Below are 57,671 nucleotides of genomic sequence, written 5' to 3'. Positions count from 1 at the left end.
CGATGATTGGTTGATGAGTGGGAGCCTCACCGAGAGGATAAGTGGCAGCGAACGCACCGGTTTTGGTGTCGTAGGCGCGGATTTCGTTGGTGTTGTGGGCGGCGTAAACCCGGTTGCCGGCGATCATCGGAGCGAAGAGATAACCGTTGGTGGCGGTGCTCCAGGCGAGTTCGGGGAATTGCAGGGTGTTGATGGCGTGCAGTTTGCCTTCGAGGACGATGAAGGCGCGACCGGCCTGCCAGGCGATGGTTCCGGTGGCGCTGGCCTGGGTGAGGGCAGGGTCGGGTTTGAAGGTCCAGCGGGTGATGCCGGTCGACGGGTCGAGGGCGCGAACGGTGCCGAAGGTGGCAAGAAGGATGAGGTTGTCGGCGAAGGTGGGAGTGGCGGTTTGGGTGGAGGGGAGATCGATGATAAACGGCGCGTAGGAGGTGCCGGGTTCAACGGAGTAGAGTTTGCCCGCGGGACCTCCGCCGGGGAGATAGACGCGATTGTTGGCAAAAAGGAGGTGTTTGCCGATTTCGCTGCTGATGCCCGGATAACTCGGTGCGGAAAAGAGGGTGCCGTTGGTCGCGGTGAGGGTGGTGAGGTAGGAGTTGGCTCCTGGGGTGGTGCGGTTGAAGTAAAGCTGGGTGCCGTTGAAGATGGGAGGGTTGACGGCGCTGGCGGTGGGTTGCGTTTGGTTCCAGGTGACGTTGCCGGTGGCGAGGTCGATGGCGGTGATTTGCTCGGGTTGTCCGTCGGAATGAGCCGTGAAATAGGCGAGGCCACCACCGATGACGGGGACGTTGGGGGTTTGATTCAAGGTGGCCTGCCAGAGCTGATGGAGCGGCTCGGTGGCTTTGACGAGGGAGGGGTGATAGTGGGTGCGATGGGGACCGCCGCCGAACTGCGGCCAGTCAGGACTGCTGAGCGGGCCAATGCGAATGGTGACGTTGCTTGTGCTGCTGAGGTTGCCGTCGCTGACGGTGTAACTGAACGTGGTGCTGCCGGACAGGAAACTGGCGGCGGGAGTGAAAGCGAGGGTGTTGTTGCCGTTGTTGGTGAGCGTGCCCCGTCCTCCGCTGGGCTGGGTGAAGGCGCTGATGTTGATGGTTTTGAGGTCGACGCTGTAGTCGTTGTCGAGAAGGGACAGGACCTGGATGGGCTGGCCGGGAAGCGTGCTGTAGGTGTCGGGTTTGACCGTCGGTGGATCGTTGCGAGGGCTGAGGTTGATGGTGATGGTGGCCGGGAGGGAAACCAATTTGCCATCGTGCATGGTGAACTGGAAGGTGGCGTAGTTGTCGCCGTTGGCGTTGGGTGGCGGGACGTAGATGACTTGTTTTTGGGAGTTGCTGACGACGACAGGCACCTGACTGATGAGCGTGCCAGGGGTGATGCCGTTGCTGGTTTGATAAAGCTGACCGCGTTCGGGTAGCTGGGTGATGCGGGCGGTGAGGGTCTGGCCTTCGGCGTCGCTGCCGCCGAGGGCGATGGTGCGGTTGATGTCCTCGGTGCCGTTGATGGTCGCGTTGTCGGCAATTGGAGCGGTGTTAGGGGCGGGGGTGACGGTCATCTCCACCGGGAGCAGGGTCTCCGGTCTGAGGGGGTCGTTGGTGAGTAGACGAAGCGTGCCTTGATGGATGCCGGCGGTGATATTGGTGGCGTCGAAGGTGGCGGTGAGGTCGGTGCTGCTCCCAGGGGCAAGGGTTCCGGAGTTGGGCGAGATCGTGAGCCAGTCGAGGGCGTCGCTGGAGATGGTGATGTTGTCCCACCAGGTGTCGACGCCGCTGTGATAGTTGTAGACAAAAGCGTAGGCGCATTCGTTGGCGGCGGTGCCGTTGCGGAAGGGGATGCCGGTCTGGATGACGATGCCGTCGACAGCGTAGTCGAAGGTGCGGGTGGTCCAGTCGATGTTGCGGAATTCGATGTGATACCAGCGCTCGGGTTCGTAGGCGATGAGCTGATTGCCACCGACGTCGTCGTTGATGTAGAAGCGGCCGTTGGTGTTGGCGAAGAACCAGATGAAGTCGACGAGATAACCGCCGGCGACGTCGCCGAGGACGAAGTAGCCCGAAGCCTGGTCGCGGGCGGAGGTGCGCAGTCGGAAAGAGGCGTAACCGGGGCGGGTGCCAAAGTCGAATTCCTGATGGATGCCGCTGAGGTGATCGTCGGCTCCATCGAGTCGGAAATGGAAGCTGTGGTTGCCGACGGCGACGTGGTCGGTGACGACTTCGCGGGTGGCTTCGTCACTGAATCCATCAAACCAGAGGTCATAAGTGCCGTCTTCGAATCCGTCAAAAAACGGTAGGGTGCTGATGGTGGCGGTATCGTTGTTGAGGGTTCGGGGGGTTGACGGAACGCGCATCGGACTGGCGGGGCCTTCTTCAATCGTGCGCGGTTGGTTGGTGTTGGAAGTGGGAGAAGAGAAATGGCTGGCGAGAAGTGAGGTTGCGGAAGTGACCGTGGGCGGCGGTTCGGCGGGTGGAGTCGTGGCTTGGGCGAGTTCGAGCAATTGCCAGGTCAGGGACTGGTCGCCGTGGTTGGTGAGGGACAGGGGTTGCGTGGTGGTGGTGTCTTCCTGAAGAGTGGCGGCGAGTTGCAGGGGGGTGACGCTGAGGCTGGAGAAGCCGAGGGAGAAGTTGATGTTGGTGACCGTGGGCGGGACGGTGACGGATTGCGGCTCGGAAGGGATGTAGTTGGTGGCAGTCGCGGTGACGGTATAGGTGCCGTCGACGGCGGTGGCGGTGTAGTCGCCCTCGGCGTTGGTGGTGGTGGTGACGGGCACGATGCCTGCGAGGGTGATGGTGGCGTTGGCGATGGGGGTGGTGCCGTCAAGCTGGGTGACTCTTCCGCTGACGGTGGAGGTGGTATAGAGGTGCAGGACGAGGTCGTGGGTCCAGGTGCGATTTTCGTCGTCAGTGAGCGTCAGCGTGAGGGGGATATCGGCGGGAGTGGGGTGGGTGGAGTCGATGCTAATGAGATAAGGCGTGGCGGTGTTTTGAGCGGTGGCCCCGTTGTTGATGGTGCCGAAAGTGGCGGTGTCGTTGGTCAGGGTAATGAGAGGGCTGGCCGTGTTCAGGGCAATGCTGCCGGTAATGGCTTCCGCAGGAGGACCGCCAAGATTGCGAATGGTCAGCGTGACGGCGGCCGTTTCACCGGGGCTGAGGATGCCGTCGTTGTTGCCTAGGGTGCCTTCGACAGTGCCGGAGTCGTCGATGTCGCTGGCGGTCATGACGGGATACGGTGCAACGGCGAGGGGGATGCTTTCGCCGACATTGAGGACACCGCCACTGATGATTTTTGGATCGAGGGACGCGACCGGACGGGCCTGGGCAATGAGGGCGGTTTTGATGGCGGCGAAGCTCATGTCGGGATTGGCGGCGCGCATCAGGGCGGCAGCTCCGGACACGTGAGGGGTGGCCATGGAGGTGCCGCTGTTGAGGCCGTATCCACCGCCGGGCAGGGTGGAGAGAACTTCAACACCCGGGGCGGCGAGGTGGACGGTGTTTTTGCCGTAGCAGGAGAACCAGGCGAGCATGTCGCTGCTGTCGGTGGCGGCAACAACGATGATGTTGTTGGGCGAGTCGTAGTTGGCGGGATAAACGGGAATGATGTCGTTGTTGGTGCCGTCGTTGCCAGCGGCGATGACACAACCGACATCGGCGGCGGCAGCTTCCTGGATGATTTCTTCGAGGGCCTGGGAATAGTCGCCTCCGCCCCAGGAGTTGGAGGTCAGCATGGCTCCATTGGCGGTGGCATAAGCAAGGCCTTCAATGGCGTCGGAATCGGTGCCGCTGCCGCTGTCAGAGAGGAATTTGAGCGCCATGATTTTGACGTTTTGGGCAACGCCGCTGATGCCGATGTCGTTGTTGCCGGTGGCACCAACGGTGCCGGCGGTGTGGGTGCCGTGGCCGTGTCCGTCGGTGGGAGCGCCGTTGCTGGTGACGAAGTTGAAACCATGGAGGTCGTCGACGTAGCCATTGTTGTCGTTGTCGATGCCATCACCGGCGATCTCGTCGGGGTTGATCCACAGGTTGGCGACGAGGTCGGGATGGGTGGTGTCGATGCCGGTGTCGAGCACGGCAACAATGACGGATTCGCTGCCGGTGCTGGTGGTCCAGGCAGGGAGGACGTTGATGTCGGCGCCAGAGACGCCACCCGTTTGACCAGTATTGCGCAGCGGCCATTGTTCGGCGAAGCGGGAGTCGCTGGGGGCAGTGGGAGATTGGTTGATGCCGACGATGTAGTCGGGTTCGCCGTAAGCGGTAGGGCCAGTGCGGTCGCCGAGAATTTGCAGGGCGCGGTCGTAGGTGGCGAAGTCGCTGTTGGGGAGGGCGACCAGATAGAAAGGGGTGTTGGGAATGCGGCGGCGAATAGATAAATTGTGTCCGGCCAGCCAGGTTTGCAGTTGGGTTTCGTTGAAGCCGTTGCGCAGGCGGACCTTGAGGTGGTCGGCCACCATGGTGCGGCGTTTGAGGAGGGTTTCGCTGCCGTCAGGTGCGGTGGTGAATTGTTCTTCAGTGCGCAGCAGCGGGTATTTGAAATCGGTCTGGTAGACGGAGGTGCGGCGACGTTGGCCGGTCGGGGCGGGGGAGGAAAGGGTGGTCGCGATGATTTTACCGGAGCGAATTTCTGGGGGAAGGTTCTGGGAATTGGGGGGCGGATTGACACCGGATGGAGGTGCAGGAAAGGAGGGGGAGGCTGCCGGTTCAGAGGATGGCGGGCGGGCGGTGGACTGGCTCAGCTGCCATGGGGCGGGTGCTTGCGGTGCGGAGGTTGCAAGGTCCGGTGAGGGAGCCGATTGATCCTGATGTTGCCACAAAAGAAAGCCGGCTGTTGTGATCAGCAACAGCAGCAGGATCGCAGAGATCCCGAGGGCAGTATTTTTTGTGAAGCGCATTTAGGCAATCTGAGGCTATCGGAAATTGCGCTTCCCGCCAAGCAAAACAAAGCAGAAGGCTGGTCCCGAGCCTTTGCAGCCATTCGAAGAAAGTCTGATTCCGACATGGACGAGTGCGTAATCGTCGATGCGAGCCATTTTCAGGTTGGCGTTCGCCCACGTGCTCTCAGATAATGGAAAGATGAAGCCTGCCAAACGTCCCAAGCGCTACAAACCGGACCGGCTGGATGCTTCGGCAATCACGCCAGAGGTCGTTGCAAAATGGTGGTCGCCTCGTTTTGGCGAGACCAATCCGCAGCGCATGAACAATCCACTGTGGGAGTGGTTGGTGCGCACCCGCATGCATGCTTACAACGCCCGCGAGCGTTTTGGTTTTCCCTCGCCATGGGATGAAAGCAAGCCCGGACCCGCATGGTGTTTTGCCCGTTTTGGTCAGTCCGTCACGTTATTGCCGGACGGACGCGTGGTGATGATTGCCGGCGAGCATGAGGATTTTTATGACCCGGATTTCAAAATCTACAATGACGTCACCGTGCAACATCCTGATGGTTCGCTTGACCTCTACGGATACCCTGAAAACGTGTTTCCGCCTACGGACTTCCACACCGCCACGCTGGTGGGCGACCGAATTATCATCATCGGTAACAACGGTTATTTGGAGAGCAAAACGGAAAAGCCTGCTCAAGTGGCGGAGTTGAATCTGGAAACCTGGTCGATGCGTTTGATCGAGACTCATGGTGACCAGCCAGGCTGGTTGCACGATCACGTTGCGGCATTGAGTGATGACGGCCACACCATCACCATCATGGGAGGCATAACGGTCCCTGTAGCAGAAAAGGGTGAAGGATTTCGAGAAAATCCCGATGAGTGGTCGCTGGATTTGAAGACGTTGCAGTGGCGGCGGCTCAGTGCGAAGCCTTGGGAAACCTACGTGTTGTCGTCCAGCGAACTCAGGGATTTGGGGTTGTTCAATCTACGAAGCCTCCCCTGGGCCGTCGAATGTGGACACGGCATGCCTGCCAGTGCCGAGGTGTCGCTGGAGGAACTTGTTCCGGGGTCTATTTGGGAGGACTTTCAAAATCGGTTTGGTAAATGCAACCGCTACGCCAAGGAAGCTGCAGCGGAGCTTTATCAAAAAGGATTTGTTCCGGATCTGGAGATCATCCGCCACCTGTATCATCCGCCCGTGCCTTATCGGGACCTCCCGGAAGTGAGAGAGGAGGAAGAGAGTGAGGTCCATGATGAAGACGGACCCTTCGATTGGGATGAGGATGATTACAGTCGTCGAGGTGACGATTTTAATGGGACTCGAATTGATGTGCAGGGGGTCGTTGTGCGCTACAAGGAGGAAGGCTCACGATTGTCCGTGATTTTTGAAGGAACGCTGCCCATGGATATGGTTGCTAGCATTGTTGGCGATCTCGCTCAAAAACTCGAATTGCTGGTGAGAAAACCTGTTTTGGTTCAAAGCCTGGACTCCGCCGCGTGGAAAAAAGTGGATGATGCATCGAATGACCACTGACCGGGATAAACACCTCCATGACCGCCGCGATGTTGAGCTTTCGGACATTTCGGGAGGCGAGCACGACGATGCGACGTTAGGAAGCGACCGGCTGGGTCATGCTGGGAGCAAGCAGATTTTTTGGAGGAGCATCCAAAGCGGTGCTGAGCCCCGCACTCCAAAACTGGGTCGAGATTATTGGGTTGGGGATGTGCCGCGGTGGGACTCAAATTGGAGGTTGATGACGATGAACATGCTGGCGGTATGCATGCTTGACCAATCGTAGCGCTTGAGCATGGACTCGAGTGGTGGTTGGTCGTGCGTTTTTTCGCCTGCCAGTGCGATGATCCAGGCGGCAAACAGGGGTTCGCGCGCGGTGTCGTCTTCGTAGGGACTGCGCGGGTTGTGACTGGCCCACAGGGGCAACTGACTGCGACCCAGAGCGATGGCTTCTTCGCTGTTTTTCTGGGGTTTCCATGAGGCGTTCAAAAAGCGCCAGTCGATGTCGAAGTTGGATCGCGCCAAAGGGTCATACTTGCTGGCTCGTTCGAGGTGGGGGGCGGCACGTTCGGCGGACACTCGCAGGCCGGTGGTGTAGGCGTTGCGTGTTTCGGCATCGGTTTCCAGATCGGCGAGGGCGCGCAGGGAGGCTTGCGACATGGAGTGCGTCCAGAGATAGGTTTCGCTGCCGTTGTGGCCACCGTATTCTAGTCCGCTGGCGCAAACTTGGAGACGGGTTTGACCTTGTTTGCCGATCTTCTCGATCATGCGCGATTGATATTGTTCAAGCCATTGAACCTCGCCGGTCATTTCATGCATGGCGCGAAGCAGCAGCAAAAAGCGGGCGGCGTCGTGGGCCGTGGCGCGGGTGAAGGTGCCGCGATAACCAAAGTCCGGACGGATGCAAGGGACACGCCATTGATGACTTTCAAGGGCGATCACGGTATCACGCAACAGGGCAACCAGTTTGGGGCGATCCGCTTCTGACATCAGTCCGCTGCGCCAGTAACACCACAGGCCGTAGAACCAGGGAAACACCTGGTCTTCGGAACTGGCGGGATAACAGGACTGGCCATCGGCACCGATGCCGCGCGGCACAAATCCGGGCGTGGGACTTAGCGAGGCGAGTTTCATCAACCCGGTGGCGATGCGATGGGCCTTATTGGCGGATTCTTCGTCGCGCTTGGCTCGCCAGCGATTGCACAGGCCGTCGAGATACAAACCACCAAAGAATGGCCCGTCTTCAATCGGGGTCGACCAGCTCAGGCCATTGGGTTTGGCGGCCAGACATTCTTCGCGGGTGGGCAGGATGACTTCGCCATTGAGGCCCGCGTAGTGTAGCATGGTGTCGAATCGTGAGTCGATGAATCGTCGCCAGATTTCCTGATGCGCCGCTTCGGCGATGTTGTCGGACGGGTTGACGGCTCGAGACGAAGTGGGGCGTCCGAGGTTGACTAGGGCCAGTGAGCTCAAGCCTGCTTTGAGAACCGTGCGGCGCTTGAAGATTGCTTGGGCCGAGGGCATGGCGGGAGGAAAAAGGTTTTGCGCCTCGCGGGTTGGGTTGGGTCGGGTTTGGATGCGCGCTATTTCTTGGCGGCGGCGGATTTGAGGGTGGTGGCTGGGGTGGGTTCGCTTTTGCCGGTGTAGGCGTTCCAGAGGTTTTGGATGGCTTCGGCGCTGGGCATCGGGCCTTGGGAAATGTGGAAGCGAACTTTGATGGTGGCGGTTTCGTTGTGCTTGATGTCGGTTTTGTAGAAGGTGCCGAAGCGGCCGTAGTCGCGATAGGCGGAGGTGCGGGCGCCTTTGGGGTTTTCGGGGTGATTGAGATAGATGACGGTGTAGTCGTTGCCGCGATAACTGTAGGTCTGGGCGAACCAGGGGTAATCGAGGTCTTTCTGGGGATTGGCTTTTTCGATGGGGTAGAGGTAGGAGGTTTTGCTGCGGTCGACTTCCTGGGCGGGGCGGTATTGGAGGCCGGCGTGTTCGGGGTCGCCATCGAGGACGGTGTCGCCTGCTTTGGCGATGAGGGTGGAGGTGAGGTCGACGGTGGCGTAGAAGGGGGCGGTGGAAGGCAGCACGCTGATGGTGCGGGATTCTTCGAGGATGGTGGCGCCGGGTTCGCCTTCCCATTGGATGGTGGAGGTGAAGGTGGCTCCGTCAGTTGAGGCTTTTTCGCCGGTGAATTTCTGGTGGATCTGATTGCCGCCTTTCATGTGCCAGCGGTCGTAGCTTTTGCCATTGACGAGGATTTTGTTCCAGCCGAGGAAGATGGCGCGGTGATGCGGGAAGTCGCCGCCGGGGCCTTTGGTGATGGGGGCTTCGCCTTCGGGATCGAAGATATGGAGATAAGGTTTGTAGGTGTCGGTGAGTTTTGCGGGGTCGAAGCCGTGCATGTAGCGGGCGACGATTTTGTTGTCCTGCAGGATGTCGAGGTGGCCGTTGGATGAGGGGGCGAGTTTGAAGTCGGCGGCGAGGAGAGGGGCGGCGACTAGGGTGAGAAGGAGGGCGATGAGGCTGCGATTGGAAGCGGACATGGGAGTAGAACGGGGGGTGAGGAGGGCTCTTGCTGGTGTTTCCTGAAAATCGAGGACGAGTTCGAGTAGGAGGACGAGGACGAGATGATTCTGCTAGATGTCGCGAGGTGTCGCGGAGCCAACCGGCGTTGGCGATGGTTGGCGAGGGGAGTAGGAGTAAGAGTAGGAGCAGGAGGAAGAGTTATTCTTCGTCGCTGGAATCTTGACTGAGGCGGCAGATGCCTTTTTTGCTGTGGGCCTCGAGGAACTGGAGGAATTTTTCGGCGTGCTCGGGCCAGGTTTGTTGGCGGGCGGCGGTGAGGGCTTGGGTGAGGTTGTGGCCCTGACGGTAGATAAGATCGAAGAGGGCCTTTAGGGATTTTCGGTCGTCGGGACTGAAGCCGGCGCGGCGGAGGCCAATGACGTTGAGGCCGGTGACGCGGTTGATGCGTTGAGCAGCGCAGAAGTGGGGGATGTCTTTGCTGAAGCTGCCGTTGCCTTGGATGACGCAGCCGTCGCCGATGCGCAGGAATTGATGGAACACGGCGCCGCCGCCGATGAAGGTGCCGTTGCCGACTTGGACGTGACCGGCGAGGAGGACGGCGTTGGCGATGATGTTTTTGTCGCCGAGGATGACGTCGTGTCCGAGGTGGCTGGTGGCCATGAGGAAGTTGCCGTCGCCGAGGGTGGTATGACTGTCAGGTTTGGAGCCGCGGTGGATGGTAACGTGTTCGCGGATGGTGTTGTTTTTGCCGATGCGGACGCCGCTGGGGGTGTTGGGATCGAAGCCGATGTCCTGGGGGTTTTCGCCGATGATGGCGGCGCGACCGATGAGGGTGTTTTCGCTGAGGTGGGTGTCGCCAATGATCTGGGCGTGGGCGGCGATGCGGCAATTTGCGGCGATGCGGACGGGGCCTTCGATGATGACGTAGGGGCCGATATCGGCGGTGGGGTCAATCTGGGCTTCGTCGGAAATTAGGGCGCTGGGATGAATGGGCATTTTGGAAGTCGGAATGCGAAATGGGAAGGGAGTCTTGCTTTTTAACCACAGGTGGACACAGATGGACACAGATTTTCTCAGATAGATATTGGGAAGCTATCGGTGTTTATCGGTGTCCGTCTGTGGTTGATCGATTGGTGGGAATCAGATCATGCCGGCTTGGCGGAACGAGAAGTAAGGCGGGGCGCCGTTGCGGGGGGCGCCGATGATGAGGTGGTCGGCGAAGTTGATTTGCAGGAGTTCGGCGGCGGCGTTGAGTCGGCGGGTAAATCGTCGGTCGGCTTCGCTCGGAGTGGGGTCGCCGCTGGGATGGTTGTGGGCGAGGATAAAAGCGTGGGCGCGGTGGACGATGGCGGGTCGGAGGATTTCGCGGGGATGGGCGGTGCTTTCGCTGAGGGAACCCTGGAAGATGACTTCATCGTGAGTGAGATGCATGCGGGTGTTGAGCAGCAGGATGCGCACGGTTTCGTGTCCGAGTCGGGCCATGTCGCCGCCGAGGTATTGATGGATGAGGGCGGGGTTGTCCATGGGTTGCTCGCGGACTTCTTCCTGTGAGGCGCGGCGGCCGAGTTCGAAGGCGGCGGCGATGTGGGCGGCTTTGGCGGGGCCGAGTCCGCGAAATTGTTGGACGAGTTCCTTGCCGCTGCGGGTGGAGAGGTGGCGGAGGGTCCGGTATTGCTGGAGGAGACGCTGGGCCATCTGGATGGCGTTTTCGCCTTTGGCTCCGGTGTTGATGAAGATGGCGAGGAGTTCGGCGTTGGTGAGGGTGCGGGCACCGAGTTCAAGAAGGCGTTCGCGGGGACGGTCGTTTTCGGGGAGGTCGTGGATTCTGAGATTCATGGGGGTTTGGGGGTGGGTGGACAAACAGGGGTTTTCTTTTTAACCACAGATGGACACAGATGAACACAGATATTCTTAGATGCTGTGGTTAGGATTCGTGTGAATTTGTGTCCATTCGTGATTAAAACTCAGGGAACCACGAATGGACACAAATTTACACGAATAGTTTCGCTCTGATTGATCTGTCGGTGTCCTGCTGTGGTTGATGAATTGCTGGCGAGATTGACGGGATTGGGGGCGTTGTGTTTGAGTGATGAATATGATGACGAAGAATTTTTCGCGGCGTGGGTTTTTGGGGCGTTCGGTTTTGGCGACGGGTGGGGCGCTTTTGGGCGGAGTCGAGGGAGTTCGGGCGGCTGAGGGCGAAGGAGCGGGTGAGATGCCGATGGTGTCGGTGTTTACGAAACATTTTCAGGGGTTGGATTTTGAGCGGCTGGCGGATGCGATTGTGGCGACGGGCGTGAAGGGTGTGGATGCACCGGTGCGCAAGGGCGGGCATGTGGAGCCGGAACGGGTGGAGGAGGATTTGCCGAAGCTGGCGGCGGTGTTGAAGGATCGCGGGCTGACGTTGACGATGCTGACGACGGGGATCAATGCAGTGAATGAGGAGCAGCACACGGAAAAGGTGTTGCGCACGGCGAAGGCGCTGGGGGTGATGCATTACCGGATGAATTATTTCCGGTATGATTTGAAGAAACCGATCTGGGATCAGGTGGAGGAATGGAAGCCGGCGATCAAGGATCTGGCGGCGTTGAGCAAGGAGATTGGCATTGGGGCGATGTATCAGAATCACTCGGGCAAGGAGTATTTTGGGGCACCGGTGTGGGATGCTTATGGAGTGTTGCGGGAGTATCCGGTGGAGCAGATGTCGTTCGCTTTCGACATCATGCATGCGATGATTGAAGGGGGGAAATCGTGGCCGCTGGAGCTGGCGTTGGTGAAGGAAAATGTGGGGGCGTATTACTTCAAAAATTTCAAGCCGATGGAGGGCGGAAAGTTTCAGGATTGCCCGCTCAAGGATGGGGTGGTCGGCAAGGGGTATGTGGAGGAGTTGAAGAAGTTGAAGTGGACCGGACCGGTGTCGCTGCACGTGGAATATTTGAAGGGGTCGGTAAAGGAGGAGGGGTATCTCGAGAAGGCGATTGCGGCGACGAAGGGAGATTTGGCGACGTTGACGGAGTGGTGGGGGGCTTCACAAGGATAAAGGATGAAGGCGAAAGGATGAATTTTATGATTTCACCAAGCTGACGGCGACGCCGCCTGCGAGGGTGAGGAGGAGACCGAGGACCTGGATGGGGTTGATGGTTTCGCCGAGGAGGAACCAAGCGAGAACGACGGTGCCGAGGGGACCGATCATGCCGATGATGGCGAAGGCTTGAGAACCGGCGCGTTGGATGCCGATGCCGAAGAGGTAGGAGGGGATGACGGTGCCGAGGATGGCGAGGAGCACTCCGCAGCCGTAGGCACCGGGCGGAAGGTTGGTGAGGGCGGAGATCGGATGGGTGAGGGCGAAGTGGATGAGCACGAAGACGGCGGAGAAGCCGACGACGCAGGAGGTGAAGCGCGTGGGGCCGATGCGTTTGACCATCTGTCCGCTGAGGAGGACAAAGATGGCGTAGGTGACGGCGCTGATGAAGATGAGGGTGGCACCGAGCAGGGTGTTGTTGTTTTGGCCGAGATGGCTGGTGGCTTCGGCTTGATAAGCGATGACGATGCCGAGGTAGGAAACGAGCATGGCGATGATGATGCGGGCGCGCATGGGTTTGCCTAGGAACAGCACGGAGCCGATGACGACCAGCGAGGGGTAGGTGTAAAGGATCATGCGTTCAAGGCTGACGCTGACGTGCTGGAGTCCGATGAAGTTGACCACGGAGGAGAGATACCAGCCGCAGAAGCCGAGGGCGGCGAGGTGGAGCCAGTCTTTTCCGGTGAGCGGCACGGTGTCGTTTTTGCGGGAGCGCGAGTTGAGGTAGCCGCCGATGAGGAAAAAGGGCAGGGCGATGGCCATGCGCAGGGCGAGGACGGTGACGGCGTCGAGGTCGTATCGGTAGGCAAGTTTGACGAAGATCGCTTTGGAGCAGAAGAAAAGGGAGCTCGTGGCGACGATCGCGAAGGTGATGAGGGAGGTGCGGAGGGACAGGGACATAAAAAACAAAAAACCCGCGCGCTGGTGGTGGCGGGCGGGCGGGTAGGTGAAAGAATGAGAGGGTTGAGAAATTTCAGGGGTATCATCAACCAAACATCGACTGCCGTCCGCCGGACTTTAGCCAGGAGAGCTTGGTAATGATGATGATGGTGGCAGCAGGTTGATGCACGATGGGGATTTAGCGCGGGGTGATCGGTATTGCAAGTGGCGGGAAAGTAGAAGGCCCGTCCCGGGCCTTGGAGGATAGATGAAAGGCCCGGGACGGACCTTCTACGTTTTGCGGGTTGCCGGAGTGGAGTTATCCGATTATGGAGGGGCATGCATTGGTTTGTGACGGGCACGGATTCTGACGTGGGAAAGACTCATGTGGTTTCGCTTTTGTTGAAGGCGTTGAATCAGGCGGGGAGACCTGCGGTGGGGTTCAAGCCGTTTGCGTGTGGGAGTCGGGAGGATGCCAAGGCGCTGCTGGCAGCGGGTGCACCGGGGATGACGATGGACAAGGTGAATCCGGTTTATTTGAAGACGCCGGCGTCGCCTTACACGGGAGCTTTGATTGAAAATCGCAAGCTGGATCTGGACGCTTTGCATGCGGATTTCCGCGAGCTGGCCGGGGAGTATAGGCATGTGCTGGTGGAGGGGGTGGGCGGCTGGGAGGTGCCGTTGGCGCCGAGGGTGACGGTGGCGGATTTTGCGCGTCGGCTGGGTTTGCCGGTGCTGATTGTGGTGAACAGCAAGCTGGGGGCGTTGAACCACACGATTTTGACGGCGCGATCGATTCATTCGCGCGGGTTGACCTGTGCGGGGATCATTTTGAATCATGTGGCCGATGAACGTCATCCGGCGTCGATCACGCACCGGATGATTCTCGAGGAGTCGCTGAATATACCGGTGATCGGTGAGGTGATGCACGGCGAGACGGATGGCTCGGCGTTGGTTGAGTCGCTGCTGGAGAGTGAGTGAGGGGGGAATCGTCCTCCTACTCTTACTCTTACTCCTCCTCTCCTGATGGCAGAGCGTTGCGAATGAAGCGGTCAAGGGCGGGAACATGACTCGGGTGAATCGGTGGATCTGCAAAGACTTGGAGTTTGGTGTGGGGAGTAGGAGGACGAGTAGGAGAACGAGGACGAGGAGAAGAAATGATCGAATTTGCATGCGGTGGGATTTGAGGCAGAATGAGGGTCCTCATGCGCGATTTGTTCGTTGATCCTTTGTGCCGGGCGGAAGATTTGGGACTGCCGATTCCGCCAACTCCCTACGGAGTTTCGGTGTGCCTGCCTTTGTGGGAACATGTGATCGGTTATGAGGAAAAAGATCCCGCGGTGGTGTCGAAGTTTCAGAGTGGATACCCGCGCTTTTTTGTGCCGCCTTTGGTGCAGGGGTTGATGGATTTGGTGGAGAAGGAATGCGCGGGCTCAGGGGAGAAGGTTTTGGTTTTTCCGAGGGAAGTGCATGCGCAACGAGGATCGGATTATGTGCGCAAGCATGCCGGGGTGCAGGCGCGGGTGCTGGAGTGGGGACCGGAAAAGTTGGGGGTTTTGGTTTTTCCTAAAGAAGTGTATGACGTGGCGCGGCGGTTCTGGCGGTTTTGTGGAGAGTTGGTGAGCGCGCGGCAGGCGGAGGCGGCTGCGGGGATTGGGGGATCAGGGAGTGCGGTGACGTTTGAAGAGGGGGAGGCGGCGCAGAGGACAATCAAGGAGCGACTGGCGGGGATCACGGGTCAGAGGCCGGAGGATGTGTTTCTGTTTCCTTCGGGAATGGCGGCGAATTATGCGGTGCATCGGATGCTGACGGCGCTGTTGCCGGGAAGAAAAACGGTGCAGCTGGATTTTCCGTATGTGGATGTGTTGAAGCTGCAGGAGCAGTTCGGCAGCGGAGCGCACTTTTTGCCGTTCAACGATGAGGACGATTTTGAGCGTCTGCGGGAGATCGTGAAAGGGGAACCGCTGGCGGGAATTTTTGCGGAGGTGCCAAGCAATCCGCTGATGAAATGCGTGGATTTGCGCAAGGTGGTGGAGATGCTTTTTGTCGAGGAGAAGGACGTGCCGCTGATCGTGGACGATACGGTGGCGACGTGCGTGAACATTGATGCGTTTTTGCTGGCGGACGTGGTGACGACGAGTTTGACGAAGGCGTTCTCTGGTATGGGGGATGTGCTGGCGGGGTGTGTGATCGTGAATGGAGATTCGCCGTTTCACGATGACTTCACCGCGTTTTTGCAGGCGAATGCGGATCATTCACTTTGGCGTGGGGATGCGGTGGCCTTGGAGGTCAACTCGCGAGATTTTGTGCAACGGGTGAAGACGATGAGCCGCAACAGCGTGGCACTGTATGAATTTTTAAGTGAGCATCCTGCGGTGGATAAGGTGTATCACAGCATCGCCGATGAGAGCGGGGTGTATGACCATCTGCAGCGTGCGGATGGCGGGCACGGAAGTTTGCTTTCGTTTGTGCTGAAGGATCGCAGCAAAACGCCTTCGGTTTATGATGCGATGGAGTTCTGCAAAGGGCCGAGCTTGGGGACGAATTATTCGCTGGCGTGTCCTTATACGTTGCTGGCTCATTATGATGAGCTGGAGTGGGCGGAGAGCTGTGGGGTAGACCGGTCGTTGATCCGGTTTTCGACCGGGTTGGAGCCGGAAGAGGTGATCATTGAGCGGATGAAGCGGGCGTTGGAGCTCGCCTCAGCCTAAACCAGCCTGACATAAAACTTGCCGGGGAGGGCGCGGACGAGGCTTTTCATTTCGAGTTTCATGAGGGTGGTGCTGACGGTGCCGATGGGGAGGTTGGTGGCGAGAGCGATCTCGTTGATGTGGAGTTCATCGGTGCTGAGGGCGCTGTGGACGACGGCTTCCTGTTCGCTGAGGTCGGGTCGGTGACCGCCATGGGGGGCGTCGGCGCTGCTGATGATGTTCAGGGGCAGGACGTTGAATTCTTCAAGGATGTCGGAGGCATCCTGGACGAGTTTGGCTCCTTGTTGGATGAGATGGTTGCAGCCGTGGGAGGAGGGGCGGTCAATGTTGCCGGGGACGGCGAAGACGGTGCGGCCCTGGTCCATGGCTTGATTGGCGGTGATGAGAGAGCCGCTGCGCAGGGCGGCTTCGACGACAATGGTGCCGGAACTCCAGCCGCTGACGATGCGATTTCGCTGTGGGAAGGTGGTTTTGTCGGGAGGGTAGTCGACGGGATATTCGCTGACGACGGCCCCGCTTTCGGCGATGCGTTCGGCGAGGGCGGCGTTTTCGGGCGGGTAGAGTTTGGCGTGGCCGGATCCGATGACGGCGATGGTGCGGCCTTTGGCGGCGAGGGCACCTTCGTGGGCGGCGGTGTCGATGCCACGGGCGAGGCCGCTGATGATGGTGTAGCCAGCTTGGGCGAGTTGGAAGGCGAGTTTTTTGGCGGTGGCAAGTCCGTAGGCGGTGGCGTTGCGGACGCCAACGATGGAGACGGCGTGGCGGTCGCGTTCGGTGATCTGGCCACGGACGTAGAGGAGAAGCGGGGGATCGTGGATCTCGCTGAGGAGGTCGGGATAGACGGAATCTTCGGGGGTGACAAGGGTGAGATTCTCTTCCTGGATGCGGCGCAGTTCGCGGTCGAGATCGATGTGCTTTTTCCAGTGGGCGATGGTGCTGGCGAGGTCGTTGCCGAAGCCATCGATTTGCTGGATGTCGCTGGCTTTGGCGCGGAGGATGTCTTCGGGGGTGCCGAAGACTTCGAGGAGGCGCTGGACGCGGATGGGCCCGATTTTTGGGAGAAGATTGAGGGCGAGCCGGGCGTGGGTGGAGGTCATTTCGGGGGAAAGGATAAAGGATGAAGGCTAAAGGCTAAATTTTAGCTGCGCAGGTGTTCCAGGGCGCTGGTGAGGTGGGCCAGGGTGAGGTCTTTGGTGAGGAAGGCTTCGCCGAGGTCGCGCAGGAGGACGAAGCGTATTTGACCTTCGCTGAATTTTTTGTCGTGCTGCATGTGTTTCAAGATGGGGTCCGTGAGCAGCGAGGAAGGGAGTTGGGTGGGGAGTTGGTAGAGTTTGAGGAGGGCGAAGATTTCTTCGGCGTCGCTGAGGGGGAGTCCGCTGTGCTGGACGCTGAGGTGGGTGGCGGCGATCATGCCGAGGGAGATGGCTTCGCCGTGGAAGAGTTGACCGTAGCCGGCGGTGGCTTCGATGGCATGACCAAGGGTGTGGCCGAAGTTGAGGAGGGCGCGGGTGCCGTTGAGTTCGTGTTCGTCGGCTTCGACGATGCGGGCTTTGATGGCGACGTTACGGGCGATGAGGTCGGGGAGCAGTGTTGAGTCGGTGGCGGTTTTGGTGATGAGGTCAAACATGGCGGCGTCGCGAATGGCGGCGTGTTTGATGATCTCGGCGAATCCTTCGCGGTATTCGCGGGGAGGCAGGGTGGCGAGGGTGGCGGTGTCGGCGAGGACAAGGGCGGGTTGGGAAAAGGTGCCAATGAGGTTTTTGCCTTCGGGGGTGTTGACGCCGGTTTTACCGCCGACGCTAGAGTCGACTTGGGAGAGGACGGTGGTGGGAATTTGGATGAAGGGGATGCCGCGCAGAAAAATGGAGGCGACGAATCCCGCGAGGTCGCCGATGACCCCTCCGCCAAGGGCGATGAGGAAGGCTTTGCGGTCGAGTCCGGCGCGCAGCATCTGGCGGTTGATGTCTTCGACGACGGCCATGCTTTTGCTGGGTTCGCCGGCGGGAACGGTGATGAGGGTGGGGGTGATGCCGACGGAGGTGAGGCTGTCGAGGACGATTTGGGCGTAGAGCGGGGCGACGTTGGAGTCGGTGACAACGGCGCACTTTTTGCGATTGAGGAGGTCGGTGGCGAGGGGGCCGGATTGGGCGAGTAGGTTTTTGCCGACGAGAATGTCGTAGCTGCGTTCAGCGAGATCGACGCGGACGGTGTGGGAGGCGGGCATTGAAGAAAGGGAAAAGTGGGAAGTGAAAAGTGGCGCGGAAGTGGGAGGTCGGATTGTCGGTGTTGAAATCAAGATTTCAATTTCAATGCTGCGAGGGCGGTTTGGAGAATTTGATCGGGGGTGTGGGTGTGGTCGACGGGAAGGGGGATGAAGCCGGATTCGCGGCGGAACCATTTTTCCTGTCGGCGGGCGTATTGGCGGGTGGCGATTTCGATGGCGGTGATGGTTTCGTCGAGGGTGAGTTCGCCGCGAAGATGGGATTGAACTTCGCGGATGCCGATGGCGCGGGCGGCGGTGGTGGAGAGAGAGGGGAGGGCGGAGATTTCTTCGAGGAGACCGGCGCTGATCATGGCACGGGTGCGCTGGAGGATGCGGTCGTTGAGTCCAGGTCGCGGCCATTGGAGAATGAGGCCGGTGAAGGTGGGGGCGCTTTGGATTTTCCACGCCTGGCGCAGTTGGGATTGGGGCTGACCGGTAAGGAGACAGATCTCCAAGGCGCGGCTGACGTAGCGGTCGTTGCGGAGGTTGACGGTTTCGGCGGATTGGGGATCGAGAGCAAGGAGTTGAGCGACGCGTTCTTCGGTCGTGAAGGCGGCGAGGGTTTCGCGCAGGGTGGGATCGCTGGGGAGATCGCTGAGGCCGTGGGTGAGGGCTTTCAGATAGAGACCGCTGCCTCCGACGATGAGGGGGGTTCTGCCGCGATCCTGGATTTGCTGGATGATGGGGCGGGCGAGGTCGGCATAACGGGCGGCGTCGCAGGTTTGTTCGGCAGGGAGGACGGCGTAAAGATGATGAGGGGCTTGGGCGAAGTCGGACGCGCTCGGCTGGGCGGTGCAGATCGGCATGCCTTGGTAGAGCTGGAAGGCGTCGGCGTTGACGATTTCGCCGTCGAGATGGTTGGCCAGCGCGATAGCAAGCGCGGACTTGCCGGAAGCGGTGGGGCCGACGAGGTAGATGGGGGACAAGGGAAAGGCTAAGGGCTGAAGGATAAAGGATAAAAAAAACCGCCGGCCAGACTGGGCTGACGGGCGGTTTCTGTAAAAGGGTCGAAATCTTAGGCGACAGCTTGGGGGCTGCTGGACTCGCTTTCTTCGGCTTTGTCGCGGGACTCTTCGATTTCGTCGTCGGTAGGACGGCGTTCTTCGGGTTCGCTGCGCTCGGAGCGTTCGTCACGATCGGAACGTTCACCGCGGTCGCGATCGCCACGTTCTTCACGAGGAGGCATGGGTTTGGCACCGCCGACGATGAGAGGACGGCCCATGAAGTCTTTGCCATTGAGGTCGGTGACGGCTTTTTTGGCTCCGTCGAGGGTCATCATGGTGACAAAGGCAAAACCTTTGGAGCGCTGGGTGCGGCTGTTGACGACGACTTCGGAGTTTTTGACGCTGCCGGAGCCTGCGAAGAGTTCGAAGAGGTCGCTTTCGGTGGCATCGTAGCTGAGGTTGCCGACATAAAGGCGCTCGTTGAGCACTTCGGTGGAAACCTGGCTGCTGCGGGGTGGGCGGCCTTCGCGGTCACGGTCGCGGCTGTCACGATCGCCACGGCCTTCGCGCTCGCGACCATCTCGGCGGCTTTCACGGCCTTCGCGGCGGGCGGCGTCACGGGCATCGCGGTCGGAACGGGCGATGGGGCCGGGTTCGCGGTTGCTGCTGCCGGTTTGGCTTGAGGAGGATGATCTGACTTGGGCGACGCTTTGGGGTTTGTAGAGGCCAAAGGTGATCATGGTCAGAAACTTCTGCAACCCGGTGGGTTCAGGAGGTTTACGGCTGGGGCGGAAGCCTCCACGTCCTGAGCCTGAGGAGCTGCGGGAAGAGGAGGAGCGTGGACCGCCGGGGCGGCGGTTGCTGCGGCCGCGTCCTTGAGGACGGTCGCCCGCGTTGTTGTTGTATTCGCTCATCGGAATGTTCTTTCGTAGTTGGTATCGGGTTGGTCGCGAAGTGGCCGGTGGCGCAGCGTGCTCTACTTGGAGCGGGCATTTCCGAAACAGTCGGAGATGCTGCGGGGCAACTTGGGGCGGGGCTTCGCAGGCAGTGTCCCCAGGCGGTTTCAGCAAGCTTGGGCCGCGTGTGGGGGATCAAAGTCGCAGGGAGGCAATCCAGAGAATGGTTCCACTGGATGACGAGGCATTTGGGCGCGTTGGGTTGATTGATGATTGTGCGCATTCGATCGGGCACCGATGAAGGTGGCTCTCGGCCTCAAAGCTGCGGGCTTTGAATACTGACGGCATCAAAATACGTTTTTGCGGGGAACGGTGCAAGGGGTTTCTTGCGAGGCGACAAATCATCGGAACACGCCGTCCAGTTCAGCGACTTCAGTTCAATTCTTCTTGACGATCATGATATGGATCATGAAACTGTGCTCCTAAGGATGGCAAAATACCTACTTCTCGGTTTGGCGGCATGCATGCTTTGGATCTATTCGACCGAAAGTGGCCGCAATTTTTATGCTGACTATTTGTTCAAGTCACAAGTGAGAAGCGACGCCGAATCGAAGGTTGTGGAACCTCCCGCCTACGTGCCTGACGAACGGGTTGTTCAGAGACTGAAAAGTCGGCTCGATGAAATTGACGGTAAAATTTTGGGGCTTCAATTTGAACTCAAACACGAACAGGAGATGAGGGCGTCGGGTGTAAGATCATTCCGGACTGACCCGATTTTTTTGGAGCGAATGATTGGTCGTCACGAAGATGAGCGCAAGATCGTCGCTCGTGATCTCGAAAGAGCCCTGACTGGAAATTAATTACCGGCCAATCAGTCGTTCCAAGGCATCCTGGTCGATGCGTTTGCAGCTGCGATAACCTTCGCCTTGTTCGGGAATGGTGGAGAGGAAGTGGTCGCGTTGGGTGGCGGAATTGAAGTCGAGGCCGAGCAGGGCGCGTCCGATGCGTTCGCCGGTCTGGCGGTAGTTGAAGTAACAAATGCTGGCGTGGTCGCGCACCAACTGGCTGAGAAAGTCGTGGAGCGCGCCGGTGCGTTCGTAGAAGTCGAGACGCAGGAAGGCGGGGCTTTGCAGGAGGTCGCCGCGAAGGGGAATGGCGCGGAAGGTCACGTCGATGGCGTTGGTGAGGTCCTGCCACTGATACCCGGCGGCGTCGAGCACGGCGGGGAGGCATTGCAGGACTTCGGGCTTGTCGGCACTGATGGTGAAGATGGGCCAGGCTTCTTCGGCGTTGAGTTTGCCGTATTGGAAGTCGTTGATGTTGAGTCCGGCAAAACAGCGATCGATGAGCGCGAGCATGGACCCGGCTTGTTCAGGGATGCGAACGCGCAGGGTGCGGGTGTGGGTATCGCCATCGGTCTGGGCAATGAGGCCGAGCTGGCGGAAGTCGATGTTGGCTCCGGAAAGGACGATCAAAACACGTTTGCCAGCTAGCGCGGCGCGGTTTTTGATGACGGCGGCGAGTCCCATGGCTCCAGAGGGCTCGGAGATGCAGCGCAAGGTTTCCCAGAGCACGCGGATCGCATGGCTGACCTCGGCGTTGGTCACGAGCTCCATGCGGTCGATGGTGTCGCGGCAGATTTCGAATGGAAGTTCGCCTGCTTTGCGGACTGCGGTGCCGTCGCAGAAGATGTCGACACGATCGAGCGCGACGGGGTGGCCTTGTTCGAGAGCGACCTGCATGGAGTTTTGTCCGTTGCCTTCGACGCCGATGATTTCGATGTTGGGCCAGTAGGTTTTGAGCCAGGTGGAGACGCCAGCAGCCATGCCACCACCGCCGATTTGCAGCAATGCGGCATCGAAGGGTCCGTGTCCAGAGAGGACGACTTCATCGGCGAGGGTGCCCTGACCGGCCATGACTTTGAGGTCGTCGTAGGCCTGGACGTAGAGGCTGCCGGTGCTTGCTTCGTCGGCCCGCGCGGCGGTGACGGCTTCGTCGTAGCTGTCGCCGCTGAGAATGATCTCCACCCATTCGCCGCCATGGTGACGCACGGCCTGTTGTTTGACTCGCGGGGTGGAGCGCGGCATGTAAACCCGTGCGCGGATGCCCAACGCCTGGGCGACGAGGGCGACGCCCTGGGCATGGTTGCCGGCGGAGGCGGTGACGACACCGCAGGCGGTTTGCTCGGGGGCGAGCGAGGCCATGAAGTTGCAGGCACCGCGCCACTTGTAGGATTTCACGGACGCGCAGTCTTCGCGTTTGACCCAGATCTCCGGAGCGGGTTCGGGTCCGGGAAGGATGAGGCGTTCGAGGGGAGTGGGCTGGCCGAAGCGGTAAACGCGTTCGCGGGCAAAAAGGATTTCCTGTCTCAACCGGCGGTCGAGTGGCAGTGATTCGGCGGACATGAATGAAGGTGGGATCGTTAAAGGAGAACGGACGGGAGGGGCAATGAGCCTTGATACGGCAGCGATGGCAAGGGTCGGGTTGAAGAAAATGGGTGCCTGTGCGTCCAACTCTTTCGCGAACCCCGAATCTATTATGAACACCATGAAAAAACAAATCACCCTTCTCGCCGTCAGCCTCACGGCTGCTTTCTCATTTGCTTCCTGCTCTTCAGGTCCCAACGCCCGAACCGGAACCGTGATCGGTGCCTTGGGTGGTGCAGCTGCAGGTGGCATCATCGGACACCAAAGTGGCCGCGGCCTTGAAGGGGCCGCCATTGGAGCGGGCGCAGGGGCCATCGGCGGTAACGTGATCGGTGGAGCGCAGGACCAACGCAACGAGCGTTATTACCGTCGCAGCGCACGCCGCAGCTACTATTGAGATTGAGCCAATCAGGTCGGCTGGACCAGCGCGCCGGGCATCGGTTTTTCCGTCACAATCGTGGGAATTTGATGTTGACGGAAACGACGTAACAACGACGGTTCTCGCGCGGCAGCAGCCGTCTCAACCCCTCCTGTTCAGTCTCTATGATTTACAATGTTCTTGCTTGGATGGTGCTTGGTCTTTTGGCCGGAGCCGTGGCGAAGTTTTTGATGCCGGGAAGAGATCGTGGCGGGTGTCTGGTCACCAGTGTGATCGGCATTGCCGGAGCTTTGCTGGGCGGATTTATCGGACGTGAATTTTTCGGATTCGACCTCACCAGTTCGAGCATCGTGAACTGGAACAATTTTGGTGTCGCCACGGCGGGATCGTTTGTGCTGTTGTTGATCTTCCGTTTGTTCAGGAAATAGTCTGGCAGGGCTGTTGCCGACCCGGCATCGAAAAAAGCATTGCGCCTGGCGCGCGGTTTTGATGGAATGCGTCTCCTCACGTCGTTGAGGGGACGCATTCTTTTTTATACTTATCTGTATCTATGACCGCGAATCAGAATTCCGCCGGGCAAAAGCCGGACATGAAATTGTTTTGGGCGTGTTTTATTGCGCTGGTGGCCACCTCTTTTGTGTTTGCGGTGAGGGCGAACACGCTGGGTCAGATCCAGGGAGACCTTGGTTTGTCTGAAGCCCAGAAGGGCAACATCAGCGGAGCGGGGATGTGGCCGTTTGCGCTGAGCATCATCTTCTTCAGTCTGGTGGTGGATCGAATTGGCTACAAGCTGGTGGCGCTGTTTGCGATCACCTGTCATACCATCTCGTTGCTGCTGACCTTACGGGCGAACAGTTATGAATCGCTGTATTGGGCGACGTTGCTGATCGCGGTGGCGAACGGCACGGTGGAGGCTTTTGTGAATCCGGTGGTGGCGACGATGTTCCATCGTGAGAAGGCCAAATGGCTCAATATTCTGCATGCGGGCTGGCCGGCGGGAATGGCCTTGGGCGCGCTGGCGACGGTGATGTTCCAGTCGCAAACGTGGCAGTTCAAGTATGGCATGTGTTTTGTGCCCTTGGTGATTTATGCGTTGTTGATTATTCCGCGGGTGTTCCCATTGAATGAACGGGTGGCGGCGGGGGTGAGTTATCTGGACATGCTGCGCGAGGTGGGGGCCGTGGGCTTTTTTATTCTGACGGCACTGACGGTTCCGGCGGTTTCGCAGATGATGAATCAGGAGGCGTCCTGGGGATTGGTGTTTGGCATTGCGGGTGTGGTTGCCGTGGTGGTGGGTTTTCTCACCAAATCGTTGGGCAACTGGCTGTTCATCTTTGTGCTGATCACGATCGGACCGCTGGCGACAACAGAGCTGGGCACGGATGGATGGATGCCGGAGTTGTTGAAGTTGTCGGGTCCTGCCGGGATGTCGGGTGAGCAACTGGTGAGCTTTGCGACCTGGGTGTTCATCTACACGTCAGTGGTGATGACGGTGCTGCGTTTTTATGCAGGGCCGATCGTGCACAAGTTTTCGCCAATTGGGCTTCTGGTGGTGGGAACGGTTGTTGCCATTTTGGGGCTGCTGTTCCTGTCGAAAGCCACGGGTTATGTGATCATTGCTGCCGCCACGGTGTATGCCTTTGGCAAGGCTTTCTTATGGAGCACGACGTTGGGATTGGTGAGCGAGCAGTTTCCGAAAGGCGGGGCGCTGACGTTGAACGGAGTGTCCGCAGTGGGGGTGTTGTTTTTGGGCGTGTTGGGGAGTCCGCTGATCGGTTATCAGCAGGACGTCATCCTCGACAAGCAGCTGGCGAAGGAGCAGCCCGCCTTGTATGAAAAGATCGTGGGCGAGCCGAAGGGCAGCATCTTTGGCGAAGCACCGAGCCTAAATCAAGACAAGGTGGCGGTGCTGGGTGCCGAGGATCAGGCGGTGCTGACGGATGCGCAGGCCACCAGCAAAAGGGGCATGTTCACGGCGATCGCGATCCTGCCCGCGTTCATGCTGATTTGCTATCTGGTGATGTTCTTTTACTTCAAGTCTCGCGGCGGTTACAAGCCGGTGGCGATTCATGAGTGAACTGATTGATCATTAAAAGTAGAAGGGCCGTCCCGGCCCTTGTCTTTTTTTGCCAAGGCTCGAGACGAGCCTTCTACTTTGGTATTCACAATCGAGATCACTCAGCGGCTGCGGCGTCGATTGAAAAACGCTGCCGCAACGGCCGCAATCAGCAGCAACGCACGGGTGGGTTCAGGCACGGCGGACAGACTGATGGAGCCCCCATTGTAGAGGTCGCTGGTGTTCCAGGCGAGCAGAGGATAGGCAGTGAGTGATGGAAGAACGATGCTGGCGAAGGAGCCGGTGACCGTGCCGTTCCAGTCGAAAATGTCCCAGGTGTCGCCTTCGGCAAAAATCTGACCGGCGATGAAGGTGGAAACGTCAAGGGTCCCGGTGAGGAGGGCGGCTCCGTTGACGACGAGCTTGTCGGCATTGGTGTTGGGAGCGCCGAGTCCGTCGGTGCCGATCTGCATTTGAATGATGCCGTCGGAGAGGAATTCGCCGCCGCTGCCAAGCGCGAAGGTGAGGGTGTCGGGGGAGAGATCAGTGAATGGGTCGCCGACGATGAGAAAAGCGCCGGCCTTAAGGTGAATGTCGTTACCGGCAGAGGTTTCGATACGACCATTGCCGGCGAGTCCGGCGGCGGCTTCGACGAGGACCTGACCGAAGCCGGTGGCGCTGCCGGTGGTATTGGAAGCGACCAGCCGGCCTTCGTTGATGAGGGTGCTGCCGATGTAAGTGTTGGAGTTGGTGAGTTCGAGAGCGTTGGCACCCGTTTTGATGAGGCTGCCCGTCTCGCCGTTGCCAGTGCCGTTTTTGACAACCCCATTGACGATGACGCGGTCGGCATTCATGCCCTCGGTGTCGAAGGTCACGGCACCGGCGAGTTCAAAATCGTTGGCAATGACGGCGTTGGTGTAGGCTTTCCAGCGCGTGGTATCTGCGGTCGAGGCGGTTTCTTCGAAGCCGGTGTAGGCGGACTGGGCGGTGTTGAGGGCTCCGCCAGTGGCGAGGTCGGTGGTGGCGTAGCCGATGCCGAAGCGGTTGGTGGTGGGGTTGAAGGTCCAGTTGATGCCGTTTGCGTTGACGGGTCCGACACCGCCACCGCCGTTTTGGAGGTGGAACTGGATGACGGTGCCCACGCCAACAGTGGTGTTGGTGGTGACGGCGGTGTTGACACCGTTGTTGTTGGAAACCGTGCCGCTGACGCCGGTGAAATTGTTCCAGGTGCCGTTGTTGAGAATGGTGTTGCCGTTGATGTAGAGTCGGACGGCATCATCGTGATGTTCTCCGAAAGTCCAGGAACCGGCAGCGGAGGCCTGCACCATGATGCCAGTGGTCAGCCAGGCGGTGTTTTCGCCGAAGATGACGGCGTCGTTGGTGAAGGCGTGGTCGGGACGCAGGCTGACGAAAGTCCCGGCCTGGCCGATGGCAGGGGCTAGGGCAGTGTTGCCCAGCGCGGCATTGGTGGCACGTTTGGAGAGAAATCCCTGGTTGTCGAACTGGATGGTGGTGCCGTCGCCGAAGCGAGCGTTGCTGCCGGTGGCACCGAGGGCATTGGGATTGCGCAGGATGACGGTGCCGGCCTGGAATTCGGTGCTGACGACGCCGGTGCTGGTGCCGCCAAGTTCCATGATGCCGGTGCCGGTTTTGACGATTTTGCCGCCGGCGCTGCTGGCGAAGGAACCGTTAAAAGCGGTGTTGGCATTGGTGGTGATGGTAAGGGTGTTGCCCTGGACGTTGACATTGCCGTTGCCGGCGAGGGCACCAATGGTTTCGCTGGAGTCGAGTCGAAAGGTGGCGTTGACACCGGTGTTGCCGAGCACGTTGACGGTGGCGGTGTCGGAGATGGCGGTGCCTCCCGTGGCGGCGAGGGTGCCTTCACGAACCCGCACGACGGAGTTGGTATTGGTGCCGCCGACGATCCAGGTGCCGGTGCCGGTTTTGTCGAGCGTGGTGGTGCCACCGGCGTCGGCGAGTCCACCGCCGCTGAAGGTGTTGTTGCCCGTGTTGTTGCCGCCGAGAGTGAAGGTGCGGTTGCCGGTGGCCGTCATGGTGGCGGAGCCGGTCCAGGTGACCGTGTTGGCGGTGGCGGAGGTGTTGCTGATGCCGCCTCCGGCGTTGTTGAGGGAAAAATTGCGGTCGGTGCTGCCGGGGGTCGTGGCACCGTTGTATTCAACGAAACCGCCATGCAGACGCAGGTTGTTGGCCGCGTTGGAGGAGGCACCGAGACTGCTGGCGGTGCCGCCGTTTTGCAGGTTGGTGATCCGCAGGGTGGAGTTGCCGCTGACCTGGGTGGCGGCGTCGTAGGTGTTGGCAGCGGTGAGTTCAGCGTGTCCACCTCCTTGAAAGGTGAGGGTTCCGCCGGTGGTTCCGGTGGTGTTGCTGATGACGTTGGTGAAGCGCACTTCGGAGGTGGCGTTGAGTCCGGCAGTCAGGTTGACGGTGCGCGTGGCGGCGGTGGAGGTGCCGATGGCGAGTTCGATGGCGTTGGAGAAAATGACGGTCTGGTCGGCGGTGTTGGAGCCAAATTGAAGGTTTTGACCGGTGCCGATGAATCCGCCGCTGGCCCAGGTGAGGGTGTCGGGGGTGACGTTGCCGCCGATGTTGACGGTGCGGGTGGCATTGACGGCGGAGAAGCCGCTGTTGGTGGCGGTGAACTGGACCTGCCCTGCACCGGTGCCAAGGCCGTGGGTGAAAGCAGTGGTGTGGTTGAGTTCGAGAATGCCGCCCGCGAGGTTGAGGTTGCTGTTGGCGGAGAGGGAGGCAGCGGAACTGACCCGAAGGGCACCGGCGGTGATGCGGGTGGCGCCGTTGTAGGTGTTGGTGCCGCTGAGAATGACGGTGCCGCCGCCTGCTTTGGCGAATTCGGTGGTGCCGATGCCGGTGGAGATGTTGCCGCTGATGGTGAGGTTGCGTTGGGAGGCCACGGCTCCGGTGGCGCCGTTGTTGGTGACGAGAAGGTTGTCGTTGAGCGTGATGTTGGCCGAGATCGTGTCGCCGAAGCTGGCAGAGTTTTGGGTAATGGCGGCGTTGCCGGCGGTGACGTCGAAAATGAGGTTGCCCGCAGTGCCTGCTGCGATGGTGTAGGCGGCGTTGGTGGTGCCGGAGTCGCCGATGTTGAGGGTGCCGATGGTAATGGGCACGTTGAGGTTGATGAGGGTGGCGGCGGTGATGTTGGCGGTGACGTTGGCAATGTCGTCGATCGCATTGGGAAAGGTGCCGGGCTGGCCCCAAACGTTGGTCGGGGCGGTGGCGTCGTTCCAGTTTTTGGTGCCGCCGGTGGTGTCGGTCCAGGTGAACGTGGCGGCTTTCAACGCTGGCGTAAGGCATCCCAGCATGACCAGTGCAAGGGCGGGAGTGAGGACAAAGCGTGGCGAGTTCATAGGAGCGTGAGTGAAAGGCTATCGTATTCGGTCAGATTTGAACACCCTGTTTTTTTGCAAAGGAACAAATGAGGGACTTGCGTCAGTGGCCTGAATGGCAGCCAATAAAGAGGTTCTTCAGCGATGACATGGGGGGTTTCCCCAGTTTTTTCTTGTTCATGCTGAACTTTCTGATAAAAACGGCCTTCCGCCGGGGTAGGTTCTTCCCACCCCCGCACCTTATCACCTCAAAATACTAACACCATCAATACAAATACAATGAGCAGCGACGAAGGTATCGCCCCCAACGCAAAACGCCTGCTTTGGGCAGGATTCATGGCCATCCTCGCGGCTGGCGTAGGCTTTGGCATTCGAGGAGGCATCCTCGCCAACTGGGGTGCTGAGTTCGGTTTTACGGGCGGACAGCTCGGAGCCATCGGAGGGGCCGGCTTCATCGGCTTCTGCTTCGGCATCATCATCGGCGGGGTCGTGGTGGACAAGATCGGCTACGGCAAGCTGGTGTTTGCGGCCTTCTTCTTTCACGTGCTCTCTGCCTTCATTACTTTCGGTGCTACCGAGGGGCAGTCCCAACAGCTCGCCTACAATCTGCTCTACTGGGGCACCTTTGTGTTCGCCCTGGCGAACGGCACCTTGGAAGCCGTGGCAAACCCGCTGGTCTCCACCCTGTTCCCGAAAAATCGCACGCACTATTTGAACATCCTGCACGCCAGCTGGCCTTTGGGCATGGTGGTGGGTGGCTTGATCGGCTGGACCCTCGGCAACCCCGAAGGCATGAATGTGAGCTGGAAAATCCAGCTTGGTCTCTTCCTCGTTCCCACCGTCATTTACGGCATCTTCTTCATGGGGCAGTCCTTCCCCAAATCGGAAGCTTCCGCCAAAGGCCTCAGCACGGGTGAGATGTTGAAAGACGTGGGTCTGCTCGGTTCGGCCATCGCCTGCTACTTGCTGGTGCTGTTTTTCGAAGGGCCGCTCGGCCTGCCTACCGGCGCTGCCTTTGCCATCGGTGGCGTTTTGCTGATCGTGGTCGGCGTCATGACGAAGTTCTCCATCGGCTCCTTCCTCCTGTTTGTCCTGTTCATCGCCCACGTTCTGGTTGGCGCGGTTGAGCTGGGCACGGATGGCTGGATTCAGAACATCACCGGCAACATCCTCACTCCTGATCAAGGCAAAATCCTCTTTGTCTTCACCTCCCTGCTGATGTTCATCCTGCGATTCTGCGCTCACTTCATCGAGAAGAACCTCAAAATCTCCCCCATCGGCCTGTTGCTTATTTGCTCGGTCTTCGCCGTCGTCGGTCTGAACATGGTCAGCGGAGTGACCACCTTCATCGGTGCGCTTCTTGCCCTTTCGGTTTATGCCATCGGCAAGACCTTCTTCTGGCCAACGATGCTCGCCGTTGTGGGTGACCGCTTCCCACGCTCCGGAGCCATCGCGATGTCCGTCATGGGTGGTTGCGGCATGATGTCCGCTGGTCTCCTTGGTTCGGCCGGTCTTGGTTATGCCAAGGACCGCTTCGCTGCGGAAGCGCTTGAGTCGAACAACCCCGCCATCTACCAGCAATACAAGGCAGAAACCGCCAGTTCCTTCCTCTTCCTGGAACCGGTGAACGGACTGGACGGCACGAAGCTCGCAGGAGCCCTTGCTGCCGAGCCCAAGACCCCGGAACAAACCGCCGTGGTTGAGGCCAGCATTGCAGGTGACCGCAAAACGCTGAAAGCCGACTCGTTCATTCCTGCCGCCATGGCAGTGATCTACCTGTTGCTCATGTTGTATTTCAAAATGATCGGCGGCTACAAGCCGGTCAGTATTGATCACAAGGAGGCGTAGTTAGGCGCACCACGAGTATTCATTCAATCGCAGCAGGTTCCGGCCTGCTGCGATTTTTTTGTGGGTGCGACGCGCCTTGATGAATGGTCGGATCGGAGGCACAATGACCAATGCCTTTCCCGCGCCGTCTTTCGTCTTTTGCCATTCTCGCGTCGATCACCTGTCTGACCGCAATTGGTCTTGGTCCCACGAATCCCATTCAAGCCGCGACGCAGGAAGAGGCCCGCGCCGTTTTGCAGCAATGGATGAAGGCGGCCGAGAAGGTCGAGTCCGTGGAGGCGGAGTTCGAGCAACTACGATTGCTCAGCACGGTGAAGGTGCCCTTGCGTAAAAGCGGCAAGATCTGGATGGACAAGTCCGGCCTGTTTCGCTGGCAGGTGGGCGAACCTCCGATCACCACCGTGGTGCGCAACCAAGACGGGCAAGTGACCGTGCTGGATGGGAAAAAGAAAACCGCCAATGTGTGGAGCAAGGAAGCGTTGCTGGAGGAGGAGAAAGCCGGTCGCGGACAGGGATTTGCCATGTTGCAGTCGATGCAATCGCCCAACCTCGCTGATTTTGAGGAGCGTTTTGACATCAAAGATGCCGAACGTGTCGGCAAAGATCAATCGGCATCCGTCTGGAAATTCGATCTGGGCCTGAAGGACCGCAAAGCCTCCGTGTTTGTCCGCCAGATCGAGATGACATTGGATGTGGAGAAAGGAACCTTGGTGAGCCTGGTGTTGGTGATGCGCGACAAATCGAGCCTCGCGACGCATGTCCGCAGTCAGCGTTTGAATGCGAAGATCCCCGCGAGTGTGTTTGCCGTGGATACGACGGGGTTTGAATTGCAAAGTGAAAAGTGAAAAGTGAAAAGTGAAGGGAGGTTCCTAGTTCTTGGTTCTTGGTTCTTCGTTCTTGGTTTTGTGCATCAAGGAGCGGCGCCCTCCTGGCCGCCGTCATTGCCCCAGCCAATTTCCCCAAACCATCGGCGGGCAGGAGACCGCCGCTCCTTGCAGTCCGGAAGGTCCTTGGACATTGCTCATTGTTCCTTGGTCATTTCTTTGGACATTGGTCATTGGGCACTGGTCATTTCATTGCTCCTTGACGTGGACCATGACTCTCTCCACATCCTTCCATGCCCATGCCCATGTCCATGCCTGACGCTTCGCTCACTGCTGCCCTTCAATCTTTGCCCCATGGGCCTGAATTTCGGTTTGTGGATTTTTTGAAGGAACTCGATCCCGGCCAACGGGCAGTCGGAGTCTATCAGTTGCGCGGCGACGAACATTTCCTGGCAGGACATTTTCCCGGGATGCCGATCATGCCGGCGGTGTTGATGGTTGAGGCTCTCGCTCAGGTGGCCGGGGTGGCGGCGCAGACCGATCCCGAGATTCCCGCCATGACGGACATGCGACTGACCGCCATGCGGGCCATCAAGGTGTTGGGCGCAGCAGCCCCAGGCGATGAACTGGTCATCGAAGCCGAAGTTCAAGGCCGCATGGGCGGACTGGTGTTGGCCGCAGGCACCGTGAAAGTGGGCGACACCTTGCTGGTGCAAGGGCAGATCACCCTGAGCGGAACGGTCATTGAGTCTGCTCCTTCTCCCACCGCTTGAGTTGAGTCGAGTTGAAGCCTCACAAAAATCTGCTAAAACATCCAAATGGCGACCTATGTTTACGAGACCGTTCCCCAGCAAGAAGGCGAAATCAGCCGTCGGTTTGAGTGGAAGCAGAGCATGAAAGACGCAGCCTTGACCCAACACCCCGAAACCGGCGAACCCGTGCGCCGCGTCATCATGGGAGGAGCCGGATTGATGGGCATGTCGACACCGGTCGCCGCCGTCAGCAGCGGAGGCAGTTGTGGCACCGGTTGTGGTTGTCATTGACGCCCCGCGTAAAAACACTTGCAACCCGTCCCGGGCGGTCCATCTTATCGGCCCGTCAAACCGGGAAAATTAGGACAGGTGCCAGAGTGGTCGAACGGGCACGCCTGGAAAGTGTGTGAACTCGTAAGGGTTCCGAGGGTTCGAATCCCTCCCTGTCCGCCATTTGTTTTGAGAATGGTTCCGTGGTGCTGTCCCCAAACCACCATGGCGAACACAACACCATGGCGAACACAAAATCGAGGCCGGAGTTCATTAACCGCTATGGTGAACGCTTTAATCGGCTAAATGATGGAGGCTTTTTAGCGAACCTCAATGAGCTGATCGCCTTGCTGAATAAGCTGGATAATCTGTGGGAGCAGCGGCTCGAACCAATTCAGGAGTGCCCGTCGGCTGGTGTTGCCAATGCGCAGCCAGACAATGGCGGGGCCCGTGCCGCTCTGGCGCAAACGTAGAGAGAAATCTTCGTCTTTGGTGATGATTGCCGCGCCGTGCTCAAGGGCGTAAGCCCAAACAGATGCGTCATCTGCATCCCTCATCCCAAGGTCAGCCACGTGATCGGATGCATATCCACTGGCGCTGAGCAACCGGCTCAACGCCGAGGCAACTGCGCATCGATCAGGAATCACATGGACTAACGGACGAGTAATACAGGGTGGTCGATTTCGCTGGCGGCGTATTCCAGAGAGGCCCTGATGTCTTCAGATTCCAAATACGGGTAATCTTCGAGGATTTCCTTCTCAGACACGCCCGCAGCAAGCAAGTCGAGCACATCCTTGACACGAATGCGCATGCCTCGTATGCAAGGCCGTCCGCCACATTGATTGGCGTTGAAGGTGATGCGGTCGATCATGTTTCCAAGTTACGCTCGTTGTCGGATTGTTCAAGTCTCGCACTTGCGTCTGGGCAGGTGATGGCGTGGACGCCTTCATTCAGGTGCTGGAGCTCACCTCCGTGGATAGCGCGGTAGTTTGAAGCCGGGTTACTGGGTTAAAAGGGGGGGATATCGGGGGTTTGGGGTTGGCTTGATTTTGAGGCTTCTCTCGCCCAGCCCCATTTTTCATTTCAGGACAAAGCTTCCAAATGTTGCAAAACGCGGACCGACCCCGGCCCCACTTAAGGAAGCGGCAAGGGCGCTGGCACTTGGGCAGGAGATCTGGTGTTGCTGGCGAACGGGTTGAAGCCGAACACGACGGTGGGGAATGGCTGGTTAACCGAGCGGCTGGTCATGCGAAATGAGAGAGCACCGACATGTGTTGAGGCGTGTGTGCTAGACTCGAAATCAAGTTGCAAAAGTAGCAGAAGCTTGATCAAAATCTCACCCATGACACTGCGCAGCAGGCCAGGCTGGCCGAACTCCGCAATCCGTTGGAGGAAGAACTGAAAAACATCCGTTAATGACACCATGAACAGACGATTCATTTTATCGCTCGGATTCAGCGTGATGCTGCCCTTGGCCTCAACTGCTGCTGACCGCGACAGCAACAGAGACAGCAACAGCGACAGCGTGCGCCGGCCCAACATCCTCTGGCTCATTGGGGAAAATCTCTCGCATGACCTCGGATGTTATGGCGCCAAGAATGTCCACACACCCAACCTGGACGCGCTGGCCGCAGAGGGCGTGCGTTACACACGGGTGTTTGCCACCAACCCGGCCTGTGCGCCCAGCCGTTCGGCTTTCTTTGCGGGCATGTATCAGACCACGACGGACACGCATCCCATGCGAGCTCATCGCGATGATGACTTCAAACTTCCTGAAGGAGTCAGGCCTGTCACCCACCGTCTCAAGGACGCAGGCTACTACACCGCCAACATCAAAACCGTCGGGCAGGACACGGTGGGCACAGGCAAGCTGGACCTCAATTATGTCAACGAAGGCCCCATCTATCATGAAGGTTCCGGCGCATGGGAATCGGTGAAGAACCGCCAGCCTTTTTTCGCCGTCGTGAATGCCGAGGAAAACGAGTATGACATCTACGACCGCAAGAGTGCGGAAAAAGAAAGGGTCGAATGGGTGGGCGAGCGCATCCATGTCCAGCACGCCAAACCGGACACCGTGACGCCCCCGCCTTATTATCCTGATCACCCGGTCGTAAGGCAGGAGTGGGCGCGATATTTAAACTCCGTCTCCGGGATGGATCTTCGCTTTGGCAAGGTGCTGGCCCAGTTGCGTGCCGATGGTCTCGAAGATGATACCATCATCATTTTCTTCGGTGACAACGGCCAGTTGGAGCCGCGCGGCATTCACTGGTGTTATGACAACGGCCTGCGCGTGCCCATGATCATCAAATGGCCAAAGAACTTTCCTGCCCCGGCCCAGATCAAACCCGGGACCGTCGATGAGCGCATTCTCAGCCTGATTGATGTCACGGCGACCACGCTGGCCCTGGCAGGATTGCCAAAACCTGCCTTGATGCAGGGCCGCGTCTTTTTAGGTGACCACGCCGAAACTCCCCGAACCTTTGCCTTCGCCGCCAGAGACCGCATTGATGAGACCCAGCAGCGCATTCGCTCGGTTCACGAAGAGCGTTATCATTACATCCGCACCATCTCCAGCGGTCCGACCTTTGCCTCCCTGAATCGATACAAGGAAAAGTGTTTTGCCATCATGCCGGTCATGAGAGACCTGCACGCCCAGGGCAAGCTCACCGGACCCGCGCTGGAACTCATGCAGCGCAGCGGCCCCTGTGAGGAGCTCTATGATACCGATGCAGATCCGCATGAGGTAAAGAATCTGGCAGGATCTCAAGAGCCCGCTCATCGCGAGGCGCTGATCCGTCTGCGTGCGGCCCTGGATGTCTGGATGGTCGAAACGGGCGACCGTGGAGCCGTTCCCGAAGCCCCTGAAGTCGTCGCCCCCTTTGCAGGAGAGATGCACCAATGGTTCGGCACCCCCGCCTGGGCGCAGCCCAAACAATCGCGGTAATTCTGGGTCGGGGTGTGGTTCTGGAAAGCTGGCCGTATTATGGGCATTCGATTTGTCCGTCCTTCTGCCTAGCCTCTAGGCCACGAAAATGAGGGGGTGGGCGCGAACTACATGCATTTTGACGAATCGCCGAAGAGAGAAGCGATGTCCAAGCGTCCAACCCTTCTGGGGACAGGCTCTTCAAATGTATTGATCTAGCTCCGGAAAAAATGGGGTGGTCACAGTTGGCAAACTAATCTAGATATAGCATTGTAATATTCCCCCCAATGCAGTCTTCTAATTCACAAGCTTTCATCGGTGAGCTCGAAAAAAAACTATGGACTACAGCAGACAAGCTGTGGTCAAATCTCGATGCTGCGGTTTACGGGAAGGAAAGCGGTCCTATTACTCGGCGGTTGGCGGCGATAAACATGGCAATTTGCGGAATCGACTTTGGCAAGCAACCGGCGGACACTGTCACCCGGGACCAGCTCCCGGAGTTCCCCGCAGACATCTTGTTAGCGAATCAGCCATTCATTATCAAGGAATTGGGGAACGGCGTGCTGGAGGGGGAATGGTGGCTCCTCAGCAAGGTTTTCAAGAAACCAATCATCAGTGCTTATTCGCGTTGGTATGACGAAAGGATGTATGACATTCGCTAGCCTTTTTTCAGGATGCGGAGGCTTTGACCTCGGCTTCACTTCCAGCGGATTTCGCCCTAAAGGTGCATATGATCTTGATCATGAGGCTGTGAAAAATTTTGAATCTAACGTATGTGGGGAGATCTATCGAACAGATTTAACTAATGGAATCCCACATGAACGAAACCTTCGAAATGTTGACGTCCTGATCGCGGGGCCACCATGCCAAGGTTTCTCTACCGCCGGAAAGCGGCTTGTGGATGATAAGCGGAACCATCTCCTCACCCTAACTGGAACGCTAGCGCTTAGAATCTCCCCTAAAGTTCTGGTGGTTGAGAACGTGTCTGGCGCCCTCTCCGGGGAACATGTAAAGTATTTCAATGCATTGGACGGAATGATGAAGGATGCAGGGTATCTGACGAAAACTATTCGATGTCAGACCGCAGATCTTGGAATGGCACAGTTAAGACGTCGAGTTCTGTTCATAGCCTGGAGGACTAAAAGGGATGGTGATTTCGAGATAGACAATAAGGCGGCTGGCGATCTCCGAACGGTCCTTACAGGTGCCTACAAGGAAAAGAATCACAATCCCATTCAGCTTGATCCTGGCGGACGGGATGCATTGATTGCAAAGCGCATCTTACAGGGACAAAAACTTTCGAATGTCCGTGGTGGTGAGAACGCTGTAGCAACTTGGGATATACCGGAGGTATTTGGAAGTGTTACGCAACACGAGCGCACTGTTCTGGAACTGCTTAGGCGGCTTCGGAGGCAGGAGCGCGCGCGGAGTTATGGCGATGCTGACCCTGTATCCATAAAACGACTAGAGGCAGCACTTGGAGAAACGTTTCATCAACTTTTGGAAGGGTTAATCGAAAAAGGTTATCTGCGGAGAATCGCTGACACCGTGGACCTAGTTGGAACCTTCAATGGAAAATATCGCAGATTGGCTTGGGATAAGCCGAGCTACACAGTGGATACGCGCTTCGGATCGCCACGATATTTCCTGCATCCATCGAAGCAGAGGGGGTTCTCGGTGCGTGAAGCGGCTCGGATCCAGGGTTTCCCCGATTCCTATGTTTTTAGCGGAGGAGAGCAGGCGCAATACCGGCTTATTGGAAATGCCGTTCCACCTCCACTTGGTTGTCTTGCTGCCAAATTGGCAAAACGCTTACTTGGTAATTGATTATGAAAATTAATGCACTAAGAGATGCCGTCGGGGAATGGGATGCTGGGTATATCGGCGATAACATCGAACTCACATCGAAATATTTAGAAATCCTTAATCGGCTGGAGTTTCTAGGCAAACATGAGTGGTGTAACTATGTTCCAGCCGAGAGCGCTGCTTTTGAAATCGGATTTCTAGATCGATTAGCTTCATGGATTGGAAATGTCGATAGTTCCGAGGATCAAAAATTACTATTAGAATACGCTCAGAGAATCAGCTTTTTTTCTCATCAAGATTTTATTTCTCTATACAGAGCGGCTTTTTGTGGTCCCATCACTAGATGGGTAATTACGCAAGCAGGACTGCGATTTAGTGATCCTCATTTCTCCAGGAAATTAGAACGTGAACTTAAAAGGCATACTTGGTATTGCCCAATAACCGACAGCATGGGTATTAACGAGTTTTATCACGCAAATCATATTAGTGGCATTGAACATCGTCCGAGCTTTTCAACTCTAGCAATGCTAAATCCAATCAATCTTGCTCCAGACCAAACTCTATTGGATAACTTAAAAGGATTCATGAAAAAGCCAGACCGGGGACCAAGAAGGGAAAGGCCACTCAAACGCCTTGTGCTGTTGGAAGACTTTGTGGGCAGCGGAACTCAGATGAAATCTGCAGTAAAGTGGGCCGCGCAACGACTTGATATTCAGATTCTCGTTGTTCCATTGATTATTTGTGGGCCAGGAATGATTGTTCTGAATGAAATGATTGATGACTATCCAAGTCTTCTCACGGCATCTCCGGTTGTAGAAATTGGTCCCGATAATCTGCTTGGGGCAAATGGTGAATCTGAAAACACTTGGGAACAGAGAAATGAAATGGAGGATTTGGCGAATAGATTGGTGTCATCGCATGGTATAAAAGAACCTTTCGGCTACAAAGAAACTGGCTGTTCAGTTGTGACATACTCCAATGTTCCGAACAATTCGTTGTCATTGATTCATCAAAAAGTGCTAAAGAATAGGTGGATACCACTGTTCCCACGATCCTCAAGGGCTTGATCTATGAATTATTCACATAATCCATTTCAGGAATTATATGTCGCTGATTCCGTTGATCAAGAGCACTTTGTGCGGCTATTTAGTAGCAAGCCGATGGATTCGCTTGTTGAGTTTCATCAGCTTTTTCAAGCAGGCAATGTCGTTCTTTTGGGCTCCCAAGGATGCGGCAAAACGATGCTATTAACCCTGTTGCGACCTGAGATTCGAATTGCATATCGCAAATACAAAGAACCGTTCCCCGTTCCTGCTGATCATGCTCAATTCCTTTCGGCGGGAATCAATCTCACGAAGAGCGGTATCGCCCATCTTGCGGGAGTTACCTTGGGTCAAGGGCAGCAGCATGACATCCAGGAGTTGCCGTATTACTTTGGGGATTTATTCAACTATAAAGTGATTCTCGATCTAATGGAGAATCTAAAGATAATTGAAGAGAATCCAGATACATTTGGATCGCTTGTGTCTCTTTCGGCTGAAAAGCAATTTGTCAAGAAGCTTATCAAACAAGATTGTTGGGCTGGTGCATTAAATGGTTGCCAAACGTCTGGTGATCTGATGGTTCGCATCAAGGACCGCATAGCGTGCTATCGTAACTGGATGGGGCACAATATGCGCTTCGACGGAGCACCCAAACTCTTGAGGGATTCAAAGAGTATGGTCGGAGAGCCTATCTTAAGGACCGTTGATTGCTTAAAATCAACCGGTGTGATTGATGACGTGCCCGTTTTCATAAGGATTGATCAAATTGAAGAATTGGTTCATGCTCCCGCTGGTTTACCGGCAAGCCTACGATTGGCTTTCAGGCAAATGCTCAATGGTGCCCTTGGAAAGCGAGATCTTCGCGTGGCTTATAGACTGGGTTCGCGGCCCTACGGTTGGAATACTGAGGGGTGTCTTGGCGTTTTCGGAGGAGGAGTCCTTGAGGAGGAAAGAGACTACCACATCACAGATTTCGATGCTGCGTGGAGAAGGACTGAGAATGTGAAAGGCACATTTGAAATTTTTGCTAAAGATGCGTTTTTGCGGCGGATTAAGTATTATTTGGATGAGGATATCGATCAGAGGCTTGACCCGCTAGAGGCTGTATTTTCTTGCTCAGCACTCAAGCGAGATCGCACCCAATCGATTTTTAGTTCGCCTTCTCCTGCGGCTGGTTCTTACGAAAGAGCGCTTGCAATCACCGACAAAGAGGAAACTCTACTTTGGAGTAAGGAATGGAAATCGTTTTTGTCAGAGTTGTTTATAAAAGAACCGCTTGAAGCAGTGCTTGCAGCTGCGTGGGGACGGCAAACTGGAGGTGGGAGAGGTAAGCTTGAGCATCGTAGTGCTCCCCCACCAACCGAATCTCCTTATCCTTGGGAAAACCAATGGTGGCGGAAAGAAAGGCTGACACTGGCTGCATTGCAGCTCGCAGCCCGACGAGGTCAGCGACTCATGTGGTGGGGAAAGCGAGATATTTTAGATCTCAGTGGTGGGAATATTCTGGCATTTCTTGGAATATGTCATGGAATCTGGAATCAGTTTCTCAAAATAGAGCAGGGAAAGAAGGCATTAGGGGAGAGGCAGTCCAATCCCTTGATTGGAGAGTTTATCGACAGAAAGTATCAGGCATTGGGAATACAGGAAGCTAGTAAGGTTTGGTATAATAAACTTGCCGAACATAAGCCCGGTGGTGATATAAGGCAACGCTTCATCGGAAAGCTTGGAAATTATTTGAGACGTTCCCTTCGGGAAGATAAGAAAATGTCTTATCCTGGGGGCAACGGATTTTCTTTAGAGGTGAACGTCCTTGAGTTAGATGCACCCGAGAATCGAATTGCATGGAGTTTTTTAAAACAGTGCGTGGGATGGGGTGCGCTGGTAGTTTCCGATCACACAACAAAGAAGCAATCTGGTGAACAACGACTGAAGTTTTATCTTCACCCTGTTCTTTCCCCGGTTTTTCAGCTGCCCGTGGCGCACACTAAAGAGCCGCTCTACTGGGAAATAAATCAACTGATTTGGATTCTCAAAGAAGCCGAGGTGCCGCTCACGCTTGTTGCATCAGAAGATTGGGAGGCAAAAAAGGTTCTCCGCATTAGAAATGCTGGTGATGAAAGTGACGAGCAATTAAAGCTATTCTGAATATTTAAAGTATGAGCAGATTTAGGCCGTGGGGTTTGTTGGACTGGGCGATTTCGATCTCTGAACCAAGGGAATGGAATTTCATTGGTGCAATTGGAACGGAGGATCGTTCACTCAGCGCATTGCGTTGGGTCAAAGATCTTGGCTTAGTCAGAAGTATTTCAATGGTTCAAGTGGATCCGATGTTGGGCACGCGCTATTTCCTCAAAACTCAAGATAGGCTTGTTGAAAGAATGCGCCAGTTCCGATTGTTGTGTGCAGAGAATTCCGATGTGTATCAGATTGAGTTACTTGCCGAACTTCATGAGATTCAGGCTATTTCGGACACTCTCGCCAAGAAGGGTTCATCGATAATCCTTGACATCTCGTCTCTTCCAAAGAGATTCTTTTTTCCAATGCTTCGCACTTTGATTAAGGAGGTTGAGGTTCGCGATCTGATTTTAACTTATGGGTGTCCAAGAAGTTATTTGGACGGGGCAAAGCTCAGTGAAGGTGCGGGGAAATGGGACTATTTGCCTGGCTTCTTAGGCAAGGAATTCAGGAGCGATGTTTTGGTGGCTTCCGTAGGTTTTATGGTAGAGAGCCTACAAGATTATTTGAGCAGTGCGGAGGCCCATCCAGCTGTCCAGCTGTTAATTCCGTTTCCTTCAAGCCCCACTTCTGTTCGAAGAGCATGGGAATCAATCATTAGTCTTCAAAGCAACAGAAGTGGAGATAAATTTGTCAAGCATCGGATCGATGCGAATGATATGTCGATGGCGTTCGATCGTATTTGCTCGCTCTCCCGTAGCGTTGAATCTGTTGCCTTTGCTCCGTTTGGTCCGAAGCCGATATCGGCAGCAATGTGTCTCTACGCTGTTCAATGCGAATCGGCTGTTCATTATCCTCAGCCGGAAAGTTACCATCCGGATTATTCCGTGGGTGTTGCTTCAGTCAGTGGGAAGCCATTCGTTAATGGCTACTGGATAAAGCATGATGGGATTAATCTATACAGCGTCTAGTTTGCTTCTGGCGATGGGGAAATGAGAGAAAGAGGTCATGAAAACGGGGTCAGTGCATGAAAACGGGGTCAGTGTGCAAAAAGTTGACAACCTAAGCCAAAATCCGCTTGGGTGTTTTCCGGCAAGGGTCGTTCTGCGTATTTCCACATCCGAGAGCCGGGGTTCGGTCCGCGCATTGAAACATCTCAAGGATCATCGAAACGGTCCATTCCACTGGCGCCCATGCAGGAGCGGATGATGGAGGTTTGCGTTTGGGATGGGGCGGAGGGTGTGCATCCCATTCAGTGGTCCGTCGTTCTGTCATGATGCTGCCTTTACAGAAAATCCCACGGAAACACCATCACTTGTCGGCCTTTGAGATCGTGAGGCGATAGACCTTGTCTCCGGCCTCGTAAAAATCGTAAGTTTTCCCAACCTCCATCCGAATCGCGCCGGAACTTTCGTAGTCGTGGTATTGCATCGTCTTGACTACCCTCTTCTGATCATTCTCGTTAAATGAGGATTGCGAGGTGACGGCTTGGGTCATGGAGAACGAATACTCGAAGGACAACTTGCTCTCGGCGGCATCGCTTAGAATGCCGACCAATTCAATTTTTCCTGGGGTTTCGGAGTAATCGGTTGGTGCTTGGAGCTTGATTTGGCGAGAGGATGTCAACAATGAATGACACCTTGGGTATGGCCGCGCTGGGTTGAGAGAGTGGTTGGGGGTGTCCCACACCCGGCCCCAATTCTTGCTTGCAGAGTATGGACACCAACGAATTCCAAAGGCGTGTGGGACACCCGCCACCACCTCGCTCGAGCCCAATTCCCCACCTCGAAAATTCCCCATCGCCGCCATGCGTGAATGCATCGGTGTGAAATGGTGAATTTGTGACGCGACGCAGCGCATTCCTACCGTTCATTGATTTTTTGGGAATCGCCTCGGCATCTCTAGATGGTGGACTTTTCCCTGCCATGCGCATGCTTCAGACGTGTCGACCACATCGTTAGCCAATGGATTCTAACCTCCACGGGGACAGTGAACAATTGGGCTGGTCTTCGCCATTTTCTAGAATGAGCTTTTCCCGGGAGGCGAACGTTGCGTTTTCTTGCAACGGACGGTATGGACCGACAACATCGGTGATGCGTTAAACCGGGACCACTCTCCTTTGAAGGTTGGTGTTCATACGCAGCATGGTAAGCATATGGTTATTGCACCAAAGGGCAATTGAAGGGAAATGCGCTTGCATAAGCGGGGCTTATGCGCGTTTAGGGGCGAGCGCGGATTGATTCCCATTCGCAAATAAGTGGTGGTGAGTGCTTTAGAGAGTTCTCCATCTTGCCGCCTGTTTATCGACACCCGCGCATCCTCCACAACCCAGGCATTCATTCGCTCACCACCTCATCCTCCCATGCTTCCGATTGCTCGACCCCGTCGTGCTGGCGTTTCTATCGCCGCGTCTCTCTTGTTAGGCTCAGTCATCGCGAACTTTGCTTTGGCAGGGTCGGTGGCGAAACAAGCCGATGAACTGCCGATTGACGAGCATCATCCGATGCATTTGGGAACCATTACGAGTGGGGTCAAATCCAGTGATGTTTACACGGAAGGCAATTTTAGTATTGTGGCCCCGGTCTGGAGTTCGTTGGGTGGCGATGGCACGTTAAGCGGCGGGGTGGTTTATCTGGAGCCTTACGCCTCCTGGGGTGAGCAGGGCGAGGTCGCGACGTCACTGGGGCTTGGGTATCGGTATCTGTTTGGGTCGGAATCGGTGGCCGCATTGAAAAATCCGAACAAACCGCAGGCAGGGTTCTTTGATGAAGGGATCTTTATTGGGGGCAACCTGTTTGTCGACATGCTGGACACGGAAGCGGACAATCAGCTGTGGCAGTTGGGTTTTGGGGTGGAAGTCGGCACGCGTTATGTGGAGATGCGAGGCAACTATTACCTGCCGCTTTCCGATCGCCAGCTGGCGGAGGAGAGTCGTTCGGTGGAACGGTTTAGCACATCAGAAACCCGTATGTCGCAATCGGGCGGGCCAGTCAGCGACCCTTACGCCACGGGCAACACCATCTCGCAGGATCAGTTGTTGACCACGCGTGCCACGACCACGACGCGCACGACCACCATCGAGAGCTTGTTCCGACGATATGAAGAAGGCATGGAAGGCTGGGATGCCGAGGCGGCGTTGTTGGTCCCTTGGGTGGACCAATATTTTGATCTGCGGGTGATCGCTGGCTACTACCAGTTCGATAATCAGCCTTTCGGTCCACAAATCGGCGGCACGGGCAATGTGGAAGGATGGAAAGCCGGATTGGAGATTCGTCCGGTGCCTGCCATCATCCTGAGCGGCACCTGGTATGAAGATGACCGGCTCACCGGCAGTGATTGGACGGCAGGCATTCAGGTCCAGCTTCCCTTTGAAGGCGGCAACCTTGGCAACGGCGAAACGTTTTGGAGTCGGATTCGCGATGCCTTCCAACCACGGCGTCGTCACTTGGTGGAGCGCATGGCGGAGCCGGTGCGTCGTCAGAATGCCGCCATCAAGACGGCCAACAGTGTGGACGTGGATGTGAAGAAAAACACTGAAGTGAAACGGGTGACCCGCGTGGTTTCACAAAGAAAAGGGCAAATTGTGCTGGTGGACGACATCGTGTTTGTGAACAACGGCGATGGGGTGGGCAATGGCATTCAATCGGGAGACGCCATGGCCAACGGTGCCAATGGCACGGCAGAGCGTCCGTTTGACAACCTTCAGGAGGGGGCCACCACCGCAGGCGATAACAGCAACAATTCCGGTCGTTTGTGGAACGTGTATACCCAGGGTGGCACAGGCGGTGATTATAACGAGACGGTGACCACCACTGGCAGCACCCGTTTCATCAGTTCCCACAAAGGCATCCTGCTGCCAGACGGCAGTCTTTTTGCAGGTGACACTTTGCGTCCGGTCGTGAACGGCGGTGTGGTTTCGAACTTCGAGACCCTGATCGTTCAGGGTTATGAATTCAACGAAGGGCAGGGGCAGGGGCTTTCCGGCATCCAAGCGACCAATGTGGCAAATTTCATCCTGGTGGACAGTGTCTTTAACGACATCAACGCCGCGGTGAATTACAATTCCGAAGTTTCTGCGGAGGTGTTGATCAGCACCAATGAATTCCACGGCGCCTGGGACAACCTGTTTGTCCAGTCGTTCGGAACGGCCGAGCTGAATGTGGTGTTGTTGAACAACCAATTCCTTGGTGACAACTACTTCAGTGGGGCGCAGATCCGGGGTTCCGATGATTCCACGATTAACGCTTTGGTCACCGGAAACGTCCTTGATGGGAAATATTATTACGGCCTCGCTCTGGTGGGCTACGACAACGCCACGGTTTCGGCTGACATCGTGAGAAACACCTTCGACAACGAGACGGATGATTCGCATCTCTACCTCTCTGGCCGGGGCAATTCCACTGTTGTGGCCAACGTGCTGCTCAATGACTTCATTGGCACCGTCCGGGAGTATGAAGGCAGCGTGGGGGATAAGATAATCATTGTGGACGCTTACGATGAAACGTCCATCACCGCCAACATCACCGGCAACGTGTTCGACAATCAGTTTGACCCCAATGAGTTCATTGATCGTGGCGTCGGCGTGTTTACTTATGGTGATTCATTTGCTGACGTGACGGTGAAATTGAACCAGTTTGAAAGTAACTTTGGCGCCGTCATTGATGCGGCAAGCGCGGATGATTCAGAGATCAATCTGCTGGTGGACTCCAATAACTTCACCAACGAGGCCGTGTATGGCATTTACCTTTCTGAGTATGAGAATTCCACCCTTGAGGCATTGGTGACATTAAATGTGTTCTCCGGTGTTTATCAGCAAGCCGGCATCATCCTGGAAAGTAGAGATGCAGGCCTTGAAGTCGGGTCCATGTTGAACGTGGACATCGTCGAAAACTTGTTCAGCGGTGAATTCCAGACCCGTGCGATTGATGCGTTGAAGACCGGTGGCAGTTACATGGATTTGCTCGTTACCAAAAATGGTTTTACGGGTGTCTTCAATGAAGGGGTGATCCTGAGAGCAGAAGGCGCGGCGGGTCCTAACAGCCTGTTGATCGCTGACGTGATCGACAACCTGTTGAGTGGCACCTTCGATGGCATTGCGATCCAGGCGCTCGGGAGTGCTTCGGGTGAAATTGATGCCGACATCACGGCGAATATCTTCACCGGCACCATGTTCAATGATGCGATCAATGTCCTGGGGCTTGGTTCATCCACCATCAATGCCAGGGTGACAGGCAACGTGGTGCTAGCCGAAGGATCGGTGACCAACGGTGGATTTGATCCCTCGTTCTTTGCGGCCGTCGCTCAAGGCAGTGCTGACGTGATCATCACCAACCTGAATGGCAACGTCGCGGTCGGACATGTGGACACCGGATTTGCTTTCTTCGACAACAATGCTGCCTCAACCCTGTCGGTGAACGGTGATCTTTCCGATCCCGCCCAAGGAAACTTCTTCCTAGATGTGGATGTGGAGCTTGATGGCAACAGTGATCCAACCGGCAGCTTCCTGTTGAACGGAATCCAGCGGGATCTGTAGATATTAAGTCACCAGCGGGTGATGAAGAAGCAGGGCAGCCGAGAGGTTGTCCTGTTTTTTTAGCCTTCACGGAGAAAACGGGTTCAGGGCAGAATGTTTAGCCCTTCGGCCTTCGCCGCATCTCTCTGGCGCTGATCAAAACTAACGAAATCTGTCGCCTCCAACTCAATCGCGCTCGCAACATGCAGCACATCGAGAGAACGTGTGCCAATGACAGGCGTATGATTCAACGTCAGCCGTCTTGCAAGTTCCAATACGGCATCATGGTCGATCTCAACCAAGTTAAACACTCCATTTCGCAAGTCTGAATCGAAAATTGACAGTAGCTGGCTTGCTTGAGCGGGCGTGATGCCCCCTACAAAAACCGCTCTTTGTATGGCGTTGGACACTTCCAGCACATGCCACGTTGTCACGAATATGGGCGGAGAAAGACTTGCCAGCAAGGCGAGAGCTTGCGGTGAATTTGCCTCCTTGAGGTAAAGCTTGACGATGAAACCCGTGTCCGCACAAACGCTCATTCGCCGCGACCCTCGCTGATAAGCTGGTCAACGTATCCAGCAGGGAGACAAAAGTCTTGCCCGAACACGTCACGCTGACGGGCCGCAAAATCCGGCCAGGCGAGCGGGGTCGCAGTGCGTGGCTGCGAGATGGAGCGTTCTTTCTGCTCCATCCAGCCGAGCAATTCCCGAAACTCCTCTGGTTTGAGGTTTTCTATGGCCCTTTCAATTTCCATGACCGTGCTCATGTCGGACACAATACCGGATAATGAAGGCCTTCGCAAGACTTGCTAAAATCAATAGTGTCAGGGGTTGGTAATATTTGGCGATCCCATTTCGGCAAACGATGTTCGGTAATTCTTCAAGTTTGCAGGCACGCCCGTCAGTTTCGCAGGCTCAAATGCGGTCAAACTTTGAGTAAATTGCCTGTTCCTTTGCTTCGGCGATCACCTTGTCCGCGTCAAGCGTCACAAACTCGCTCCCATCAGCAGCCATGCCTGGCTTGAGCGCATGACGAAGAGCGCCCCATTTGTGTTTCTCCTATCGCTCGTAATCGCGCCGGACCAAATCGCGAATGTATTCGCTCGCCGAGCCGTAAAGTCCCGCATCGCCGATTCCAGTTTGAAGGAATCGTTGAAGCTCCCCCGCAAATCTCACGTTTACGCCTTCTGCCATAGAATCTCCCTTTTAGCACATTTATCAAATGTCCCACAGTTGGTCAATACCGTGGGACAAATTTGGAAATGTTGCATGGCCCTCGAAGGTCAGTTGGAGATTTGTCTGCTGACCGGTCGTTAGCTTGCTTAGACGAACTCGTTGACCAAGTTTTCCAGATACTCCTGGCGACCGCTTGTGTTGGGAGCGGCTTCGCCTTTTTCGAGCATGAGCTTCTCCAGGGAGGCGAAGGTTTCTTTGCCTTGTTCAATGCTGGCACCGAGACCGGTGTCCCACGAGGCATAACGTTGTTGGACGAATTCGCCCAGGCGGCCATCGGCACGAATGGCGGCGGCGTTTTTCAAACCCCGTGCAAAGGTGTCCATGCCGCCGATGTGGGCAAAAAACAGATCCTCGGGATCAATGCTTTCGCGGCGCACTTTGGCATCGAAGTTGACGCCGCCGGTGGTGAGTCCGCCATGTTTTAAAGCGGAGAGCATCATCTGGGTGGCCACCGAGGCATCGGTGAGGAATTGATCGGTATCCCAGCCAAGCAGCAGATCGCCGGTATTGGCATCGAGCGATCCCAGTGCCCCGGCTGCTCCTGCGACTTCCATTTCGTGTTGCATGGAATGGCCGGCCAGCGTGGCGTGGTTGGTCTCCAGGTTGAGCTTGAAGTGCGGAAGCAGGTCGTATTCACGCAGGAAGTTCAGGCAGGCAGCGGCGTCGCTGTCGTATTGATGCTTGGTAGGTTCCTTGGGTTTTGGCTCGATGTAAAACTGGCCCTTGAAGCCAATTTCCTTGGCGTAATCGACGGCCATGTGCAGGAAGCGGGCGAGGTGGTCGAGTTCGCGTTTCATGTCGGTGTTCCACAAGGTCATATACCCTTCGCGACCTCCCCAAAAGGTGTAACCTTCACCACCGAGTTCATGGGTCACCTCCAGGGCTTTCTTCACCTGGGCGGCGGCAAAAGCAAAAACTTCGGCGTTCGGCGAGGTGGCGGCACCATTCATGAAACGTTTGTGCACGAACAACTGGGCAGTTCCCCACAGCAGTTTGATGCCGGTGCGTTGCTGCTGCTCTTTCAACAGGGCGACGATGGTGTCGAGATATTCGTTGCTCTCGCGCAAGGTTTTGCCGTGAGGGGCGACATCGCGATCATGGAAAGCGTAGTAGGGCATGCCGAGTTTTTCAGCGATTTCGAAGAACACCGGCACGCGTGCCTTGGCCTGTTCGATGCCGGTTTTGCCGGCGTCCCAAGGGCGGATGGCCGTGGCTTCGCCGAACATGTCGCCGCCCTGACCACACATGGTATGCCAGTAGACGATGGAGAAACGCAGATGATCGCGCATCGTTTTGCCTTCCACGAGTTCATCGGGATTGTAGTGTTTGAAGGCGAGGGGATTTTTGGATTGAGGGCCTTCGTAGGCGATCCGGGAGATGTCGGGGAAGTGAGTGCTCATGGTTCAGTGGTTCTTGGTTCTTGGTTCTTGGTTCTTGGTTCTTGGTTCTTGGGCGTTTTAAGATTGTCGGGGATGTCAATGCGGCTAACGTTGTCATGGCCAGAATAACTCCCCGCAAAACCAACCGTGACGACAAAATGTATGCCAAATACGCCACGAGATCCAAAACCAGGCAGTCGGGGAAAGCGTGTTGAAAGCGTCGCGAGAGAGCGTGACGAGTGGTTGAGCAAGGTTCACCCGGGCTCTCATTTCCATTCGCTGTTTGATCACCTCCCCGGCGTTTGTTTTTATTGCAAGGATCGCGACGGACGTTTCATGCTGGTTAGTCAGAGCTTTCTGCAGCATCACCAACGCAGGCATGAGAGTGAGCTGCTCGGCCTGACCGATTTTGATGTCGCGCCTCAGCAGATGGCTTCCGGTTATCTTCGGGATGATGCCGTTTTGCTTGCGGGTGAAGTCGGCTGCATTGAGCGCGTGGAGTTATGGTTCGACAAACAGGGGAGTCCTGACTGGGTGTTTGTCACCAAGATCCCGTTGAAGGATAGTCGGGGCCGGATTTGCGGAACGGCGGGCGTGGTGCGGGTGGCGGCGGATCACGAGATGCAACTGCCAATGATCCAGAGCGTGGCGCGTGCGGTTGAAATCATTCGTCGTGACTTCGCAGGTCCGGTAATGCTCGCGGAAGTGGCCGGCAAATGCGGACTTTCGATGCGACATTTTCAGCGACGATTTCAGCAGGCGTTCGGGTTTAGTCCGCAGGAGTTTCTGATGAAAACCCGGGTCGCCGCCGCGATGAAACAACTGGAGGAAACGAATCTTTCCGCCTCCGAGATCGCGATCCGCTGTGGTTTTGTGGATGGCAGCAGCTTTTCCGAACAGTTTGGTCAGCGAGTGGGGCAAAGTCCCACCGCTTATCGGGAGATGCGGCGTTCCGATGGGTAGTTGAGTGATAACTTTGGAATTGGAATTGAAATCGAATTGAAGATCATTGCACATCGTGGGGGAATGAGTCGGGGGATGCAGAATGCTCCTGAGGGGGTGCGGCTTGCGGCCCGATATCGGGTGGATTTTGTGGAACTGGATGTGGTCAAGAAATCACCGACAGATGGATTTTGTTGTGTGCACGGATGGGGCAGGGGGAGTGATTTGGAATCTTGCCTCGCTGAAATGGGCGAAGAGATGGGGCTGATGGCCCATTTGAAGGGGAGTTATGAGAGAGAGGATTTGGAACGTTTGCTGAAAGTGATCTTGCCGCAGGTGCCTTTGGAAAGAGTGATCTTTGCGTCGCATGGGGATGCGGTGTTGCGGAGGTTGCATGAGATTTCGCCGAATGCGCAACTCGCTCGCTTCGGATTGATGTCTGCGATTTCAGCGATGTGGGAGCCTAAGCTCAAGCCGTGGCAGTATTGCCTGATCCATCACAGCGTGCTTTTGAACTGCCATGTCAAGGCGCTGCAGCGTCGTGGGTATTCGGTGATGGCGAGCTGTGTGTGGGAGTTCCGCAGCAGGGACAGCGTCAAAAGATTGGGGGTCGATGGGGCTTTTGTGAATTTGTATGCGGATTCGTAAAGGCGGTGCCGGACTCATCCATGCACTTTTCTGTTATCGGCTCGGTTCAGTTCAGCGGAGAACATAAAGCCAGATGGCGATGACGTGGCAGGCGCTGCCGCCGAGGACGAAAAGATGCCAGATGGCGTGATGGTAGGGCAGCGATCGCCAGGAGTAGAAGATCACGCCAAAGGTGTAGCTGAGGCCGCCGCCGACCAGCCAGGCTAGGCCGGCAGGGGGCATTGCACGGACCACCGGACCGATGGCGATGAGGGCCAGCCATCCCATGGCGAGGTAGAGGACGGTGGAGAGCCAGTGGTTTTTCTTCCTGCCGGGCAGAACGTTTTTGGTTTTGATGACCAACCCGACGATGGCCATGGTCCAGACGAGGCTGAACAGTGTCCAGCCCCACGGCCCGCGCAGGGTAATGATCGAGATGGGCGTGTAGGTAGCGGCGATGAGCAGGTAAATGCAGACATGATCGAGCGTCTGGAAGAGCTGCTTTCTTCTCGCGTCGGTGTAGAGATGGTAGAGCGTGGAGAAACCGTAGAGGAGGATGAGCGAGCCGCCGAAAACGGCTGCGGAGATCGATTTTAGGAAGTCGCCACCGGAGGTAATGAGCATGCCGATGAGCGCGACTACACTCAGCACGACGCCCAGCGCGTGCGTGAGCATGCTGGCCATTTCCTCGCGGTGGCTCTGGCAAAGCAGTGATCGTTCGGAAACAACGGGCGGATTCATCGGCGGGGATTCCATGGCCCCGTGAGATGCGTTTGTCGAGGACTGGAGAGATGTCCTTGTTTCGGCGGACGGTGGAGTGGTGGAACGATGGAGTGGTGCACGAGCCGCGAATGAGGAGTTGCTCTCCCCCTGTCTGGCTCTGAGCCTTTATTACGGAGAAAGGCCTCCGCGTGATGGCCTGCCAAAAATTCCAGACACGTTTTCCTCTTCTTGGCGGAATGCCTGTTCAAGGGCCGCGTTCAACTCGGCGACACTCGCGCGTGCAAGACGGGGATCAATCCGTGCCTCGCGCAACCCGCCCTCCATACCAATCATCTCAACTCCATGCGGTCTTGACCCAAAAAGGCCGGAACAGTCGGTGGAAGCGACTTCAGATTCATGAGGGGAAAACGGCGTCATCGATCTTTGAATTTATTGAATTACCATAATTAGACAATGTTTTTGTCATTTCTGTATAAATTTAGATACAATGGGAAGGGCGTTGTTCAATTTGAGTGGCATCGCGACACCGGTCGTTTGCCAGATCCTGCGTCCATGGGTTGTCATCAATCCGGCGAAAATGCCGCGTTCGAAGCCAGTCAGCTTGACAGAAAGGAGCGGTGAGGATGAAATTTTATCATTCCACGCATCTTTCGCGCCGCACTTCCCCATCCACTCACGCTTTGGTATCATCTGCTTCAATCATGAACGCGCCCGCCGTCCCACTCCCCAACTACCAGTCCTACGCCGGTCTTCCTCCCCTTGCCGGCATCGCCTCCTTTGCCGACGCCGCCAGACCCGGGATCAGCGTTGAGGCCAACGTCGGTCGACTCAAACGCTACCACTTCGCCCTCAAGCGGCTCATGCAGATTTTTGAGGCGCGACTCACCGCCGAGCCAGTCTATGAAATCAAAATGGCTTACAGCCTGCATGCCCATTATTGCGCCGAACACGCCACCGCGCTGCGCGAACGCGTCGCCGAAATGCGCACGCCCCCGCTCGGACTCGACAAAATCCCCGATGAATCCCTGCGTGTGTTCTTCGACGAAATTCAAAACGCTCCGACCACGGTGGAACTGCTCACCGGCATCTACCTGCACGCCCTCCCCGCTCTGCAGCGCGGCATCCAAAATCACCTCTCCGAAACCAATCCTCTTGCCGATCATCCCACCGTCCGCATCCTGCGTTTCGCTGATCTCGAAATTCGCGAAATGATCGATTACGGTGCCCAAGCCGTCCCCTGCATCGCCGAGGCCACGCATCAATCGATCACGCAGTCCTGGGAAACCCTGCTCAAAAAACTCCTCGCCGCCGCCGGTGATCTTGATGGATCGCTTCCCGCCGAGACCACTGGCGAACTCGTCCCCATCCACAGCGCAACCCCGTTTGTCTACAACAACATCCCCCAACGCGACGAGCGTTTTCTCGACCCCTATAACATGGGCGTCCATGCCGAAGAATTCCTTTACGATCCCGCCTTCCGCCCGCGCGACAAGACACTCATGATGTATTACAAAAGGCTGCGCGAGATCGACGTGCCGGAAATGATGGCCAGCATCCTTACCGAAACGCCCGACAAACCGTGGGCCTATTATCGCGACATGACCCGCCAGCTTTGGGACGAGGCCCGCCATGCCATGATGGGCGAAGTCGGATTTATCAACAACGGCATCGACTGGCGGAAATTCTTGCGCGTCAATTTCACCTGGGCACTCGGACTCAACACCCAGCTGCAACCTTGGGAACGCCACGCTGTCCTGTATTTCATCGAACAGGGACTCATGACCAAAACGGGCAAACGTTTTGAATGGGAGGTCGGAAGTGAGTCCGGCGACCCTCTTGCCCAACTTTTCCAGGATCATGATTGGGCCGATGAGGTCCTGCACGCCCACATCGGCAAAAATTGGTATGTCAGCGCCTTCGGCAATCAAAAGGGGGCCATCGAATTTGGCAGCGCCTGCTGGAGCAAAGTCCTCATCGGCTGGAACGAGTGGAAAGCGCAGGGCCTCACCCAGCACGAAAACTGGTGGCCCGCTTTGTATGAAGAATTCTGCCGCGTGCACAACCTTCCCGTCGATCCTGCCGCCCTGACATTTGAAACCACCTACGAAACCACGCGCGCCGATTTGGAGAAGCTCGCCGTCAGTGGTTAACAAAATGTGGGGATCGCTCGCCTCACCTTTTTCGGACTCAGGCAGTGAATTTTTAAGCAGGCAGAACTCGAACGGATGAGCTCAGACGAACGTCCGAGGTGGTCAAAGCTGACCCATGTGCGACACATGCCTGCCGCCCCAATGGTGATCGGAGTGTCAGGCGCGCACCGAACGACGGCGTTGAAGGATGCCCAATAAACCAGCGACACCAATGAGGATGGCACCCGACGGCTCGGGAACGGCGGCAACAGGGGCTCCGATGTCAATGGCTCCGTTGTAATTGAAATTCGACTGCGCCAAGGCAGCAGAACCCTGCAATGGGGTCAGAACGTAAAGGGGAGTCACCCAAAGATACGGGCTGTTGCCCATCGTAGCGGCATCAAACACGAATGAGAAGTCGATCGCGGTCCAAGTGTTGGGGGAAAAGCTGGCCACTGTGTTGCCTATAGATACTGGAGCGCCATCAAAGATGTAATAATCGATATTAGAGTCGGGGATGTAACTCCAGGAATTGCCCAGATTGTCGCTGACGATGGAAGGTTTATAGAAGATCGTCACCACATAGCTTTCTTGATCCAAAAAGGAGACCGGCGCTCCGTTGATGTCAACGAAGTCAGCAAAGTCCACGGTATAATCCCCAACTCCTCCAGCTCCTACCACGGAACCAAAGTAAGCATTCCCGCCATGAGGTGACGCTGGGCCATTGCTCACCGAATAAGTCGGATCGACAATTGCAGAGGCAATTGTCGTTGGATCAAACGCATGGTTCGCAGGAAGCCCCGCATCCACTTGTGCGGCAGTGAATCCTTCGATTCTATTGGTGTAGATTTGGGTTTGCCCCATGGAAACACCCGAGACGCCGAAGGAGAGAACAATAACGATCAATAATATATTTTTCATAAGCATAAATTTAATGCATTGAGGTGTGCACATCTTGTGATGTGAATGATCGGATGCCGTGAATTGCGGCAGTAAACGTCTATTACAATAATGCATGGTTAAAAAACGCAAGATTTAAAGCTCCGCATTTTTTGTCATGGGGATACCTAATTGTCTGGGTTGTCTGAATTTAAATTGATCGATAAGAGTTGGTCGACTGATAGGCCTCGCCCAGAACCAAATCACGCGACATAAGGGTCAGATATGGGGCCTCTCGCTGCTGCGGGCATTATGAACTGCACCGGATGTAGTAGTAAAAACGATCTCGCAAAGCAATTGGGGCATTCGCGATGGGATTGCTTGAGACAGCATCGCTGAAGGAGCGGAGCACCGACGGCATCAGCGTGCGAAGGCCATGAAAGGTGAAATCAGCCACTGACGAATCTGGTGGGCGACTTTCGACTTTCCCTGTTGGGAGGTGATGAAGAAGGCACTCGTCGAGGAGCACGAGGGGGCAAACCGTGAGGCGTCCGAGTGGCAAACCGGGTGTGTAAGTTTGGAGCCACCCGCCTTGATGGGTGAACATTGCGGAGTTTGACTAACTCACCAAATGACCGCCGGAATTCGTGATACCATCAAATTTTCGGGAGCACACCAACCGCTCGATTCGCCCCTATCAGAACAGGCGGCTTGCTCCAAGCTTGGCCACGCGGGAATTCGCTCTCTAATTCAATTGCCCGCAGGTGGAGCTGGAGCTGGAGCTGCCGCCGCTCCTGGATTCGCGAGCTTGTTGTATTGCTCGGTCACCTCGTTGATGCGCTTGGCGAGGTCGTCACGCTGGGTGGTCAGCGTTTTGATGGTTTCGTTGGCCTGAAGCATCGCGGCGTTGAACTTTTCCAAAGCCTCGTTCTGCTTGGTGATGCTTTCGTTTTGCTGAACGATGATCTCGTTCTGCCGGTTGATGGTGGCGACATGACCTTCAGCAGCAGTCTTGAGTTCGTCAAATTCGAGTTTGCTGACGGAGTTGGTTCTCAAGTCAGCAATGCTTCCGGTGAGTCGCAAAATCTCCGCATCAGCGGACTTGATCCGGGCGTCCTGCTCCATCTGCACGGCTTCGTGACGGACCAAGTCATCCCGCTGTTTTTCGGCAATGCGGCGCAACTCGTTCTCCCGCCACCATTGCACCCCGCACAATCCGCAAAGGGCGATCAATAGAAACGTGAGAACCAGGGAGGAGACAGGGCGCATGAGCAGTCGGAATTTGAGAAATGAAGCTCAGAGTTTTTCCAGTGGCTTCACATTGAAAGCGACCTTGGTCACGCCACAACGTCGGACGTAGTCCAGCACCGCCACCATGGCACCATGTGGAGTTTCGGCATCGCCGGAGATATACACGGGCAGGTCCTTGTTAACGGCGAGCTTCTCCTTCAGCATGACATCCAGCTGCTCCAAAGTGATGTTTTCTTTTTCCAAAAACACCCCGCCACGCGCATCGACGGCAAGGGTGATGCTGTCCGGCTTGAGGTTCGACTGGGAGGTGGCGGCACCAGGAAGATTGACCTCAATGGTGCGTTGTTTGGTCATGGTCAGACTCACCATCATGAAGCTCGCCAAAAGGAAAAACATGATGTCGATCAATGGAATGACCTCAATGCGTGCCTTGTGCTGGGCAATCGGGGAAACAATTTTCATGCGCGTGTGGATGGATCGGCTTACTCAAACATGCACGCGCGTCGGAGGCGCGGCGGTGAAGACCTCCACATTGTTGGCCGCCGTTTCAATGTCATGCTGAAGCGCAGCGACTTTCGAATTGAACAGATTGTAAGGGACCAGCACCAGGATGGCGATGCCCAGTCCAAAGGCGGTCGCGATCAAAGCCTCGCCGATGCCGCCGGTCACTTTCTCCACGGCAAGTTCGGATCCGCCGATCGCGGTGAAACTCCCCATGATGCCGGTGACGGTGCCGAGCAATCCAAGCAGGGGTCCCAGCGTGATGATGGTGTCCATTGCCGTCAGAAATCGCCCGGCCTGTTTGATCTCAATTCCCGCCGCGGCCTGCAAGGCACCGGTGAGACTGGCATGCCGGTGATTTAATCCCGCATGCACCACCCGCAGCACGGGATCGCTGGAGTTTGCCGAAATTTCCTGCGCCTTGGCGATGTCCCCTTTCTCAAGAGCCATCAGGACTTTTTCCAACACTTTGGGCCGGCGTTTGGTGGCCAGGGCGGTCCACCAGAAGATCCGTTCCACCACCACTGCAATGGCCATAAGCGCCACGAGACCGATGGGCCACATGATCGGGCCGCCTTCGCGAAAGATTTCAATAAGTGAGTTAGCCAGAATGGGTGTTGTCATGATTTATTGGTTCAAAACATAGCGGATGGGAACGATGTAACGCCGCACATTCCCTTGTGGCCAGCGCCAGCGCCGACTGATGGTTCCGACCGCGCTGGCATCGAGTTGACTGGAGCCGCTGGAACTTTGAATGCTCACCGAACTGGGCACACCGGTGGCTTCCACCACCACCAAAAGTCTGACCGTTCCCTGCGCCCCTGCGCTGCGTGCGGATGATGGATAAGGCGGAGCAGGGAAGCGACCCTTGCCTCCGCCACTGAATACCGTGGGTGGACCCGATCCGCCACCACCACCGCTGCCGGTGCCCGTTTTGTTGGGCGCATTGACCACTCTCGGCTTGGGTTTCGGTTTGGGCTTGCTCTCCGTCTTCGGTTTCTCTGGCGAAGGTTGAGGAGCAATTTTAGGCGGCTCAGGCGGACGAATTTCCTCAAGCTCCGCAAGGTCAGGCATCTCCGGCGGCGTCAGTGGCATCACGATCTCAGGCAGCGGCGGAATCTCAACATCCTCTTCGATCACTTCCTCAAGCTCCATCTCCTCCTCGGGCTCATTCAGCATCTCTTCGGGAGCCGGGTCGCCCGGTGCCTGAAATTCGACAAACTCGACGTTTTCGCCGATCTCCAAAAACAGTGGCGGCATGTCACTGTCCGGCAACACTGGCTGGGTCGCCCCATGCAATCCCACCCCCAACATCGTGGCGCAAACGGCTGCCGTCCACATGGAGGGCAGGTGCGCGTTGATGTGCTTTGGCGGAAGGATCATGGATGGCGATTGCTTACAGAGAACGGACTCTTGCCGGAAGAACTTCCAGCCCACGTTCTGCCCGATGATTGGGGGTGGAAATTGAATCTCAAATCAACGTCACGCAAGAACTTATTGAGATTCTTTCTCACGGCGTTATGCAGTGATGAACATGCACGCCAAACTCACCAGCCAGGACCCTTCCTTACTCATGGAACAATGCCGTGCTCTGCTCCATGAGCGCAACCGGCAGGCAGCCTTGCTGAAGTTGGATGAAGCGATTGCCGCCTACCACGAACGCGACATCCACACCGGTGAGCCCATCGCCATCGCATGGCTGACCAAAGCCAATCTCACCCGTGACTTGAAACCCGGCCTGGCGACTGCCCGAGAAGCTTATCAGGAAGGCATCAAATGCCTGCCCGATCCCACGCACCCGCACTCCATCAACCTCAAAGCCAATTTCTGGACCAACCTCGGCATCGCCTGCATGGAGGAAGCCAGCGAGACCGCGTTGATGGAGGCTGTGTCCTGCTGTGATGAAGCGATCCAACTGCGCGCCAATCTGCCGATGGAAGCGTCGCCCCTTTTTCCTTGGGGACTTTCGGCATCGTGGTTGAATCGTGCCGACGCCCTCGCCCGTGCCAACACCCAGCTTCACACACAGGAAATCCAACGCTCGCTTGATGAGGCCCTGCGCATCCTCGAATCGATGCAGCCCGACGATCATCCCTCGCGCTCCGCACGCATCGCGCTCGCCTGGATGAATCGCGGCACGCTGATCGCATCCAGCAATCACGATGAAGCCCTTCTCTGCCTCAACCGGGCGATCACCGCCTGCGAAACCACCCCATCCGCCGGATCCGAAGAATGCCGTCGGGTGCTGTTGGGTGTGTTGCTGAATCGCGCCAACCTGCTGCATCGCAAAGAGCCTCTTCAATCTCGCGACGACTGTCTGCGCGTCTTAACCCTGACCACCGATCTCGAACGCCGCGAGCCACTCGCCGCCGAAGCAAGCCTCAAGGCCCGGCATCTCCTTTGCCAGGTGCTCACCCAACTGCCACCCGACACCGCACTCGATTGGGTCACCGAAGCCACCGACGCCGTGGACGACGGCATGGCACTGGCCCGCTACTGGCGGCAACATGGCGAGACGCGACTTGAAGGAGTATCGCGCGAACTGTTTCGTTTTGGACTGATCGTTTACCGGCTCTGGCAGCCGCACTTTCTTTCCGACTTCATCCTCGAACATCTTGATCCGCAGCGATCTCCCGGAGCCCCAGTTCAGGACGAAAGCAGTCATCATCTTGCGGTTGATGCGCTTTGGAACGCCGTGGTTGCCATCAATGAAAAATCCAAATCCGCCCCCGCCGACCAGCGCGAAAAACTCTTCCCTCTGCTTCACGAACTACAGGCGACAGAAAATCGTCTCAGCGAACTGCGCATCCAATACCTGCAACCCGCCAGTCCAGCCTGATCGCTTCAACTGCGCCTTCTGCGGAATCGCTGCCAGCTCATGGAAAACCCCGTCCACACCAACACCATGGCCCCCATCGCCGCGAGCGCGGCAATGGTCTGACCAATCCATCCCC

At 56.7% G+C, this 57,671-nt stretch carries 49 protein-coding genes and 1 tRNA gene (2 of these 50 only partly in view); 24 read left to right on the top strand and 26 right to left on the bottom strand.

All coding sequences use genetic code 11. From position 1 onward, the window contains the following. Nucleotides 1-4,879: the 5' portion of a S8 family serine peptidase gene (locus tag FEM03_RS09580; protein WP_138085983.1), read on the bottom strand. 821 nt of this gene lie to the left of the window's left edge; only the first 4,879 of its 5,700 coding nucleotides appear in the window; its start codon is at nt 4,877-4,879; its stop codon lies off the left edge, out of view. Nucleotides 4,880-5,060: 181 nt separating this feature from the next. Between FEM03_RS09580 and FEM03_RS09575 the strand changes: the two genes are divergently transcribed. Further along, nucleotides 5,061-6,401, top strand: coding sequence for an NHL repeat-containing protein (locus FEM03_RS09575; RefSeq protein ID WP_138085982.1), 1,341 nt, complete (start codon nt 5,061-5,063; stop codon nt 6,399-6,401). Between the two features lie 174 nt (nt 6,402-6,575). On the opposite strand, the gene FEM03_RS09570 is transcribed toward FEM03_RS09575, so the two are convergent. The 4 genes from FEM03_RS09570 to radC form a co-directional block, all read right to left on the bottom strand. Next, nucleotides 6,576-7,904: a hypothetical protein gene (locus FEM03_RS09570; RefSeq protein ID WP_138085980.1), complete on the bottom strand. Its 1,329-nt coding sequence runs from the start codon at nt 7,902-7,904 to the stop codon at nt 6,576-6,578. 59 nt (nt 7,905-7,963) lie between these two features. Further along, nucleotides 7,964-8,914: a DUF6807 family protein gene (locus FEM03_RS09565; protein WP_138085978.1), complete on the bottom strand. Its 951-nt coding sequence runs from the start codon at nt 8,912-8,914 to the stop codon at nt 7,964-7,966. A gap of 181 nt (nt 8,915-9,095) precedes the next feature. Next, nucleotides 9,096-9,893, bottom strand: coding sequence for an acyl-ACP--UDP-N-acetylglucosamine O-acyltransferase (lpxA, locus tag FEM03_RS09560; RefSeq protein WP_138085977.1), 798 nt, complete (start codon nt 9,891-9,893; stop codon nt 9,096-9,098). Between the two features lie 144 nt (nt 9,894-10,037). Beyond that, a complete protein-coding gene (gene radC, locus FEM03_RS09555) occupies nt 10,038-10,733 on the bottom strand; it encodes a RadC family protein (protein WP_138085976.1) in 696 nt (231 codons plus the stop codon). Between the two features lie 259 nt (nt 10,734-10,992). Here radC and FEM03_RS09550 point away from each other — a divergent pair, with 259 nt between their 5' ends. Beyond that, complete coding sequence (locus tag FEM03_RS09550; protein WP_166442750.1) at nt 10,993-11,937, top strand: sugar phosphate isomerase/epimerase family protein; 945 nt, start codon at nt 10,993-10,995, stop codon at nt 11,935-11,937. Between the two features lie 24 nt (nt 11,938-11,961). Here the strand turns inward: FEM03_RS09550 and FEM03_RS09545 are convergent, their stop codons facing one another. Continuing rightward, nucleotides 11,962-12,879 (bottom strand): DMT family transporter, encoded by a 918-nt coding sequence (locus FEM03_RS09545; RefSeq protein ID WP_138085974.1) that lies wholly within the window; start codon nt 12,877-12,879, stop codon nt 11,962-11,964. Between the two features lie 318 nt (nt 12,880-13,197). On the opposite strand from FEM03_RS09545, the gene bioD reads away from it, so the two are divergent. Then, nucleotides 13,198-13,839: a dethiobiotin synthase gene (bioD, locus tag FEM03_RS09540; RefSeq protein ID WP_138085973.1), complete on the top strand. Its 642-nt coding sequence runs from the start codon at nt 13,198-13,200 to the stop codon at nt 13,837-13,839. Nucleotides 13,840-14,063: 224 nt separating this feature from the next. Continuing rightward, nucleotides 14,064-15,569, top strand: coding sequence for a PLP-dependent transferase (locus tag FEM03_RS09535; protein ID WP_166442749.1), 1,506 nt, complete (start codon nt 14,064-14,066; stop codon nt 15,567-15,569). Here the strand turns inward: FEM03_RS09535 and dprA are convergent. The 4 genes from dprA to FEM03_RS09515 form a co-directional block, all read right to left on the bottom strand. Further along, a complete protein-coding gene (gene dprA / locus FEM03_RS09530; RefSeq protein ID WP_138085971.1) occupies nt 15,566-16,666 on the bottom strand; it encodes a DNA-processing protein DprA in 1,101 nt (366 codons plus the stop codon). The genes FEM03_RS09535 and dprA overlap by 4 nt on opposite strands. Nucleotides 16,667-16,707: 41 nt before the next feature. Further along, nucleotides 16,708-17,793 (bottom strand): 3-dehydroquinate synthase, encoded by a 1,086-nt coding sequence (gene aroB, locus FEM03_RS09525; RefSeq protein ID WP_138085970.1) that lies wholly within the window; start codon nt 17,791-17,793, stop codon nt 16,708-16,710. Nucleotides 17,794-17,861: 68 nt separating this feature from the next. Further along, the gene (miaA, locus tag FEM03_RS09520) at nt 17,862-18,758 is read right to left on the bottom strand and encodes a tRNA (adenosine(37)-N6)-dimethylallyltransferase MiaA (protein WP_166442748.1); all 897 of its coding nucleotides are present in this window, start codon (nt 18,756-18,758) and stop codon (nt 17,862-17,864) included. A gap of 89 nt (nt 18,759-18,847) precedes the next feature. Beyond that, the gene (locus tag FEM03_RS09515) at nt 18,848-19,690 is read right to left on the bottom strand and encodes an RNA recognition motif domain-containing protein (protein WP_240772726.1); all 843 of its coding nucleotides are present in this window, start codon (nt 19,688-19,690) and stop codon (nt 18,848-18,850) included. A 443-nt stretch (nt 19,691-20,133) separates the two neighbouring features. On the opposite strand from FEM03_RS09515, the gene FEM03_RS09510 reads away from it, so the two are divergent. Next, the gene (locus tag FEM03_RS09510; protein ID WP_138085968.1) at nt 20,134-20,532 is read left to right on the top strand and encodes a hypothetical protein; all 399 of its coding nucleotides are present in this window, start codon (nt 20,134-20,136) and stop codon (nt 20,530-20,532) included. On the opposite strand, the gene FEM03_RS09505 is transcribed toward FEM03_RS09510, so the two are convergent. Beyond that, complete coding sequence (locus FEM03_RS09505) at nt 20,533-22,077, bottom strand: pyridoxal-phosphate dependent enzyme (protein ID WP_138085967.1); 1,545 nt, start codon at nt 22,075-22,077, stop codon at nt 20,533-20,535. It lies immediately after the preceding gene. A gap of 142 nt (nt 22,078-22,219) precedes the next feature. Here FEM03_RS09505 and FEM03_RS09500 point away from each other — a divergent pair, with 142 nt between their 5' ends. From FEM03_RS09500 to FEM03_RS09490, 3 genes are all read left to right on the top strand, one after another. Further along, a complete protein-coding gene (locus FEM03_RS09500; RefSeq protein ID WP_138085966.1) occupies nt 22,220-22,495 on the top strand; it encodes a glycine zipper domain-containing protein in 276 nt (91 codons plus the stop codon). Nucleotides 22,496-22,641: 146 nt separating this feature from the next. Further along, entirely contained in the window at nt 22,642-22,905 is a 264-nt protein-coding gene (locus FEM03_RS09495; RefSeq protein WP_138085965.1) for a GlsB/YeaQ/YmgE family stress response membrane protein, read from the top strand. A gap of 122 nt (nt 22,906-23,027) precedes the next feature. Then, the gene (locus tag FEM03_RS09490) at nt 23,028-24,554 is read left to right on the top strand and encodes an MFS transporter (RefSeq protein ID WP_138085964.1); all 1,527 of its coding nucleotides are present in this window, start codon (nt 23,028-23,030) and stop codon (nt 24,552-24,554) included. Between the two features lie 101 nt (nt 24,555-24,655). Here the strand turns inward: FEM03_RS09490 and FEM03_RS09485 are convergent, their stop codons facing one another. After that, complete coding sequence (locus tag FEM03_RS09485; RefSeq protein WP_138085963.1) at nt 24,656-27,919, bottom strand: beta strand repeat-containing protein; 3,264 nt, start codon at nt 27,917-27,919, stop codon at nt 24,656-24,658. A gap of 258 nt (nt 27,920-28,177) precedes the next feature. Between FEM03_RS09485 and FEM03_RS09480 the strand changes: the two genes are divergently transcribed. The 5 genes from FEM03_RS09480 (at nt 28,178) to FEM03_RS09460 (ending at nt 31,775) form a co-directional block, all read left to right on the top strand. After that, nucleotides 28,178-29,746, top strand: a complete 1,569-nt coding sequence (locus FEM03_RS09480; RefSeq protein WP_206170942.1) for an MFS transporter — start codon at nt 28,178-28,180, stop codon at nt 29,744-29,746. Between the two features lie 110 nt (nt 29,747-29,856). Then, entirely contained in the window at nt 29,857-30,591 is a 735-nt protein-coding gene (locus FEM03_RS09475) for a LolA family protein (RefSeq protein ID WP_138085962.1), read from the top strand. A 284-nt stretch (nt 30,592-30,875) separates the two neighbouring features. Continuing rightward, complete coding sequence (locus tag FEM03_RS09470; RefSeq protein ID WP_240772725.1) at nt 30,876-31,343, top strand: 3-hydroxyacyl-ACP dehydratase FabZ family protein; 468 nt, start codon at nt 30,876-30,878, stop codon at nt 31,341-31,343. A 45-nt stretch (nt 31,344-31,388) separates the two neighbouring features. Further along, nucleotides 31,389-31,613, top strand: coding sequence for an FmdB family zinc ribbon protein (locus FEM03_RS09465; protein ID WP_138085961.1), 225 nt, complete (start codon nt 31,389-31,391; stop codon nt 31,611-31,613). Between the two features lie 72 nt (nt 31,614-31,685). Then, a tRNA-Ser gene (locus tag FEM03_RS09460) sits at nt 31,686-31,775 on the top strand. 137 nt (nt 31,776-31,912) lie between these two features. On the opposite strand, the gene FEM03_RS25835 is transcribed toward FEM03_RS09460, so the two are convergent. The 3 genes from FEM03_RS25835 to FEM03_RS09445 form a co-directional block, all read right to left on the bottom strand. Next, nucleotides 31,913-32,149 (bottom strand): DUF5615 family PIN-like protein, encoded by a 237-nt coding sequence (locus tag FEM03_RS25835; RefSeq protein ID WP_343162106.1) that lies wholly within the window; start codon nt 32,147-32,149, stop codon nt 31,913-31,915. 95 nt (nt 32,150-32,244) lie between these two features. Beyond that, nucleotides 32,245-32,463 (bottom strand): DUF433 domain-containing protein, encoded by a 219-nt coding sequence (locus tag FEM03_RS09450; RefSeq protein ID WP_138085960.1) that lies wholly within the window; start codon nt 32,461-32,463, stop codon nt 32,245-32,247. 263 nt (nt 32,464-32,726) lie between these two features. Then, the gene (locus tag FEM03_RS09445) at nt 32,727-33,032 is read right to left on the bottom strand and encodes a hypothetical protein (RefSeq protein WP_138085959.1); all 306 of its coding nucleotides are present in this window, start codon (nt 33,030-33,032) and stop codon (nt 32,727-32,729) included. Between FEM03_RS09445 and FEM03_RS09440 the strand changes: the two genes are divergently transcribed. The 6 genes from FEM03_RS09440 (at nt 33,016) to FEM03_RS09415 (ending at nt 40,510) form a co-directional block, all read left to right on the top strand. Beyond that, complete coding sequence (locus tag FEM03_RS09440) at nt 33,016-34,536, top strand: sulfatase family protein (protein WP_138085958.1); 1,521 nt, start codon at nt 33,016-33,018, stop codon at nt 34,534-34,536. The two genes, FEM03_RS09445 and FEM03_RS09440, sit on opposite strands and share 17 nt — an antisense overlap. A gap of 266 nt (nt 34,537-34,802) precedes the next feature. Continuing rightward, nucleotides 34,803-35,177: an N-6 DNA methylase gene (locus FEM03_RS09435; protein ID WP_138085957.1), complete on the top strand. Its 375-nt coding sequence runs from the start codon at nt 34,803-34,805 to the stop codon at nt 35,175-35,177. Further along, nucleotides 35,149-36,342, top strand: a complete 1,194-nt coding sequence (locus FEM03_RS09430; RefSeq protein ID WP_138085956.1) for a DNA cytosine methyltransferase — start codon at nt 35,149-35,151, stop codon at nt 36,340-36,342. The genes FEM03_RS09435 and FEM03_RS09430 overlap by 29 nt, the downstream gene beginning before the upstream one ends. 2 nt (nt 36,343-36,344) lie before the next feature. After that, the gene (locus tag FEM03_RS09425; protein WP_138085955.1) at nt 36,345-37,388 is read left to right on the top strand and encodes a phosphoribosyltransferase-like protein; all 1,044 of its coding nucleotides are present in this window, start codon (nt 36,345-36,347) and stop codon (nt 37,386-37,388) included. A gap of 3 nt (nt 37,389-37,391) precedes the next feature. Further along, on the top strand, nt 37,392-39,509 hold the full coding sequence (locus tag FEM03_RS09420; protein ID WP_138085954.1) for an ORC-CDC6 family AAA ATPase: 2,118 nt from the start codon (nt 37,392-37,394) through the stop codon (nt 39,507-39,509). A gap of 38 nt (nt 39,510-39,547) precedes the next feature. Next, complete coding sequence (locus FEM03_RS09415) at nt 39,548-40,510, top strand: hypothetical protein (protein WP_206170940.1); 963 nt, start codon at nt 39,548-39,550, stop codon at nt 40,508-40,510. A gap of 340 nt (nt 40,511-40,850) precedes the next feature. On the opposite strand, the gene FEM03_RS09410 is transcribed toward FEM03_RS09415, so the two are convergent. Further along, on the bottom strand, nt 40,851-41,399 hold the full coding sequence (locus FEM03_RS09410; RefSeq protein ID WP_138085952.1) for a hypothetical protein: 549 nt from the start codon (nt 41,397-41,399) through the stop codon (nt 40,851-40,853). Between the two features lie 502 nt (nt 41,400-41,901). Here FEM03_RS09410 and FEM03_RS09405 point away from each other — a divergent pair. Then, nucleotides 41,902-45,072, top strand: coding sequence for an inverse autotransporter beta domain-containing protein (locus FEM03_RS09405; RefSeq protein ID WP_138085951.1), 3,171 nt, complete (start codon nt 41,902-41,904; stop codon nt 45,070-45,072). Between the two features lie 83 nt (nt 45,073-45,155). Here FEM03_RS09405 and FEM03_RS09400 read toward each other — a convergent pair whose 3' ends face one another. From FEM03_RS09400 to xylA, 3 genes are all read right to left on the bottom strand, one after another. Then, the gene (locus tag FEM03_RS09400) at nt 45,156-45,590 is read right to left on the bottom strand and encodes a type II toxin-antitoxin system VapC family toxin (RefSeq protein WP_138085950.1); all 435 of its coding nucleotides are present in this window, start codon (nt 45,588-45,590) and stop codon (nt 45,156-45,158) included. Beyond that, nucleotides 45,587-45,817: a hypothetical protein gene (locus FEM03_RS09395; RefSeq protein WP_138085949.1), complete on the bottom strand. Its 231-nt coding sequence runs from the start codon at nt 45,815-45,817 to the stop codon at nt 45,587-45,589. The genes FEM03_RS09400 and FEM03_RS09395 overlap by 4 nt, the downstream gene beginning before the upstream one ends. Before the next feature lie 555 nt (nt 45,818-46,372). After that, on the bottom strand, nt 46,373-47,686 hold the full coding sequence (gene xylA, locus FEM03_RS09385) for a xylose isomerase (RefSeq protein ID WP_138085948.1): 1,314 nt from the start codon (nt 47,684-47,686) through the stop codon (nt 46,373-46,375). Between the two features lie 222 nt (nt 47,687-47,908). Between xylA and FEM03_RS09380 the strand changes: the two genes are divergently transcribed. Beyond that, nucleotides 47,909-48,628 (top strand): AraC family transcriptional regulator, encoded by a 720-nt coding sequence (locus tag FEM03_RS09380; RefSeq protein WP_240772723.1) that lies wholly within the window; start codon nt 47,909-47,911, stop codon nt 48,626-48,628. Nucleotides 48,629-48,664: 36 nt separating this feature from the next. After that, nucleotides 48,665-49,255 carry a glycerophosphodiester phosphodiesterase gene (locus FEM03_RS09375; protein ID WP_138085946.1) on the top strand — a complete coding sequence of 197 codons (591 nt, stop codon included), beginning with the start codon at nt 48,665-48,667 and terminating at the stop codon, nt 49,253-49,255. 51 nt (nt 49,256-49,306) lie between these two features. Here FEM03_RS09375 and trhA read toward each other — a convergent pair whose 3' ends face one another. After that, nucleotides 49,307-49,975 carry a PAQR family membrane homeostasis protein TrhA gene (trhA, locus tag FEM03_RS09370; RefSeq protein ID WP_138085945.1) on the bottom strand — a complete coding sequence of 223 codons (669 nt, stop codon included), beginning with the start codon at nt 49,973-49,975 and terminating at the stop codon, nt 49,307-49,309. 683 nt (nt 49,976-50,658) lie between these two features. Here trhA and FEM03_RS09365 point away from each other — a divergent pair. Continuing rightward, nucleotides 50,659-52,107, top strand: a complete 1,449-nt coding sequence (locus FEM03_RS09365; RefSeq protein WP_138085944.1) for a hypothetical protein — start codon at nt 50,659-50,661, stop codon at nt 52,105-52,107. Between the two features lie 156 nt (nt 52,108-52,263). Here FEM03_RS09365 and FEM03_RS09360 read toward each other — a convergent pair whose 3' ends face one another. The 5 genes from FEM03_RS09360 to FEM03_RS09340 form a co-directional block, all read right to left on the bottom strand. Then, nucleotides 52,264-53,013: a PEP-CTERM sorting domain-containing protein gene (locus FEM03_RS09360; RefSeq protein ID WP_138085943.1), complete on the bottom strand. Its 750-nt coding sequence runs from the start codon at nt 53,011-53,013 to the stop codon at nt 52,264-52,266. A gap of 702 nt (nt 53,014-53,715) precedes the next feature. Continuing rightward, a complete protein-coding gene (locus FEM03_RS09355) occupies nt 53,716-54,234 on the bottom strand; it encodes a hypothetical protein (protein WP_138085942.1) in 519 nt (172 codons plus the stop codon). 27 nt (nt 54,235-54,261) lie between these two features. Continuing rightward, nucleotides 54,262-54,678 carry an ExbD/TolR family protein gene (locus tag FEM03_RS09350; RefSeq protein ID WP_138085941.1) on the bottom strand — a complete coding sequence of 139 codons (417 nt, stop codon included), beginning with the start codon at nt 54,676-54,678 and terminating at the stop codon, nt 54,262-54,264. Between the two features lie 24 nt (nt 54,679-54,702). Beyond that, complete coding sequence (locus tag FEM03_RS09345; protein WP_138085940.1) at nt 54,703-55,341, bottom strand: MotA/TolQ/ExbB proton channel family protein; 639 nt, start codon at nt 55,339-55,341, stop codon at nt 54,703-54,705. Nucleotides 55,342-55,344: 3 nt separating this feature from the next. Beyond that, a complete protein-coding gene (locus tag FEM03_RS09340; protein WP_138085939.1) occupies nt 55,345-56,100 on the bottom strand; it encodes a TonB family protein in 756 nt (251 codons plus the stop codon). Between the two features lie 190 nt (nt 56,101-56,290). On the opposite strand from FEM03_RS09340, the gene FEM03_RS09335 reads away from it, so the two are divergent. Then, nucleotides 56,291-57,556: a hypothetical protein gene (locus tag FEM03_RS09335; RefSeq protein ID WP_138085938.1), complete on the top strand. Its 1,266-nt coding sequence runs from the start codon at nt 56,291-56,293 to the stop codon at nt 57,554-57,556. A 5-nt stretch (nt 57,557-57,561) separates the two neighbouring features. On the opposite strand, the gene FEM03_RS09330 is transcribed toward FEM03_RS09335, so the two are convergent. Then, on the bottom strand, nt 57,562-57,671 hold the 3' end of the coding sequence (locus tag FEM03_RS09330) for a PepSY-associated TM helix domain-containing protein (protein ID WP_138085937.1). 1,024 nt of this gene lie beyond the right edge of the window; the window shows 110 of its 1,134 coding nt (coding positions 1,025-1,134); its start codon lies beyond the right edge, outside the window; it ends in the stop codon at nt 57,562-57,564.

Source organism: Phragmitibacter flavus (genome assembly GCF_005780165.1).
GTDB classification, from domain to species: Bacteria; Verrucomicrobiota; Verrucomicrobiia; order Verrucomicrobiales; family Verrucomicrobiaceae; genus Phragmitibacter; species Phragmitibacter flavus.
The sequence above is the reverse complement of the archived record's forward strand: the minus strand, read 5'-3'. Positions and strand labels throughout refer to the sequence as shown.

Bases quoted from the DNA above. Each gene is read 5' to 3' on its own strand.
- FEM03_RS09335 (WP_138085938.1), top strand. From the start codon at position 56,291: ATGGAACAATGCCGTGCTCTGCTCCATGAGCGCAACCGGCAGGCAGCC.
- FEM03_RS09475 (WP_138085962.1), top strand. From the start codon at position 29,857: ATGCCTTTCCCGCGCCGTCTTTCGTCTTTTGCCATTCTCGCGTCGATC.
- FEM03_RS09365 (WP_138085944.1), top strand. From the start codon at position 50,659: ATGAACGCGCCCGCCGTCCCACTCCCCAACTACCAGTCCTACGCCGGT.
- FEM03_RS09545 (WP_138085974.1), bottom strand. From the start codon at position 12,879: ATGTCCCTGTCCCTCCGCACCTCCCTCATCACCTTCGCGATCGTCGCC.
- FEM03_RS09515 (WP_240772726.1), bottom strand. From the start codon at position 19,690: ATGAGCGAATACAACAACAACGCGGGCGACCGTCCTCAAGGACGCGGC.
- FEM03_RS09430 (WP_138085956.1), top strand. From the start codon at position 35,149: ATGACGAAAGGATGTATGACATTCGCTAGCCTTTTTTCAGGATGCGGA.
- lpxA (WP_138085977.1), bottom strand. From the start codon at position 9,893: ATGCCCATTCATCCCAGCGCCCTAATTTCCGACGAAGCCCAGATTGAC.
- FEM03_RS09420 (WP_138085954.1), top strand. From the start codon at position 37,392: ATGAATTATTCACATAATCCATTTCAGGAATTATATGTCGCTGATTCC.
- xylA (WP_138085948.1), bottom strand. From the start codon at position 47,686: ATGAGCACTCACTTCCCCGACATCTCCCGGATCGCCTACGAAGGCCCT.
- FEM03_RS09360 (WP_138085943.1), bottom strand. From the start codon at position 53,013: ATGCTTATGAAAAATATATTATTGATCGTTATTGTTCTCTCCTTCGGC.
- FEM03_RS09395 (WP_138085949.1), bottom strand. From the start codon at position 45,817: ATGAGCACGGTCATGGAAATTGAAAGGGCCATAGAAAACCTCAAACCA.
- FEM03_RS09480 (WP_206170942.1), top strand. From the start codon at position 28,178: ATGAGCAGCGACGAAGGTATCGCCCCCAACGCAAAACGCCTGCTTTGG.
- FEM03_RS09510 (WP_138085968.1), top strand. From the start codon at position 20,134: ATGGATCATGAAACTGTGCTCCTAAGGATGGCAAAATACCTACTTCTC.
- trhA (WP_138085945.1), bottom strand. From the start codon at position 49,975: ATGAATCCGCCCGTTGTTTCCGAACGATCACTGCTTTGCCAGAGCCAC.
- FEM03_RS25835 (WP_343162106.1), bottom strand. From the start codon at position 32,149: ATGAGGGATGCAGATGACGCATCTGTTTGGGCTTACGCCCTTGAGCAC.
- FEM03_RS09445 (WP_138085959.1), bottom strand. From the start codon at position 33,032: ATGAATCGTCTGTTCATGGTGTCATTAACGGATGTTTTTCAGTTCTTC.
- FEM03_RS09350 (WP_138085941.1), bottom strand. From the start codon at position 54,678: ATGAAAATTGTTTCCCCGATTGCCCAGCACAAGGCACGCATTGAGGTC.
- aroB (WP_138085970.1), bottom strand. From the start codon at position 17,793: ATGCCCGCCTCCCACACCGTCCGCGTCGATCTCGCTGAACGCAGCTAC.
- FEM03_RS09575 (WP_138085982.1), top strand. From the start codon at position 5,061: ATGAAGCCTGCCAAACGTCCCAAGCGCTACAAACCGGACCGGCTGGAT.
- bioD (WP_138085973.1), top strand. From the start codon at position 13,198: ATGCATTGGTTTGTGACGGGCACGGATTCTGACGTGGGAAAGACTCAT.
- FEM03_RS09340 (WP_138085939.1), bottom strand. From the start codon at position 56,100: ATGATCCTTCCGCCAAAGCACATCAACGCGCACCTGCCCTCCATGTGG.
- FEM03_RS09440 (WP_138085958.1), top strand. From the start codon at position 33,016: ATGAACAGACGATTCATTTTATCGCTCGGATTCAGCGTGATGCTGCCC.
- FEM03_RS09490 (WP_138085964.1), top strand. From the start codon at position 23,028: ATGACCGCGAATCAGAATTCCGCCGGGCAAAAGCCGGACATGAAATTG.
- FEM03_RS09355 (WP_138085942.1), bottom strand. From the start codon at position 54,234: ATGCGCCCTGTCTCCTCCCTGGTTCTCACGTTTCTATTGATCGCCCTT.
- radC (WP_138085976.1), bottom strand. From the start codon at position 10,733: ATGAATCTCAGAATCCACGACCTCCCCGAAAACGACCGTCCCCGCGAA.
- FEM03_RS09405 (WP_138085951.1), top strand. From the start codon at position 41,902: ATGCTTCCGATTGCTCGACCCCGTCGTGCTGGCGTTTCTATCGCCGCG.
- FEM03_RS09410 (WP_138085952.1), bottom strand. From the start codon at position 41,399: ATGCGCTGCGTCGCGTCACAAATTCACCATTTCACACCGATGCATTCA.
- FEM03_RS09400 (WP_138085950.1), bottom strand. From the start codon at position 45,590: ATGAGCGTTTGTGCGGACACGGGTTTCATCGTCAAGCTTTACCTCAAG.
- FEM03_RS09550 (WP_166442750.1), top strand. From the start codon at position 10,993: ATGATGACGAAGAATTTTTCGCGGCGTGGGTTTTTGGGGCGTTCGGTT.
- FEM03_RS09495 (WP_138085965.1), top strand. From the start codon at position 22,642: ATGATTTACAATGTTCTTGCTTGGATGGTGCTTGGTCTTTTGGCCGGA.
- FEM03_RS09535 (WP_166442749.1), top strand. From the start codon at position 14,064: ATGCGCGATTTGTTCGTTGATCCTTTGTGCCGGGCGGAAGATTTGGGA.
- FEM03_RS09425 (WP_138085955.1), top strand. From the start codon at position 36,345: ATGAAAATTAATGCACTAAGAGATGCCGTCGGGGAATGGGATGCTGGG.
- FEM03_RS09470 (WP_240772725.1), top strand. From the start codon at position 30,876: ATGTCCATGCCTGACGCTTCGCTCACTGCTGCCCTTCAATCTTTGCCC.
- FEM03_RS09565 (WP_138085978.1), bottom strand. From the start codon at position 8,914: ATGTCCGCTTCCAATCGCAGCCTCATCGCCCTCCTTCTCACCCTAGTC.
- FEM03_RS09345 (WP_138085940.1), bottom strand. From the start codon at position 55,341: ATGACAACACCCATTCTGGCTAACTCACTTATTGAAATCTTTCGCGAA.
- FEM03_RS09570 (WP_138085980.1), bottom strand. From the start codon at position 7,904: ATGCCCTCGGCCCAAGCAATCTTCAAGCGCCGCACGGTTCTCAAAGCA.
- FEM03_RS09435 (WP_138085957.1), top strand. From the start codon at position 34,803: ATGCAGTCTTCTAATTCACAAGCTTTCATCGGTGAGCTCGAAAAAAAA.
- FEM03_RS09500 (WP_138085966.1), top strand. From the start codon at position 22,220: ATGAAAAAACAAATCACCCTTCTCGCCGTCAGCCTCACGGCTGCTTTC.
- FEM03_RS09465 (WP_138085961.1), top strand. From the start codon at position 31,389: ATGGCGACCTATGTTTACGAGACCGTTCCCCAGCAAGAAGGCGAAATC.
- FEM03_RS09450 (WP_138085960.1), bottom strand. From the start codon at position 32,463: ATGATCGACCGCATCACCTTCAACGCCAATCAATGTGGCGGACGGCCT.
- FEM03_RS09505 (WP_138085967.1), bottom strand. From the start codon at position 22,077: ATGTCCGCCGAATCACTGCCACTCGACCGCCGGTTGAGACAGGAAATC.
- FEM03_RS09485 (WP_138085963.1), bottom strand. From the start codon at position 27,919: ATGAACTCGCCACGCTTTGTCCTCACTCCCGCCCTTGCACTGGTCATG.
- dprA (WP_138085971.1), bottom strand. From the start codon at position 16,666: ATGACCTCCACCCACGCCCGGCTCGCCCTCAATCTTCTCCCAAAAATC.